Genomic DNA, 57,671 nt, shown 5'->3' on the forward strand with positions numbered 1-57,671 from the left:
CTATATCCTTCCATGCATGGTATTTCGTACATGATGTATGTACCAATACTACTTCATCCGGGGATATTATTTCCATTTTTGTAGGAGAGATGATGCTGTTGACCTGTCCCCTGAGAGACATCCCATAGTATTTCCCAAAATCTTTGAAGGAATTGATCGTAATACCTGAATCTTTCAAAGTCAGGGCATCAAGTCGTCCTTTTTGTTCCATGGCACGTTCAATTGCCTTCAAACCATCTGTACCATATACCTTATAGATTTCATTGATTATTGTCCCGAACATGGCAGCATTATCGTGTCCCATGAAATGAATGAATTCCTGGCAGTTTCCCTCCGTATTTTGGGTACGCATCTATGATTCCTCAAGCATTACAGCAATATATTCAATATATCAATGAATTATTTAAATTATATATATTAGTCTGGTATAAATGAGATATGCGGATAAACATAATTATTTATCGTTCTATATATGTCGGTTAATAGTGTAAACTGTATTAAATTGTGTGAGGCGTTCTAAAAATTGACCCACAGTTATATATATGTGCCACGATAAAAACATTATTAATTAATTGTTGACCCCGGGATCGAAGTACTGTCAACGAATTATTGAAAAATGGGTGGCTGTATGAAAAAAACGCCGAAAAACGGAGTTATTTCTTTACGAAAAAGCATAGGAAAAATACTTTTATTAGTAGTAATTATATCTCTCTTTTCTTCTATGACTCCCAGCCTGGCTGAAGGTCTGGAAAAACAAACAACCGATTATTCTCTAAAAGGGCTCCATCTTTACAGTTATGACCTGATATATACATTATTTAATCCTTTGATGGGTACGGCTGGAGAACTGGTCAATATTGCAAATGATTCAACTCCTGCCCCGTCCAATAGTTTCTCTAATAATAGTACACCAAAAAATACGCCTAATACCACTAATCAAGCAGACCTTATCCAGAACTCTACAAATCAATACTACGATAATAAAGACCAGATAAATACCACAAATAGTACTGATAATCCCAACAATCCCCGAATCAAAATCACAGATATTTCCACACCCAAACCAGCACCTATTCAAACTGGAACCAGTACAGTTAATGAGCAAAAAGTCACATTTTTGAAAAAAAACTATGTGACAGGCAATATCAAAGACCATCAAAACGAGTCAGTATCTGCAGATATTCAGGTGATCAGACCCGATGGTCAGGTCAAAATGGAACTTTTAAACAGACCGAATTTCAACGTTGACCTGGAAAACGGCGATACTCTGGTATTTAATGCCAGTAGTAAAGATGTATCTGCACGGTTTACCATAAAAGGCAATTCAACTGATTCAATCATAACCCTCGACAATTTCGGTAAAATCAAACCCCGGACAACCAGGACTCCTGGGTTCGTTCCTATGAAATTCGTTGAGGTTCATGCGGATAATACAGACTATGGAACAGTTACTATAACTATTTCGTACGAAGATGAAGACCTTACCGGATTTGATGAGAACCAGCTGAACATCTATCATTATACGAACGGAGACTGGAGACCTACCGCATCCACAATAGATAAAACAGCAAAAACAATTACAGCCACCGTGAACGGTTTATCATATTTCGCAATTGGCCAGGGCAGCGGGCTGAACATAGTTGCCAGAAGTGATGCCTTAGTAAATCCTGATGATACCATCACTGTGACAGGTGGCGTATATTATGATAACCTGACCATTGTCCCTGCTGCAGATATTACTATTACTATCAAGACCACTGGTATTAATACAGATACGACCACTGATGTATTTGGTAATTTTAAAACCACTCTTCCATCACCTGCATCAATTGGTACTTATGACGTCCAGATTAATGCCACTTTGGGTGCCATGGAAGCAAATAGTACCAAAAATCTTCAGGTAACCTCCTCACCCCTGTTCAGGCTGACAGGAACCATCCAGGTCGAAAACGAGGATGTGGCTGCTTCTTATGCGAACGTGACCATTACCAGCACACTTCCCGCGGGTTCAGTATCCGATAGTTCCCGGTTGACCCTCTCTGGCAAGACATCTATCACAGGTACCAGGATCTATAACCTTTTCACAGATACCAAAGTTGATAATGGTGTCAATGCCACCGGTTCATTCAGGTTCTTTGTGGATTCTCTCGCCTCAGGCGAGGTCACTAAGAACTGGGCCACTATATACCTGTATGGAGTCTCTTATTCGGGTTCAGGTGTTGCTGAAGAAAGTTACGATACGTATCTGGATAGTATGTACAAGGATTCTTCTTCCTATATCAAACCCTGGGACCAGTCGACATGGTACTGGAACAATTCCCTGGTTGTGGGAGATATTCTGTATAACACAACACAAACTGTTGATGTGGTTACCCCGAACCCTTCTACTCAGGTCAGGTTCAACCTGACCGGTGATATGAACATCAATTTCAGTAGTTCAGGCCTGAACAATCCTTCAAATTCCAAATTATTTGTAGATAACGTGCTGCTTCTCTCTTCAACTGGTGATCTGGGTACTGAAAATGTGAACATTACTGGTTTCCTGGATGATACCAACGAGCTTGTTATTACTTCAGACGTCAAAGGTGGGGTCGATTATTCATTGACCACGCAGTTCCATACATACATGAACGCTTCTGTGGTCGATGATGGAATTAACTATTCAGTCACCCTCTCAACTACCAACTACGGAACAGAGGACTGGTCATCCCCTGCAATGACCTGTAATGTCCCGGAGGGTGCAATTGATTTTACTATCATTGATGAAGATAATAATAACCTCAATGTCACATCATCCTGCACGCTTCCGTCAGACGGCGGGAATGTAGTTATTCCCAACTCAGTGATAGGCAAGATAAAAAGCGGCATTACCAGGACATTCACGCTTTCATACAGCCTGAAGCAACTGGATATAACAGCTCATCCGTTTGCTGACACTTACATGCCGGGGCAGACTGTTGATATTTATACGGATGTGATGTACAGCGGGTCTGTTGTCAATGATGCAACGGTCACAATAACGATAAAAGACCCCCTGGATGTAACACTATTCAACGGTACTGCAACATGGAACGGTAACAATTATTCCATCACGAAAACCACCAACGATACCTGGCCAATAGGTATCTATCATGTGAATGTCAGTGCTTTTGGGACCGTTGACGGTGTACTCCGTACCGGCCTGAATAGTACCAGTTTTGTCGAAAAACGCCTTATATTGTATGTGCAGGCTAATGGTCCCTATCCGCCCCAGCGAAACATCACCATAACCGGCAGGGCATATTACAGCGATGATGGCGCTGAAGAGGGTAAGACTGTCAACATCTCAGTGAGTGGGCTCAACACTACGGCCACTACAAATGCTACAGGACATTTCCAGGCCGTGATTCCCGGAATGGATGCAGGCACTTACCAGGTAACAGCCAATATCACCAACGGATATGGCCTTACCGATTCAGATACTGATACCTTGCTGGTCCTTTCAACCCCATTCTTTATCCTTATCGATACTGACCTCAGCGAAACATCGGGGCAGTCATTACTGGACCCGAACCATAATTTCATAGTAGAGGTCCCATCCAGCATGGATGTGCTCAGTTCGACTGTCACGCTTACCGGTATAACCGAAAAGACGGACGAATTTTACCTCTCGCCTGCTCCCATCTCTATGTATGCTATCGGGACTGTCCAGTTCAATTTTGTGAACGGGACCTTCATGGTGACCATACCCCCGTACAAAAGTGTTACTGTCAATGATGTTAATATGACCATCACTGCCTACCCGCTGGATACCGGTGTCCAGGAATCTGTGTTCAATAATTCAATTGACGGTATTGATGTCGGTGAATCACATTATATGGTCCCTGATACACCATCAACACACAGCTGGTCAGAAGATATCACTGCAAGAGTTTCACCCGGTATTGCTCATGAAATAAAGATAACGAAACTGGATACCTATACAAAAAATTACGAGTTCATGGCGATGGTGCATGTGAACAGGACCGGGTACCTGGACACGCCGTTAAATCCCCGTGCATACATTAGTGGTAATATCATCTACGCCGAACCAGGGGATATGGGGACTTCCTCACATACGACCGATATTACTAAATTCATAGAAGCTGGAAGCAATTCGGTCCTCTTTATCAATGACCATAATTCACTTGTAAACTATGTGATCCAGACCAGGGTCAGGGATTGGAACTACACACAGGAGACAGTTATTGAAGTTCCCGGCAAATTCGAGATTGAAAACGTATTGTCTGCAACAGCTACTGACCAGAACCTGATGAACCCTGAGATCAGGCATCCTCTGAAGAAATATGCATCTAACCTGACAGTGTTTGATATCGACAATAATTTGGATATTACTTCTAATTGCACAGTTGCCAATGATGAATTATTCATACCGACCGAATGTATCGGGCCTATCAATGTGGACGAAACCAGGTTGTTCAATGTATCGTATGATGCCCCAAAACCCGATATTTCACCATCGGTAAACAAGACAGAATATAATCGCGATGATATTGTGCTCATTTCAGCCAGTATCAATTTTGAAGGGGCACCTGTTCCCGATGCCAATGTATCTGCAGTACTATCTAACAGTACACATCCCGAAATCGGGGAGGTTACTCTTACCCATACAGGCAGCGGCGTTTATACTGGTACTTATGTTATCCCCGCAAACACTTCTCTCGGTGCGTACACGGTCTCAGTGGAAGCCTATAGTGAAACGTTAAATCTCGACAATGAAACAGTAGGATATACGGTAAGAATGCTCAATGCCAGCCTCGATGCGGGGGGGCCATATATTGTAGATTCAAATGCCACTGTCTTCGGTTATATCTACAATATGGCTAATGGTAGTCCTATTAACGGTGCGACGGTCAATATTACCATCTCAAACTCTTCAGGTATTATCAACCAGACTAACGTTACTACAATTGCCAGTGGTTATTATTCATACAACCGAGCTGTGGAAATGGCAGGAGATTATAATGTCAGTGTAGCTGCAATAGATCCTAATGGTATCACCGGTACAGCCAGTGACAGTTTTACAGTCAAATTTGATGTTTCAGTCACAACCAATAGAACTTCCTGCAACTCTGGTGACCATATCGAGGTTAACGTTTCAGTCCATGATAGGGGCAGTATTGATGTCAGCACTACCGCAGTAACCGTACTTATTGATATCCCGGGAACCGGGATAGAGACCCTGTCTATCGGCAACGGCAGGCTGGTCTACTCGGCCGGGTATTATTCAGGCACGTTCACCAACACCACCAATCTTGGTCAGTATAACATGACCGTTGCTGCCTCTACAGCTATTGCTTCAGGTAATACTACCGGGAGTGTAAGGGTAAGTTCCCTTTTGGTCACAGAATACCTTGATAGAACCGTATATATTGCAGACGACAATGTAAATGTCCGGGGCAAGGTCTATGACAACGAGGCGGGTGCCAATGCCAGCGGTGCTTCGTATAATATATCTATCTGGAAGGGAGCGCTGTATATCACTTCAAGCACTGGCAGCACTAATAGTACCGGTGGGTATTCAGTTACATTTCCGGGAATTGCAGCAGGTTCGTACATTGCTGATATTGATATAATATACGATACTCTTGAGAGTTCCAACACTACTTCTTTTGACATGAAGTATAATATTACGACCACCATCCCAAAATCACTCTATGGCATTGATGAACAGGTTGATATCAATATCAGTGTATTTGATACCGGGTCTGTTTCAGTCATTGGAGCAGTCCTTACCGCCAATATAACCAATTCAACGGTTGTTGTGGAGAGCCTGGCCGGCTCCAACATCACTGATAATTCCAACGGTTACTACAATACCTCTTTCACACCTGCCTGGTCTGATGATTTCAATATCTCGGTCCATGTTGTGAACGGGTCCGTTGCAGGGGACGCTGCCATTGTACCTTTCCGTGCAACAGGATTCTATGTGGATACCACATCAGATTCCCCACGGTACGAGGTCGGAGATACTGTAACGGTCACAGGTAATCTGTGGGATTCCCAGGATTCGTCCAGGTGGGCTGACGTGACCATTAAGGTTTATGACCCCACTGGCACTGAGATAGAGACTATCACTCTTTCAGACCAGTACGGTAACTATACCTACAATTTCTCTTTAAATTCCACTGCTTATGCAGGCACCTACTCTGTGCAGGTGAATGCCAGCGAGACCGAATCCGGCGGATCACTTACAGCCGTCAACAGTTCGGCTTTCGATGTGGAATATATTACGACCGTTTCCACAAATCACAGTCAATACAATACTGATGATGGTGTGGATGTCACCGTGAATGTCAGGAACAGCACGACCCAGGTGGAGGGGGCTTCAGTTAACATCAATGTCACCTATATGGGTCCATCTGACTGGTGGGATTTTAGCTGGGAATACAGGGTTAAAATAACAGCAAACAATACCATCGCGGGCACCAAGAATGATTCCTACGTGGTTGTTAAGGGGTCTGAACTGGCCTCCGTTGGTGTCTCACTCACCAACCTGCCCGTAAACTCGATCAGGATCATCAACCCTTCTATGACAGAAATTGTCAGGTTTGTCGATGACCGGAACTCTGACGGATACCTGGACCCAACCGATGGAATTGTATTCCTGGTCGATCTATCTGCCGGTGAGGAGAAGGATTACTGGCTGTATTATGATTACGATATCACCACTGATCCCGGGTACACGCTCCCTGCAAAGCTCAAGCTATACTTTGCAGAGGAGTTTATTATCACAAGTGATGATTATGCCCGTGTTTATTACAAACACAGCAACAGGGACGGTACCTTTGGCGGCTATGTCCAGAAAGATGATAATGTCAATAACGACAGGGGAGTTGCTATTGCAGATTTTGATAATGACGGGAACTATGATATTGTCGTTGGCGACAGTAACGGCAACCTGTTCCTGCATACATGGACAGATGTGGGTACATTTAGCAAATCAGGTATTTCCCCGGCATTTACTTCCAGTTCATATACTATGGATATGACCGCTGCCGATTTTAATGAGGATGGTAACATGGACTTCATCGTCGGCGGTAACAACAGGAACCTGTACCTGTATACAGGCGACGGTATGGGGAGTTTCACCCAAACCATTATTACCACCACTGCCCCCGGAAATGCGGGAAGGGGTAAGGATGCGGGTGATATAAATGAAGACGGGCACATGGATTTCATCTATGTAGATAATCCAAACGGTATTGTGTACGGGTATTATGGAACTGGTACCGGTTCATTTGCCGCACCATTGGAACTCTTCAACTCCCCTGGTACTGACCCCTATGGTCTTGCACTTGGTGATTTTGATAATAACGGTCACCTGGATATCATTGTTAACACCGGTGCAGGTGGCGAATATTATGTATATAGCGGGGACGGTGCAGGTAATTTTATATCCGAAGGTCAGAAGTTCGATACCAATCGCCACGGTGGTATCGATGCGTTTGATTTCAATCACGACGGTAACCTTGACGTGGTATATACCACCTACGACACAGAATATACCTATTATGGTGCAGGCAATGGTAATTTCGGGTTCGGTTCAACCAGTCTTGGCTATACGGGTTACAATATGATGGGTATCAGTGCACCGCCCATGCAGGATATCATATCATCTTCAGTAGATATGAAACAGAACCTCAGCCGTACACCTGTCTGGAGCGGACCGGCCACTGGTCATGGCGGTGGTAACTATGGTGCCGAAATCAGCCTTTCCAGTGCCGAAACGGGTATTTACCTTGTTGTGGCAAACGTGAACAGTCCCTGGCCCGGCGATTCAACATCGACCTTTACGGTACGGGAATTGAGTATTACTTCCAACCTCTATGGCCCCTACAATTTCAACGGCAGTCATAATGGTCCGGTGGTACCATTAATCATCTCAGGGACTGTGAGTGATTACGAGTTCAATAATACCATCAAGAACGGCCAGGTCGAGATTTCGATATCGTATCCCAACAATTCCCTTGCTACAACCCAGGTAGTGAGCACGGATACATCGGGCCTGTACAATTACGATTTTACATCCAGCTTTAGCAGCACTTCACCTGCCGGTTCATACAATGTGAGCATTCAGGTGAACGATTCCGGTATCACAAATAGTGCGGTAAATAATTTCACGGTCTCTACGGTAGAACAGTCCTGGGCACTCCCTGCACGCGACTTTAGAATGCCGCTTATGCTCAACAATATCGATTCCCCTTTCTCACAGACCTATAGCAGCAAAGGTTTTGTACTTACTCTTCCGGGTGGTGTTTCCCAGTCCTCGGTCATTATGAAAGATATAACCGGTGCAAACGTGGGGTATTCAGTGATATGGGATTATGCCAATACCCTCAATGTCACTCTTGATAACTTCAGTATCGGCATGTTCGAGGGCAGGCTTATCTATGTCTACTTTGACCGGGATAACGGTGCCGCCCCCGATTCGGGCAGTGTCGCACTGGCAAGTGTTCCCCTGGTCACGGGGACCGTGGAAGGATACTGGATAGATATCACAAAAGACAGTGCCCTGTATCCACCCTCGGGTACTGCCAGGCTCACTGCTAACCTGACCCTGACCGATAGTTCTCCGCTCGATGGTGCTTTGATCAATTTTACGATCTATTATCCAAACGGTACTCTTGCCTGCGGACCACAGAACAATGTCACTGACCCTGCCAATATTTCCCAAACAGGTAATTCTGCTGTGTTGAATTATTCAATTCCTGCTTTAAAAGGTCTTTACGGTGTCACAATTAATGCAACATCCCAAAATGGCATTCCCAGGACCCAATCCGGCACATTCAATGTTGGCGGCCTGAGTGTTGAAGTGAATACTGACAGGGATATGTACAACACCAGGGAGAATGTTGAGGTCACGATAAACGTATCAGACATGGGTGTAGCGGTGTCAGGTGCAACGGTGAATATTGGTGTCAATGACGAGAGCGGTCTATTGCCGTATGAGTTCCAGTCCACTCACATTACCAACTCGAGCGGTATTGCCAGATCCGTCTGGTACATCCCCACCGATGCGGTGCTCGGGAATTATTCCATCCATGTGAATGTCAATACTGCCAACGATTCGGGTTACAATGATTTTGAAACCTTCAGGGTGGACCGATACGAACTTGGCCTGACGTCCAGCAATAATGCAGTTGGTTTGGGCGGCCCTGTTGTTATTCGCGGTACCACAATCCATAACGGCAGCAGTGTAGATTCCTATGCCAATATCTCGGTCATGTACCAGTCCGGCTTCATTGACGATGTGATGCCGCTGGGTGCTACATCAGGTATCAGTACCTGGAACTGGGACTACTCCATGAAGCACAGCGGTGTGAGGTCACATTACCAGGAAGCTTCCGATTCCGGTACAGCAGGACAGCAGCACTACTTCTTCGATGCCTACAGCGGCTACCCCGTGGGTACGGGCGAGACCATCTCGGCCTGGGTGTACATAGACCCGTTATCCGAACCCGTTGACGAGATCATGCTGCAGTTCCATTCCACAGACGGCTGGGGACACCGTGCCTACTGGGGTGCCGACCTTATCCAGTGGGGGACGAACGATACCAGTTCACGCCGGCCTAAAGGTGCACTGCCCGCAGCCGGTCAGTGGGCTATGCTCAATGTCACACCTACGGAAATTGGTATTGACGGTATGGTGGTGGACGGCATGGCTTTCACCCTGAACGAAAATTCCACGAACACTGCCAGGGTATGGTTCGATGACGTTCATTTCAGTGGTGAGACCATTCATAGTTATCTTGATGTGGAGAATGTGTCAGCTCCTGGCGGGTCGTATGTACGATACCTTGGAAATGACTATACAGAGACATTTAACGACACCTTTGATACGTTCAATACGACACTCTGGACCAATACCAGTGATTCTTATCACAACAGTTCCCAGGGGTACATGGTGCTGAATGGGACCGGAGTTAACTGGAATGCCACTTTCTACGGCAACGATAGTTATGACCGGTCATCCCATCCGGTAATGAAAGCAGACTTCAAGGTCAATGATCTTAATTCCGATCTCCATGTATCTGCCGAAAACACCGCAGCCGGTTCCCAGTACAGGCGATTCGGAATGCGATTCCAATCAGGTGACATTGTCGGGCAGAGGTACGACCCGGTTGAGGGGTGGGTTACTAAAGTATTGTTCACGCCTGTTGTTGATACCTGGTATACTGCTGAGATACACTTTTATGATACTTATTCATCCCTGTACGTGTATTCAAGGGATGACAGCAGCCGTCCCAGACCTGACCTTCCCGATTACGAGTACAATCTCTCTGACTGGAACCCACGGTTCCATTTCTGGGCTTATAATAACCAGTCCTGTATCGATAATGCAAGGGTCGATGTGCAGAGCACGTATGATACTCTTCCCTGGGTCGGGCAGTATCTTGTTATTTCAAATAGTACCTATCCGGGCCTGGAAAGAACGAATGTGACCGGTGTGCTGGTGGCGGACCTGAACGTAACGATAGATGCCAGCGGTCCGTATATACCTGGCTCAGGTAATGTTTCCATTACCGGTACCGTCTCGGATAATAGTTCAGGTACTGCAAGGTCCTCTGATGTGTGGATATATGTAACCTATCCTGATGGTAATACAACGATGTATAATACTACTTCAGACGCTGCAGGGAATTATAGTAACAATTTCAATACACCATCAAATACAGGTTTATATTCGGTCCGTGTTACTGCCCGTGATAGTGTCGATATTGCTGGCAGTACGAGCGGCTCATTTACTGTGGGTCTCTATACTACGCTATCTGCTGCGGGATCATATATCAATCCCGGTGACGTTTCGGAATTGATACTGGAAATCTCAAACGCTTCATTGGGGGGCAGTCCAATAACCGGAGCAGATGTCAATATCAACATTACCCGTCCCAACGCTGGTGTTGATGCTTATGCCACACCGTCTGACATTATAGACCACGGTGATGGGACCTACACCCTTAACTACACGAACACTGGTCTTTACGGCACCTATAGTATCTCGGCAACAGCACTCAGCGGGTCATATTATGGTTTGGCGAATGTGACCTTTACCGTTGACGAACTGTATGTTACTTCACAGGTGGGCGGTCCTTATATTGTAGGTGATACGGTATCTGTTCAGGGTCAGGCAGGGTCGCTTTCAAGGGGTCTGGCATTTGACGGGAATGTTACCATCAACCTTACTTATCCCAATGGTACCGTCATAAGATATTATAATAATAGTACGGTTTCATCAACAACAAGTTTTACCCAATCTGGCACGTATGGCCATTCAGGATTTACCAGTCCGCAGAATGTCAATGATGGCAACTCTGGCACGTATGCATATACGACAACGTGCAGCGATGATTATATCCAGGTTACCTGGACAGAGAACAAGACCGTCAGCAGGGTGAGGGCATATTATTACTGGCAGTATTGGCCTACGAATTATAAGATCCAGGTCCTGGATTCGGATGGTGTTACCTGGATAGACAAAAAGGCAATCTCAAATTTCATGGCCGCCCCGACGACATATCCATACATCGAAGACAGGATACCGACAACAATGACAAAAGGTATCAGGATATACTACCTGACGTCATTTTATAGTTCACCCCGGATTTATATCTATGAAATGTGGGCATACGGTCCAGATGAATATTCTGTAGATGAGATTCCATTACCGGTTTCAGGTAACTATACAATAAACGTCACAGCCCGGGATCCTTTTGGGGTGACTGGGGTGGCCCCCTCCCTGAATGTTCCGGTCCGGTTCCTTGTCTCCACTTCCTTTGATAAGGTAAGTTATGACCCCGGCAATACTGTTACGGCTGTTATCCGTGCCTTCAATGGAACGGGGTATGAATCAGGGGCTACGGTCTCTTCCCTGCTGGATTATGCACGCAACGGCTCCACCATTGATACTAATGTTACTACCACCAACTCTACCGGTATAGCCAGTGTTACCTATACCCTTCCCGAAGGATTCACTTCTTATTATGTCAATTCATCATTGAGCAAGGACGGTACCGTGGGGTATGGCTCGAATGCCACATCCACTGCCCATCTTCGTATGTGGGTAGACCCGGCAGAAGCACTGGTTGGACATTCCTCATGGCCGACAGGAGTTACTCCTGCAGAGTACAGGAACCTCACCATCAATGCTGCATTGTTAACATTGGCCGGACATATCATTGATGACCAGACAATTACTGCCAATGTCTATCGTTATGATGGTGCATTGCTGAGCAGTGTTGCTCTAACGGGAACTGATGGTGCATACTCGGGTGAATATACTATTCCTGACAACGGACCTGAAGGTAGATACTGGATCGAACTACAGGAATATCCAGGAATTAAACACTATTTCAATGTTGTTGAATGGGGCTGTACCAGGTGCCATATTGATACAATCCCCAATCCGACTAGTTATCATAATGGATATTTTTTACATAGGATAGATGATGTTGTGGTAGCTGGAACAGACGGCCATATTTATCCATCCAATTTCAGCAAAGAGTATGTGCATGAATCACATCCCTTAAATGGCGGCAGCAGCCAGTGGGGTACATCATGTACGTATCACGGTCCGACTGCTGACTGGAACTGTGTAAAATGCCATCCTACCGAAGTGTTACCTTCAGAATGTCCCGACTGCCACAACAGTGCGAACAACAAGGGTGCCAGTATCCTTACATCAGAATATGGTGCAGATGTTCATGCCGGTATCAACAGGGATGTGGCACTTGGCAAATCTGCAACTTCAACAGACGGCGGTGACCCTGCTCTGGCAGTTGATGGTAATGAGTTGACTTCGTGGACTCCTGATAATGTTGCAAGCCAGGTCATTGAGGTCGATATGGCTAGTCTTTACCCTGTAGATGCTATCCGTCTCGCTATGGCGAACTATAAAGCTACCTATACCATTGAAGGATGGGATAGTACCCAGTGGATAACACTGGTATCCTCTACCACTTATTCAAACTACGGCAATGATAAGACCTTTACCTTTGCGCAGCAGAATATCAGCAAAGTGAAAGTTACCGCAAGTGCATGGAACAGGGTCCCATCTGGTTCCCTTTGTTATGGTTCAAATGCGGCAACAGTAACCCAGCAACCACTGATCACATCAATTAATGTCTTCATGCCCAATGACCTGCCCATAACAGCAGCCAATCCCACTTCACACGATGCCTGCAAGGTCTGCCATGGCGGCGATATCCCGGCCAATGTCCAGCCCACCATTCCGGAGTGTACCGACTGCCATCCTGAATCCTCGGGGTCAGGTATGCAGGTCATGCCCTCGAACATGAGCAATGTCGACAGGCAGCTTGAGAATTATGAGGATGTATCAGACATCTCAGTGTATTCTGCTCCCGGAGTACTGCCATCCACATCCACGTTCACCGCATCGACCGACCAGACCCATGAAGGCAGCAGGTCAGGAAAACTCTATTATTCCATGGCACCGGGTGTGGGCAGGATAAATGTTGACCGTTCCAACCTTGATTTTACCAATGCCACCAGTATCAGGTTCTGGCTGTATGGCAATCCTGTTGATGATAATACCACCTTCAGGGTAAGCGTACGGAATAACAAGTCAGGGAAATGGCACTATTATCCCGCACAGAACCTGAACTGGTCTGGCTGGAGCCTGGTGGATATACCCATCACTTCCCTGAGCGAACTTGATATTCTCTATATCACCCATGCCGATATGCTCAGGATACAATTCGAAAGTAGAAAAGCGGATACCGGTACCATCTATATCGATGACCTGCATGTGGAGAGCAAAGGTACCCATACCCAGTACCAGGAAATAAAATGCGGAACATGTCATGGTGTATTGCATGATATTCGACCATCTCCTTCGTGCAATGAGTGTCACCAGACCCAGACACATGGCAATACGACCGAAACGGTATCCACGTGTGTGGAATGTCATTCTATGGAGAACGGCAGGTTGGTGGTGCGCAATATCGACCATGGGAACAATACGACGCTTGTTGAGATACCCATGGACGGTGCAAAGATATCGGATTGCAGCGTGTGCCACAGCATGGCCGAACCGCACGATAAGCAGTGGAACTATGTATGTATGGACTGTCACCGTGACAGCGAACACGGTCAGGTAGATGAGACCTATACCGACTATGAAAAAGCATCTACATGCCTGAAATGCCACAATGACCCGCATGACCTCCAGAACGAACTGACAGCGAAGGGAGGATGCAACGCATGTCATACGCACCGTATCCATGGCCAGAACAGTCTCACGTCCACGTATAATGAATCCATCCACCTGGACTGCCTGCGGTGTCATGGCTATCCTGTAAATGATTCTGAGCCTCTTCCCATGGGTCTTGGTCATCCCGGCGAGATACATATCTCCCAGACCTACGGCCTGACTGCTCCTGAATGCATGTTCTGCCATGAGAATGCCACGAACTCGTATGAATTACATACCGGACTACCTGTGGATAGGGAAGATACTACGCTGGTCGAATCTATCCAGAATGAGAGTATCTGTATCACCTGCCATGACCCGGTACCATCCTTTAGCAACACCAGCCTGGAAGCCAGGGATGAGTTGTTGCTTGAACCCCATGCCACCCAGGTGGCAGGTCATGGGAATGTTAGCTGTTTCGTCTGTCACGGGCACAGTCCGGCACAGTTGACCCTGAATTTCGGTACGGATTGTGTGGGCTGCCATATTAATGCCGCAGTGGCTCCGGTCAATTCCACGAACGGCACCGATATCCCGCCGCCACAGGTATTGGGGCACGGGAACACGGAATGTTCACAGTGTCACGGGCATACGAATTCACAGCTTACCTTTGTTGGTTCAACAGCAACGGAATGTATGGAATGCCATGAGAATGCATCGGCTGAAGTTACATTATTAGAATACATGGACCCCGTATCCAATGGTACTGTACCCTTAAACCAGAACGGTAATGTATGGACAGTCACTCCTCCGCAGGTTGTGGGTCATGGCAATGTTACCTGTCTCGAGTGTCATACTCATGCTCCCAGCGATTTCAGCAATGTCGAGGATTTCCTGGGTCCCGATTGCACGATATGCCACATGAATAACAGCAGGAATGTATCATTGATCAATAATACGATACCGAAGAACAGTAATACAGAAGTGATAGATAGCTCAGGTGAATCTCTTATTGTCATATCACCTTTCGTGCTGGGTCATGGTAATGCTTCATGTGCTGAATGTCATGGACATACGAATTCCAATCTCACCTTCCTGGGTAGTACGATCAGCTCCTGTATTGACTGTCATGAAAATGCTTCAAAGCTGACATTGCTTCTGGAAGATACCATGCCTGCATCCCATACTACGACGATCATCAATGGAACATCCAACCCCAAGATAGTCAATCCACCACAGGTGGATGGGCATGGTAATGTGAGTTGCTTTGTATGTCATGACCATGCACCCAGTGATTTTACGAACCAGACCTCCTATGAACTTATCGGCGGTAACTGCAGTTCATGCCACAAGAATGCCAGTACGCTAACTCCATTGATCAACTATACCATCCCCACACACCCCAGGACCAACTGGACCAATGAACCAAACAATACACCGCCACTGGTCACACCTCCACAGGTTGTGGGTCATGGCAGGGATAATGAAGTTGATTGTTTTGTCTGCCACGGTCATACCAATTCCAGGCTCTCATTCCCTGGTACCTGTACTGAATGCCATGAGAACCAGACCATGTATGATGTACTTAATACCACCTACGGGTACGAACCGCCCCAGGTTGCAGGTCATGGTAATGCTTCATGTGACGACTGTCACGGGCATGATACTCCTGACCTCACCTTCAAGGGAACTGCTGATGATGATTGCCTGGACTGCCATATCAACGCCAGTACTGATAGCATCAATAATACCTGGACTTTGATCAACAATACCATACCTCAATCAGGTAACACGGTTGTTGTAAACAATTCAAGCAGTCAATGGGTCGTTAACCCGCCCCAGGTTTTAGGTCACGGTAACACAAGCTGTATCTATTGCCATGGTCATGCTCCGGCAGAATATTACATTGATACTGCCACTATCATTGGTACCGACTGCTATAGCTGTCATATCAACGCATCTGCACAACCCATCCCACTGCGCAATAACACCATACCCAACTCGGACCAGACCAGCTGGACCAATGAACCGAACCAGACCCCTGCCATGGTTATCGCACCCCAGGTACTGGCACACGGTAACGATACGAACCATGATGGTGTGGCTAATTCTTCTGACTGTTACGTGTGCCACGGCCATACCAATTCTGAACTTACCTTCAAAAGCGATTGTTACCTTTGTCACAGTGGAAGACAACACGGGTCGTCAGATAATCCCATGACAGGCCAAAAAGGATTGCAATGCTGGGCCTGTCATACCCATGATAACATGAACAGGACGTATCTGGGTATTAACTCGCCTGATGACTGTAACCTTTGTCATCTTAATGTCACACAGGCAAATGTCATAAACGAAACATATTCCCTCTATCCTCCCCAGATATTTGGCCACCAGGACAGGCATAACAGCTCAGCGTACCTGAACTGCGATTACTGCCATGAGCATATTCCATCTGCTATAAAGAAATTGACTGCCCGTGGCTGGGAGGAATCTGAATGCCGTGACTGTCATATTGAAGGCAATAATAAGACGGTAACCTGGACGCCGCCCACACCCATCAATGAAGTACCTGCCGATTGGGGTCATGCCCAGATGCATTGTAAGGATTGTCACGGTCATACCCCGTCCGGAATGGATTATGTGGGCATTGAACAGTGCGATGATTGTCATGTAACGGTCCATTCTGATATGGACGGTTATGATACCGGGGACAATTCATCATGGGATGATACCTGTTATACCTGCCACATTGAGGTGAATGGTACCAATAAAACTGATTCCACTCGATTCGATCTAGCACATAATGGAGATTCCAACTGTACGGTCTGCCATGTTGAACCGAATGGAACACTTGAACTGATATCAGACTGGAATACCAACTATAAGTGCAAGGTCTGTCATACAGGTTCAAACCCTGATACAAATAATACTCTTATCGAAAACAGTACCTGGTATGCATCACAGATCGCTGTAAATGCCTCAGATACGCATGGAAATTCCACGTATATGGTCCAGTGTACGTCCTGCCATAGTTCACACAGGAGAGCAGATACGTCTAATGACTATAACTGTACAACCCTGTGCCATGCGGCTCAGGCAAATACAACCACCCTTTGCGAATCCACATGCCATTCTGATGGAGTGACAGAAGTTGTGGAAGATTGCGACTATTGCCATAACAATGCCACGCCGCCAGAACCTACGGTACAGATTTCAGATATGCACTCCTCCAGTTTCGAGGCGAACAATACCACCAGCCACCATAACTGCACCTGGTGTCATTACAACCTGAACAACTACACGCCTGCCATAAAATCCGTGAATGGCACTGATATCCCCATCTACCCGAACATCCACAACATCTATGTTCCCACTACCTGCACTGAATGTCATCCGACACCTATTGCCACCCACCCCATCCTGGGAAGTAACTATGATACCATGACCCTGGACAGCTGTCTCGGCTGTCATGGAACATCCCACTCCATTATTCGTGAAGGCGGCGGTCCTGACTGTCTGTCTTCCACCTGCCACGCAAACAACACCAAACCGGTGAATGTCACCGAATTTGAAGCAGGACCCCACAGCACATTGAACAGTGGTGCTGTCAACTCCTCGCCTCTATCCCATGAATCGGAGAAAGCTTGCTGGTTGTGTCACGGCAACGGGAGCGAACCCGGCACACATCTCACCAACATGAGCAAGGTAAAGTCGTGTGACGATGAAACCTATTGCCACGGTAACGCGAGCCTCAGCATCAATGTGATATCACACACTTCTACTGCTGACACCAAATATGTGAGAACCAGTGCCAGTATCACCTGTGTGTTCTGCCATAATCGTACCGGTGTCTCTGTTTACAACCAGGGTGATACCACGCTTGCCCAATCAGCCAACATGTCCAACATGCCTGCCGGTGCAAGAGTGACGGCCCATTATATCAAGAACCTTACCAATACCGCAACAGACGAGCATAATATCATTGATACCGTGGGCTGGGCCGGTGGAAGCCAGGGATGCGTGTACTGTCACCGTACTAATAGCGGTGCAATCTTCAATGCCACCAATATCTCGCAATTGAGCAGCCATGATGCAATGGGTAACAACTGCTATAGCTGTCATATTGTTGGGACGACCACACTGCATGATATCGGTGTTATCAATGCTTCCCAGGGTGGTCCTGACTGTGTGGGTTGCCATGGAAGCGGTGCAGCTCTCGAAGATGTGAATACCACTGTCTTCAATTCCAGTATTCATGCCGGTTTGAACAGCGGTGCAGCCAATGTTACACCGGTGAACGAGCTCAGCAAGGCATGCTGGGCCTGTCACGGCAATGGTTCAGAACCGAGTGGTCATCCAAACCAGACCGTTGGCGGCAGCAACCCAGCCAATGTGACCTATCCACTGAACTGTACAGAGGGTAAATGCCACATTAACGGTACGCAACTGGGTACAACCATTACCGGAACACAGCCTGATATCACTATGGAACATGTTCCACAAATAAACGAATCCACAGATATCAGGACACTTTATGCACCGAATTGTACTGATTGTCATGTTAACAGTTTGAGTTCTTATTCAGAACCGGTATGGGGTCTTGCAAACGAGACCGACCATTCGAATGTCTCGCATTATGGCAGTACTTCCGGCCTGGTCACTCCCACATCTACCTGTGACCTGTGTCATAAAAACAGCACAACCGGATCGCAGTGGGGTAATGCAACCCAGGTCAGGCATCCGGTCAATAAATCAGCTGGCTTTTGTGATAACTGTCACGATAGCGGTAATTCGTTCCATGCTGAGAATCTTTCTAATGCAATTGATATACATACTTTTGGCTTTGATTGGGAGGGTGATGGCATAGACTATGCTGTAAAACAAAGTCAGCAATTCCAGGATAATGAAGGTTGTTATGCCTGCCACGAAGAAGGAATAATGATGTCAGGTGTCACCGATACCAATACAAAGACCTGTGAAGAATGTCATTATAATAATTCGGCTGGTCCGTTCAATACTGCAAATATCAATCTGAGAACCGATGTTAATGATACATTGCCCCGTGTATTCAATCATGTCAATGATTCTGGTGCATTCGTGAAAGTATCGAATATGAGTGAATTCTATAATTCACAGAGTAATATCAGCACTCCATCGACCTGTTATGCTTTCAACAATAATACTGGTGCAGGTACCTGTCATGGTGTAAGTTATGATAACAGTTCGAACGGGTTCTATGCCTTCAGGAGATTATGGGATACGGAGGATAGTACTATGAAGCCATACAGGTGGACCCAGACTCTTGACCATTTACCGAACACTTCTGATTGTCGTATCTGTCACCTTGGTGCCAGTGCTGCAGGTATACTTGTCGAAAGTGCTTTCTGGGGTAACCCGATGAATGTAAGCAGCACCCAACCGGGTGTTTCAACTCACACGCAATGCACGGCTCTGGCCAGTGATTGCTGGGGTTGCCATGTCGTAGGTGGAGGCCAGCCGGTTGATTTCCATGATGCAAATATCACCGCTGGCGGCGGACCTGATTGTATCGGCTGCCATGATGTTGACGGTCCGGTTTCGGCTGATAAGAAACTTAATGTATCGTCTATGAATGTGACTTCAGCCATTCACTATGGATTGAATAATGCAACCCTGAATGGTACCAATTACCTGTGTTATGCATGTCATTTAGACGGCCAGCCTCCTGTTAGCGGTCACCCTATCAATATCAGCCAGACCAAAGAGTGTCCGGATTGTCATACCGGTACTACCATCTACAGTGCTCCGGCTGTGGGGAGGCATATCCCGAATGCATCGGCTCCTCAGCAGCATAGTACATCCAATTTGACAACGAATTACGCAGAATGCTGGGATTGTCATAACAACAGCGTTAACAGTAGTGCAACCTTGTGGCAGAGCAACAGGTCTCTTGTGTCCCATTACGGTACCAATAGCAGCCTGGTCAGGACCAACTCTAATGATTCGATTGATGAGTGCTACAATTGCCACTGGAATACCACATACCAATATAAATATGGAAATGCACCACAAACCCAGATGGCATCCCAGATTCAGTGTTACGAATGCCACAATGGCGATTGGAAGTTCGAGAGAAGATTGCCATTCTTACCAAGGACATGGGTATTCTATGCGACTGAACCAGGAAACCTGCATAATCAAAAGATGGGGACATACTGGGCATGTTCGACATGTCATTAAGGTAATAGGACAGCTCACAACAGATAATGTTGCTTTCCCCTATGGAGGGTCTCTATCAAAGAGGTGGCAAAAATGTCATCCTCTTCCAACTCCTGCCCAATATAACCCAACTTCCTGAGCACCGGAACAAATGCCATAGCAGACTCAATATACTCTCTGGGAAGCGCAGCACAGTACCGTGGAGATATCTTGTAGACCTCCCTGATAAAATCCTCGTCCACCACCTCAACCATTTCAGCAACCAAACGGGCCGCTTTCCCTGGTTCGTTCCGTATCAGGTTTGAAGCATCCTCATGCAGCCTCAGGAAATCCTGCACCAGCCCGGCCCGCCCTTCAAGCAATTCCCGGGATACAATAATGCCATAACTGGGGTTCCATGGCCAGAGCATTGACGGCGGGACTAACACCTTTGCATCACAGGTACGCCCTGCTGCTACCGACAACGGTGGTGTACCGATGGCGGCAACAATATCACCATCTGCAAGTGCATCAGGAATGAAATCAGCCCATGAGTAGTTCTGCACCTCTATTGTACCGGCCAGGTTGTGAACGGCTAACAGGTCCCTTAGTATTACATCATGGATAGAACCGGATGGGGGACAGCCAATGTTCCCTCCCTTAAATTGTCCAAGGACCGCTGCGATATTACCACCCGATTCATCAAGCGTTCTGCTGCCAGGTAGACCTATCATCACGGTACCCTCAACATGACCACCACCCACACATAGTATAGATACACCCCTGTCAATACCTATCATCACCGGGGGCAATCCGATATAACCGATATCGACCTCGCATTTTGACAGGGCATCCACGATAGCAGGACCGCCCCCGAACATCTTCCATTCCACGGCAAGTCCCAGTTCTTTCTCAAGCCATCTGGTTCCCATTAATACGAAAGACGTATGGTAGAAGGTAGAAAGGTGCCCGATACGCACGATCTTATTATTGTCCATACATGACCATCAACTTCAATGGAGTAAATAATACATTAAAGTAATCTCAGAATTACATTTGCAGCCTAATATAGTATAAAACGAACTAAAATGAGAATGCGATAAAACAAAAATCCAGGTTGATATTTAATAGCCATAGACCGAATGCAGGGGATTTGAATCGTTTATTGTCTAATAACTTGCGTATGGTTTCGTAATTGCCAACACTAACCTTTCCCGTTGATAGCCATTTCTGTTCTATTGTACCAGAAATATCCCACCAGATATTAACTTCGCAATTTTACACTCAGTTGTGCAACCCGTTTTCCTAATGCCCTGGCAATGACCATATCATTCTCTGTTGGTGGCTTGTCTGACATGGGACCTGCCACAGTAGAAGGACCATAAGGGCTGCCACCGTCCCTGGTGGTCATCAGTACCTGTTCAGAATAGGGTACTCCCGAGATGAGCATGCCGTGGTGTATCATAGGTATCCACATGGTCAAAATCGTGGTCTCCTGTCCTCCGTGCATGGTAGCGCTTCCCGTAAAACAACCGCCTACCTTGCCGATGAGACCTCCTTCCATCCAGATCCCCGAGGTCTGGTCCCAGAAATCCTTCAACGAAGAGGCCATATTGCCGAACCTGGTGGGAGATCCGAAGATTGCACCATCTGCTTCTTTCAGGTCAGAGGTCTTGACCAGGGGGTAGGTTTTTTCCAGGTGTTCTTTCATTTTGGCCCAGCGTTCATCCCGCTGGATAACCTCCTGTGGGGCAAGTTCCGCGGTCCTTCTCAACTCTGCCCTGCAGCCTTCCACGCTCCTGACGCCCTCTGCAATAGCCTCGGCCATTTGCATGGTGTTTCCGTACCGGGAATAGAATATAATGAATATCTTTATCGTCATACCACCAGCTCCAAGTAATATACTTCAGGGTAGTAGTTATAATTTTCCACAATGTACCGGTAACGAACTGTCAGAAGATATCCTGGAATAGTATAGGTACTGCTGTGCGTATCCGGCATAAGGTCCGAAATACGAACGGGCAAATTCACTAATTGCGTTCTGCGCCCTGTTTTTTGGGCCTGCCAGATACCTGCCATAATGCTCCTGCATCACAGAAAGGATATGGGTATCAGCAGGAAAGGCTTCCAGTTTATCATACGCGAACAGCAGTACACAGTCCGCGATCTTGGGTCCAATCCCCCTTACCTTCATCAACAGCCTTTTTGCTTCATCGTACTCCAGTTCAAAGGGCACTTCCAGGTCAAGCTCACCTCTTTCCACGAGCTTTGCCACCTCAAGGATGTTCCCTGCTCTGAAACCCAGTTTGGTTTGCCTTAACAATTGTTCGGTGGTCTGTGACAGGATTTCGGGATCAGGAAATGAATAATGTCCGCCCAGGTCTTCACCATACTGAATGCACAGGTTGGATATTGAATCCTTGATGTTTGGTATGGACTTGCAGCTTGAGGCCAAATATGAGATGAGGCACTCCCAGGGTTGTTGCCGTATAAGGTGCAGTCCTCTATATTGTTTGACAAGCCTGTCCATCACGGCATCCCTGTTAATGGTGTCATAAATCTTCTGCATGTCATCATCCAGCCGGAAATACTCACATATCCTGTCCCTGCTAAGACCTGTCTGCACTTCCAGCACACCCTCAACCTGACGTGTGCGTATGACATGGCCGCAGACCACACCCTCCCACCATTCCCCGGTACGCTTCCACCTGAATACCTGGCCGCAATCCAGCGTATAATCGAGATTGAAGTCACTGTTGACAATATACATAGTGAAAATGGTATTTGGCTTTATTAACGGTAAATGTGACGTTTGTACATCAGGCTAAATATATTTTTGTGTGTTTTATATTTCGATAAATATATATGTGTTTACATATTTACTTAATTAACAGGGTAAACTGGTGTAGTATCAGCCACATTTGGCTCCAACCCTGAGAAGGTGAAAAACGATGGAAAAAAACAAACAAACCAATTGCTGGGAGTTTAAGAATTGTCCTGAGCACCGAAAGAACTCGTGCCCCGCATTTTCCCATAGCGAAGGGAAAAAATACTGGCTCACAACCGGAACCTGGTGCGGTGGAGTTAAGCAAAAAGACATGAAAACCAAGATCCACACGTGCCGTGAATGTGATTTTTACATAATGAGAGGAGGCATTCCAGCATAATTCATGAGATGCATCATCCCAGGAGAGATTGCTGGATGCATGCTTTATATTATGTTTTAATGGAAATCTCGAAAAAGCATATCCACTAGTATTGAACTATGCTGGATTCAGGTCATTTATCCAGCACACTTGATTTGTTTAAACTTTTTTGTATTTTCCCCATTGTGTATAGTCCTATAGACTAAAATATACATATTATCAGGTCAAACACAGTTCCGGATGAATCCGAGCACAACCCAGTTCATTAAAGCCAGGTTTCAGGAACATTACCGTAAGGACCCGGTCCTGTCCCCGCCAGATCTGGAACATCGGGAATGGGGGTTCCTGATGTTCGACCCTGCATCGGGCATGCGCAGGCACAAGGCTTTCAGTAGCACCGGTGAGATGCAGGAATATATCAGTTCAATGGTTCCTGCCCATGTGTACCATTCTGCTGCATATTATAAGCATCCATCAGCCGGGACCATGGCAGAAAAAACATGGCTGGGTGCAGACCTTATATTTGACATTGATGCTGACCACCTGCCTGTGAAAACTGATTCGTTCAGGGAAATGCTTGAATATGCAAAACAGGAAATCATTAAACTCATTGGTTTTCTGCGGGATGATTTTGGATTCAGGGAAGACAGTCTCCATATCGCCTTCTCGGGTGGCCGGGGGTACCATGTCCATGTACTTGACCCCAGGGTAATGACACTGGACAGTGCCCAGCGCCGGGAGATCGTGGATTACTTAAGCGGCACCGGTCTGGATATTGACCATCTCTTCAGAAAAAAATACGTTGTAGGTGACGATAAAAAATCAAAGACCCTGGAGTTTCCGTCCCAATCACAGGGTGGCTGGGGCAGACTGGTGAACCGTGCGCTGATACATCACATGCAAGTGCTGACCAGTGATGAAAATGCACAACAGAAACTCATGGAATTTAACAATATCGGAAAGAAAAAAGCCCTTAAGATCATAGAAACACTCAATAGTTCGGAACATCTTGAACGACTGAAGAACGGCAAGTTTGACGCGTTAAGTACAATCCCTGCAGAATTCTGGGATGATGCCCTGCATAAGATAGTAGGGAATATCCAGGCGTATATCGACGAGCCCGTGACCGCAGACATAAAACGCCTTATCAGGGCAGCCTCATCCCTGCACGGCAAATCAGGTATGAAGGTCGTAACGCTTACCGTGGATGAGTTACACCGGTTCGAACCCCTGGTGGATGCAGTGGTTTTCGGAGATAATGAGATAAAGATAAATGTTACCAGGCCCACTACAGTTGAGATTATGGATGAACAGTATACATTGGAACAAGGAAATCATGTGCTGCCCGAATATGCAGCCATTTATTTACTGTGCAGGGGCGGCGCAGAGTATACCGGGGGGATAACGTGAAATACGAAGACCTTACCCGCATCATGGAAGAAGAAAAAAAGAACGCTCTGTCCAAGATATTGCCTGGATTCTATTCAACGGTAAATGAGTACATCAAGGAACTGGAAACAGCTGACCGGAATATTTATAAAAGACACTCAGAAGAAGCCGTGCTTATCCAATACGAGATGAAGAACGCCCTTGCCACCATTGATAAAATATTCAAGAAACGTACCCGAAAGATAATTAATATCGCCTCAGCAAGGGCTTTTTCAAAAACACCGGAAAATACCACCCACGATATTGAGCATATGACCCCCCAGGAACAGGAGGTCTACCACCAGATGCGCAATGCAATTATGAAATATAAGAAAGCAAGTATTGACCCGATACTGGGAAATGATGATAGAACGGTGTCCGATATTGCTCCACGCACCCGGAATGGTGGCGTAAATTCCCCTGTATCTGATACTGACATTCCACAGGCCAGTGAAATAAACGATCCTACTGCTTCATGTCAAAATGCAGACATTCCCGAACCTGGGGAGATTGAAGTGAACGCCACTGTTATACCTGATGAAGATGTAAGGTTGCCAGAGGTTCCGGTAAATACTGGAATTGCATTGGAAGAGATAGGGAAAATGGAAGTGCCTGAACCACTTATCCCCAACTATCCCCTTCCTGCCCAGGATGAAGCACCTGAAGGATACAAAGAACCAGGAAATCAGGAATCTGTAGAATTGGGCAAAAATGATATAAATAAAGAATACATTGTTGTGCGATTACTGAAGGACATCCCAGAATTTATGGGCGCTGATGGAAATAGATACAATCCCGGTGCCGACGACGTGGCTGTTTTACCGAAAGTAAATGCAAGAGCCCTCATAAAGCGTAAAGTCGCTGTCCAGATAGAAAGTCCCTGACAATTTACATATAATATTAACAAAGGATGAACTGCGTATGAAGATGCCAACTAAATTCAGGACACATTGCCCTTTTTGCAGGACCCATACTATCCACACCGTGGAGAGGGTCAAGAAAGGAAAAGCATCGTCCATGACACGAATCACCAGACAGAAACACAGACAGACAGGAATAGGTAATTCCGGAAAATTCTCAAAAGTGCCTGGCGGGGACAAACCCACCAAGAAAGTAGCACTGAGATATAGATGTAATGTCTGCAAGAAAGCTTACCAGAAAAAGTGTTTCAGAGCAGGAAAGTTCGAACTGAAGGATTAAGGAGTGAAGATTGAATGCTGCAAGAACCTAAAAGCAGATTTCTCAAGGTCAAATGTAATGACTGTGAGAACGAACAGGTGATTTTTGGTAGTGCCAGTAGCAAGGTAGTATGCCAGGTATGCGGGCGCACACTGTCAGAATCCACAGGCGGAAAATCCATTATTAAAACGCAAATTCTCGAAGTGCTTGAATAATTATCGGTGCAAAATATGGAACGTAAAGGCTGGCCAGAACCTGATGAACTAGTTGTCTGTAGCGTAATGCAGGTAAAGGATTTTGGTGCATTCACTCAACTGGACGAATACGGGCAAAAAGAAGGCCTTATCCATATTTCCGAAGTGGCTTCCGGATGGGTCAAATATATCAGGGACCATGTGAGGGAAGGGCAGAAGATCGTCTGCAAGGTCGTAAATGTAGACCCGGAGAGGCAGCACATTGACCTGTCATTAAAAGATGTTAACGAACACCAGCGCAGGCAAAAGATCCAGGACTGGAAGAACGAGCAGAAGGCTGAAAAGTGGATACAGTACGTTGCCGAGGTCAATAATATCAGCCCCGAAGACCTGGAAAAACTTGTCGACCTGCTCTATGGTGCGTTTGACAGCGTGTGGGATGCTTTTGATGAGGCAATGCGGGACGGACCCGAGCCACTCATTGAAGCAGGAGTGGACGAAAAGTATGCCCGGACCATCAGCAAGATCGGTACCGATAATATCAAGATACCACATGTGGAAATATCCGGGTATGTTGATCTGACATGCCCGCTTCCTGACGGAGTGGACGTCATCAATAAATCCTTACTTGCTGCTGCCAAAATTAAAACTCCCCAGGACGTTACCGTGGATGTCAGTTACGTTGGAGCACCAAGATACAGGATACATGTTATTGCTCCGGATTATAAGAAAGCTGAGAGCGTACTGAAATCGTCAGCCGATGCTGCAATTACCGTTGTAAAAAAATCAAAAGGTACTGGCCTGTTCAACAGGCACAATGAAGCAAAAGCTTAGGTGTGGTATGGGACAGCATATCAATAAATGTGCATTATGTAATAATTATACATTAAAAGACAGCTGCCCTCTTTGCGGTGGCTCAGTGATCAATCCAAGACCTGCAAGGTTCTCGCTTGAGGACAGGTACGGGAAATACAGGCGCCTGTTAAAGACCCAAACGTAAGAGAATTTGATGTGCATGAAAGAAACTGTTGTTAAAATACTCAAAACAGTTGAACTTAAAGACCCCATCATGATAGAAGGGTTGCCGGGTGTGGGCCATGTGGGGAAACTGGTTGCTGAACATATGGTGGAAGAGTTGGATGTTGAGAAAGTAGTTGAGATATATTCACCGCATTTTCCACCCCAGGTGCTCGTTCAAGATGATTTTACCGTCCACCTGGTCAAGAACGAGATATATGCATGCAAGTCTGAGGACAAGAAGGATATGCTCATTGTTGTGGGTGACCACCAGAGCGCTACCAATGAAGGACATTACGAGATCAGCAGCATAATACTGGACATTGCTGAAGAATACGGTGTGACACGAATATATACTCTTGGCGGTTATGTGACAGGACAACTTGATGAAAAACGTACGGTCCTGGGTGCCGTAAATAATATTGACCTGGTCGAGGAAATGAAAGGACATGGCGTGGAGTTCAGGAAGAATGAACCGGCCGGGGGTATTGTAGGCGTATCCGGCCTGCTGCTGGGTATGGGTGGACTCAGGAATATGGATGCAGTTTGTCTTATGGGCACCACTTCAGGTTATCTTGTTGACCCAAAGAGCGCCCAGGCAGTCCTGGAAGTCATGAGCAGCGTCCTTGACCTTAAAATAGGTGCCCAGGCTCTTGAAGAGCGGGCAAAGGACATGGAACGTATCATCGCCAAGATCGTAGAAATGGAACAGATGCAGGTCCAGACTGAAATGGGTACCGATGATGACCTGAGATATATAGGATAAAAAAGATTCAATAACCTTCCAGCAGTTCTGTTACCTGCCCGGTAAGATTATTCATTTCCAACAAGAGCGGACCAAGAGCTACATTTTCATTTGCTTACACTAATAGCACTGCTTTTGGACCTGCATCCACGATTATGAACTTGCTGTGTTTACATTCAATCATAACACGGTCTGCACTACTATCACTGACCTTTCCAATCAAAATATCTGCCGCACTGTGCATTGCAGAACTCATAGCGGCCAGTGTTTTTGGATTAATTCTGTGACCAACAGATGAAGTCAGGGTAATACCGTCGCGGGTTGTAATAACTGCTGCTTCTATACCCTTTCTTATCGTGAACCTGTCGAGTAGTTCCACCAGTTCAGTCAAAATGTCACCTGTCATTTTTGCACATTCATCTGTTTTTCAAGTCTGTGGCTTTTTAGCCTCCTGTTCTCTGGATTTCACGTTACAGGACTGATCCCCTATACTAAAAAGTGGATGCAGCCGAGAATGCATCCGTTTTTCTATATTCCATTCAACCTGCCATGGTAAGGTATTCAGCCATATATTCAGCCATATGGTTGAATATATCATTCTTATCAAGATTTGTAAGGCAGGAGATTTTCTCAGCCAGATCGATGGTATTGAGGTTATGGGTTCTGTTTAACTCCAGTACCACAAACATTGCCATGGTGATCTTTTGTTCTTGCCTGTCTAAAAGCCTGAAATAATTACGTAGTCTGTTGACTACGTAATTCTTACCCTCTACTGACTTGGTAATGTCATACTGCTTGACTATTTCGAATATCTTTTCAGTATGATCCATTATCCATCACCTTGTATTCCTGCCATTTGAACCTTTTTGGTTGTCTGCCTTGCCACCTTTCGATTTATCTATACTCGTGTTTAACGCATCAACCTGATCTTTCATGGAACCTTTTTGTGGTTTCTCAAGTTTGTGGCTGAACTTCTCCTGAACCATCAGGCTACCATTCAGTGCATCCGTGAGTCCTTCCACGTTCTTGCCCTGTGCCTTCTTCTGCTGCACCATATATTGCAAAACATTCTGGTGTTTTGATATCTTGCCATTGGCTTTCACCAGGGATGTGTCGTTAACATCTGAGCCATTGACTGTGCCACCGATGTTATCCATCATTTTCTTGTAATGTCCAAGAGCAATAGCTGCTCCATTGTCATTCCCTTTATTCATCTCGGCCCGGGCTTCAGCAATTCTGTGCCGTGCCCTTGAAACCTGTAATCCAAGACGCTCTGAAGAGTTATAGGTAAAGGTTTCATTTATGTTCCCGAAGGCTATCTTGAGTCCATACAATGCATGTTCAGGCCCAACTGCACCTTCAAATGGTGAAATGTCATCAGTTTCATCGTCGACTTCTTCCCCATCAGAAAAAATGTCGTCTGCTAATTCATCAGTGACATTATCGCCTGCACCTTCTTCGGCCTCATTATCGCCTGCGACATCTTCGGTCTCATTATCGCCTGTGACATCTTCGGTCTCATTATCGCCTGCGACATCTTCGGTCTCATTATCGCCTGCGACATCTTCGGTCTCATTATCGCCTGCGACATCTTCGGTCTCATTATCGCCTGCGACATCTTCGGTCTCATTATCGCCTGTGACATCTTCGGTCTCATTATCGCCTGTGACATCTTCGGTCTCATTATCGCCTGCGACATCTTCGGTTTCGTTACCATCTGCTACACCATCATCCATGTCTGCCATTGCACTACCGAACGTCAGTGCAAGACTAAGACACAGCAATAATACAATTGTTATTTTTTTAATCATTTTTCTTCACCTCTGCATGAACACAATATCATCTTTTTTGTGCTAGATAAATGATTGACGCGTTTTTATATAAACATTGCCACTGTCTTAAAAGTATTTAATTGTTCGGATTAGAACTGAATGTTCCTAATCCGTTCAAAATCGTCCAGAACGTTGAAATAAGCCCATATACATATTATATGCGATATTATATATTCATTGCATAATATAATTATCAGTAGGTGTAATACTCGCTACTGTGGTTCTTAAGTTTCCTGCCCTCCTTCAGTCCCAACTTTAACAATGTTTCATTCAATGGAATCATCTCTTCCTTGATGCGGGCGTGAAGAGCGAGCTCAAGGGATACAGGTTTGACTATCCCAGTCAGACCTACAATGGTACCAAGGGCTGTGACATTCGCAGCAAATGCTGCACCTGCCTGTGATGCCATACTGGTGAAAGGTACACGGTAATGCCTGATGGGGGGAGGGTGTACAACCCTGGTTGAATCTACCAGCAGTATCCCATCTTCCTTCAAATGGGATAGATAACTATTGCAGGATTCCTGATTCATTGTCAGCAGCAGATCCAGCTTTGACGGCAGAGGATAATCTATAGGTTTATCACTCATCACCAGGCTTGACCTGCTGGCACCGCCCCTCGCCTCGGGTCCATAACTGCTGGTCATGGTCACATACTTTCCGTCATTGACCGCTGCATGTGCCAGCAACACACCAGCCAGTATGAGACCCTGGCCGCCTGACCCGGAGAGACAGATTTCGTACCGCTTCAAGGCACATCACCACCTGCTTTTTTAACAATCTCCCTGTAACGGTCCGTGTATTCCGTATCTTCCCTGTTGACCAGCACACCCACAGGGAACTGGTCACCCACTTCATCAGGTGGAATTTTATTAAATGCCGGGTAGGATACTGAATTATCTTTGAACCATTGCATCATTTCCATAGGCGTCCCCAGTTTGTTTCGCCTCCCATACTGGACCGGGCACTGTGCCATGGCCTCCACAACACTAAAACCCTTATGATTAAGAGCTCTCAGCATCATGGCATCCAGCATCTTGGCATGGAAGGTGGTGCCCCTGGCTATAAAAGAGGCACCGCATGCCTCTACGAGTTTACAGATATCAAATGGATTTTCGATACTGCCATATTGCGCGGTACTGGCTTTTCGTGCCATTGGGGTTGTGGGGGAGTATTGTCCCCCGGTCATACCGTATATATTGTTGTTAATGATAATGGAAGTGATGTCAATGTTGCGACGGCAGGCATGTATCAGGTGATTGCCGCCGATGGCTGTGGCATCCCCGTCGCCCATTACCGTTATTACTCTCAGTTTGGGATTTGCCAGTTTTATCCCGGTGGCAAATGTCAATGCCCGTCCGTGGGTTGTGTGCAGGGTATTGAAGTCCAGGTAGGTGCTCATCCGTCCAGAGCAGCCAATTCCGCTGACAAGTACGATCTCATCCTTGGTAAGGTCAGTCTTCTCGATAGCCCTGACCAGTGCCCCCATTACAATACCTATGCCGCATCCCGGGCACCATACATGCGGGAATTTCTTATCCGGACGGAGGTATTTGTAAATAGCCTCGGTAGTATGCATCATGATAACACTTCCTGCATTTTCGAAAAGATCTGGTCTGGTGTTACCAGTTCACCGTCAATCCTTGTGACACGCACCGCCTTATTGGGACATGACTTCAGTACTTCACCATAGACCTGTCCCAGGTTCATCTCAGGTACCACGAACGTTTTCACTCTACCGGCAATATTTTCAAGATGGAACCTGGGGAAAGGCCACATGGTAATAGGTCTTAGCATCCCGGCTTTCATTCCCTCTTCTCGCGCCTGGTTCACTGCCTCACGTGCCGACCTGGCAACACTTCCATACGCTACAACACAGATGTCTGCATCCTCCAGGAGATACTCTTCAATATCTATGATGTCGTGCAGGTTATTCTTGATCTTGTTCGTGATGCTTTTCAGACATTGTTCAACCTCGTCATGGACCAGGGTAGGAAAACCGGACCTGTCATGGACCATACCGGTCACATGGTAACGATATCCCTGTCCAAATGGGATCAATGGCGTGATCTCCCCGCCAGACAGGATCTCGTAGGGATGATACCATTCAGGAGGGACCGTGGGTTTTGCCCGGTCTATCACCTCAAAAGGAGGAGGAATCTCGATGTTCTCCCACATGTGGCCTATTATACCGTCAATCAGCACTATGACCGGGGTCCGATATTTCTCTGCAAGGTTGAAGGCACGGATTGTCAGGGTATAGCATTCCAGTACAGACTTTGGGCACAGCACAATGATGGGGTGGTCTCCATGGGTACCCCAGCGACTCTGCATGACATCACCCTGGCTGGGCCGGGTTGGCATTCCGGTACTGGGTCCCCCCCTCATTACATTGACAACCACGCAGGGAACTTCTGCCATGGATGCGAAACCGATGTTCTCCTGCATGAGCGAGAAGCCAGGACCGCTGGTGGCCGTCATGGATTTTACTCCTGCCAATGAAGCACCTATGATGGCACCCATGCTGGATATTTCGTCTTCCATCTGGATGAAGGTACCGTTCAATTTAGGTAGTTCGGTTGACAGATATTCGGCAATTTCAGTACTGGGTGTGATAGGGTATCCTGCAAAGAACCGCATTCCTGCCGCAAGCGCACCCATGGCACATGCCTCGTTCCCCTGCAACAATACCTCATTTCTTTTATTCATGCTCTCCCTCCTCTTTCACTTCATGTTTCTCCCTTAACGTTATAGCATAGTCGGGGCAGTGGGCATCACACATACCGCACAGGATACAATCCTCGGGCCTGGCTGCATAAGGATAACCGTCCGGGCCCTTTTCAAGTACCTTCCTGGGACAGATGGCTGTGCAGATACCGCACTGCTTGCACCAGCTTGAGAAAATGTGTATGGGTTCTTCCTTTATTGAATTCATGTGGAATGCCGCCGATTGATTGGATTATCATATCGTTGAATACTAGTATACTGTGTTTTTTAGTATTTAACAGTAAATAATGTGAACTCGCAGCTTAAATAACAAGCCAGGTGCCTGCAATGACAATGATGATTCCCAGCAGGAGTTGAATGGTTACTTTTTCCCCGAGGAATCTTACTGCCAGTAAACTGGAGAAAAGAGGCGTTATCGAACCGAGTGACGTAGCCTGGGCAGTGCCGATATTCGTTAGACTGATAAAGAACATATAACTGCCCAGCCCCATCCCGAATATCCCACCAAGGGCAAGAATGGCCGAAGACCGTTTATCCAGATTGAAAGCAGCAGCCGGACCTTTGTCCAGAGAAAAGAGCACAAACATGGCCACCACGGGAATGGGCAGGCTGATAAAAGCCCCCCAGAGAGGGTCAACATAATAAAGACCGGTCCGGCTGGCAATGATGGAGAATGCATAACAAATGGCGGCCACAAGAGTGAACAGCATTCCCATCCGGGGATTTTTCTCGCTACCTGAAGCCTTCTCCCTGCTTAGTACCACTATACCCAGGACAATAAGGACGGTCCCCATCACCACTCCGGGGCCGATGGCCTCTTTCAAGAGCAGCCAGCTGAGCACCATAGTAAAGAGGGGGAAGGTGAAGATCAGGGGCAGGACCCTGGATACGGAAGCATATTCCAGTCCACGGAAATACAGGTATCCGCCCAGAAGAAGCCGCAGCAGTCCACCCAGAGAAAGAAAAAAGAAAGCTATCAAGGGCATAGAATAATCTGACGTGTGAAGAAGTGTGTTTAGCAGGAACATGAACACCATGGCAAATGTTGTCCTGACAAGGATCGCCGGCATGGCTTTTACGTCCCTGAGCCCTATCTTGTACATAATTGCGGCTATGGACCAGAACACAGCAGCCAGTATGGCTGTTATCTCACCGATACCTATCATATGGTACCGTGATACTCTGGAGAGGATATAAATGTTACAGGGCATCGAATCTTTTTAAGGACTCTACACGTTAGGACTATAAAGGAAAAATGACAAGTATAATATCGCAGTTTTATTCCATTCTGGCATGAAATGTGTTACAACATCAAGGAAGTGGGACTATGATAGAAATAAAAGAGAACATATTCTGGACAGGCATCAAGGACTGGGAAATTAAGACATTCCACGGTGAGGAGTTATCCACGCACCGCGGCAGTACGTATAACAGCTATCTGATAAAGGACGAAAAGAACGTACTTGTGGACACGGTCTGGACCCCGTTCAAGGAAGAATACGTAGCCAGGCTTGATGCAGAGTTCGGGCTTGATAACATCGATGCCGTTGTTGTGAACCATTCCGAATCCGACCATTCGGGAAGCCTGACGCATCTCATGGCGCAGATACCGGATGTTCCTATATACTGTACAAAGAACGGGCATGACATGATCCACCGCCATCATCACAAGGACTGGAAGTTCATTGAGGTGAAAACTGGTGACACCTTAAAAACAGGCAAATACGAGCTTGTCTTTGTGGAAGCTCCGATGCTGCACTGGCCTGACAGCATGTTCACCTATGTCAATGGCGCCAAACTCCTGCTTCCCAATGATGCTTTCGGGCAGCATTATGCCACGTCTGCCATGTATAACGATGAGGTAGACCAGTGCGAACTGTTCCAGGAAGCCATCAAGTATTTTGCCAATATCCTGACCCCGTTCAGTTCCCTGGTAAAAAAGAAGATAGACGAGTTCAAGGCAATGAACGTTCCTGTAGATATGATAGCACCGAGCCATGGCGTGATATGGCGCAAGGACGCGCTGGACATTGTGGGGAAGTATTACGAATGGGCTGATGCGTACCAGGAGGACTTTGTTGTCATTGTCTATGATACCATGTGGAACGGGACAAAATCCATGGCCGAGGCTATCGCTTCCGGTCTGAGGGAGAGCGGTGTGCATTGCAAGTTGTTCCACCTGGCAAAAAGCGATAAGAACGATGTGATAACAGAGATATTCAAATCAAAAGGTGTCTTGATCGGCTCTCCTACAGTAAACAAAAGGGTGCTCTCAGATGTGGGTGCTTTGATGGAAACGCTCAGAGGCTTGCGGTTCAAGAAGAAAGCAGGGGCAGCATTTGGCGGATATGGCTGGAGCGGGGAGTCTGTTGGTGTCATAGAAGAAGGGCTAAAGAATGCCGGTATCGAGGTTGTTGTCCCCGGGATCAAGTTTCGGTATGATCCGACCGTTGATGAACTGGGAGAATGCAAACAGTTCGGGAAGCAATTCGCTGCGCATCTGAAGAAGTGATCGTAGAAATCCGAACAGGCAAGCTGGTGACCTGAATTTCAGGCCGGATGAGTTTCCTGTGGCACATCTTATGGATAGTATCGCTTCCAATAGCTATGCACAAGAGATAAAAGAATACTAACGAGATTTTACGTGGACCCGGCGGGATTCGAACCCGCGGCCTTCACGTTGCGAACGTGACGATCTACCCCTGATCTACGAGCCCAAAAAGAACTGTGGGGCACAGATGCCCCGGTGATATAGGTAAATTATTGTTTTCCCATTGAACGAGCTTACAGACGTCCCAGTTCCATAACTGAAACACTCTCTACTTCATCCACTGCCGCAAAAGCTTCTTCCACCTGCTCGGTGCCGCCTTCGATATCTCCCACAACCACCAGGGCGATAATGGCTTTCAGGCCGAAAGCTATGGGTTCTTCCGAAAAGGTACGAAGTGTCGCTCCTTTGGGTACGACCGCTTCCAGTCTTGCCTTCAATGCTTCCAGGTCGGTCTCCACGCCCGCAGGCATAATCTTGATCTTAGCTGCTACATCACCCATATTTTCGCCTCAGGGTCCCTGGAATTCGCATTTCGGACAGGTATAGGGGTTGGTCTGGTGCCGGCACATTACGCACCTGCCGAGTTCTCTTCCGCATGAGGGGCAGGGGAATCGGACGTATCCTTTTTCTATGAGTTTGACTCCGCATGATATACAGTATTCTGCTTTTTGTGTCATCTTGTATTCTCCTTCTTTCGAGGTTTCGGTATTAGTATGATTATTCGGACTTAAATCTTGTTCTCTCCGAGAATCTGGGTGCCAGCGTTGACGTCACCCTCCATGGCAGCCAGTACACGCTCGGGATACCTGCCGTTGACCACCATGCAGTCCATCCTGTATCGCACCAGGTAGGCAGGTAATCCCCGGTCCACGCAGGTCTCCTCACCATCCAGGTCACCGGCGTAGATCTGTCGCACCAGTTCCCCCCCCAGGTAGATGCCGTCCACGTCAGTTGCCTTTACCAGCCGTGCCCCTGTTTTCCGGGCGACCCATGCCGATATGGTATCCGAGGTCACGTCCCAGGAATGCGCCAGTCCGCTGTCGTCCTGCAGCAGCAGCCTGTATGGCAGAAAGATGTTTACGCCTGGCTCTGGCGGGTCCAGGGTGGTGGTGAGCGGGCAGCCTGACCGGTCAGCAAGGAAGTAGGCATATTGTTCCATGGCCAGTACTGCCATCCAGTGTGCGGCATCCTCGCCGGTGCCTGATGTCTGCTGGAATGTCCTGACGGTGTCGGCAAATATACCGCCTCCGGGTACGATGAGGACCGGTATGTGCTTTTGCCTGGCCCGGTCATTTATCTGCCTGATGAGGTGGGGCGCGCAGTCTTTCAGGCTGCCGCCGAGTTTTATCACTGCTCCGGGGGTATCGGTCATTATCAGGGTTATGGGTGGGCTGGGTTATATATTCTGTTTTTTTGGATTTTTGGGGGGAATGGGTTGAGGTTGGGTGGGGATTCGTAAGGTATATGTTTCAGTTAATAAAAGGAATAAGAGGCAGAGTGCCTGGGAAGATATTTCTCCTTTGGAAGGTTTGATGGGAGATTTTCTTTGGGCCATAATCAACGACGATATTCACCAATATATTCCTTAACAGCTCGTTTTGAAGAGAACCATTTTTTCCCCAATTTTACAGCATCGAGAGCTCCTTGCCTCGCCCTTAAACTCAGATATTCCTGAGAATAGGGAGTTTCATGAGCAAGTTCCTTTAAAGGTATCAATTCCTCCTCCTCCCCAAAAATAGAAAGTAACAGGGTAAAACTTTCATCAATGGCTTTCGCTATGAAATTTGCAAAAGGACCCGGATTTCCAGCATCGGCAGCTTTTAAGTATCGATAATATTTCGTTCTATCCTCAGTTTTGATGACGATGGGAGAATACCCAAGACCAATTAAATACAGGTTCGTCAACAACCGGGCGACTCTCCCATTCCCATCAATGAAAGGATGGATCTCCACGAATCTGTGATGCAGGAATGCAGAGGTTTCAATAGGATTCTTTTCGCTTTTCTCGATGTTTTCAATAAGTACATCCATTAATTGTACAACTTTTGACCAGTCGGAAGGTGTTTTTTTCGCACCGGTTATTCTCACGTTCTTTGTCCGGTATCTACCTGCTTCTTCCAATATACCTGCAGTGACTATTTCATGAATTTTCTGTATGGTAATGTGGTCAATCTTTTTCTTTTTTCCCACTATCTTTTCGATATAATCAAATGCTTTGGCGTTATTGGTGGTCTCAAGATGTTCCCCTAATGACTTTCCACCAACGGTAATCCCCTCTTCGAGAACCAGTTTCGTCTCAGAGAGGGTCAGTGTATTCCCTTCAATAGCATTTGAATGATATGTGTGTAGCAATCGCATCTCTTCATTGAGCTTTTTGAGAGAATCACCAGGAAGCGGTCGAATTGAATCCAGTTTTTTTTTCTTTTCAAGTATTCTCGAAAGTAGCTTTTCATGAATTACGCATGTATCGGTATCTGGCATAATTAATTATATCCGATATATACCTACATATCGGTATCGCTTAAATGTTAAAAATTCCGATACATTATTATCGGCATTCCAGGCAAAATTGCGCAACTATATTTCTCATGAAAACCCTTTACCATTCACCAATGTTCGACCCCGCAGACATCAGAAAAGACTTCCCTGTCCTGAAAGAATATGTATACCTCGACAGCGCAGCCACCACCCAGACCCCGCGCCAGGTCGTGGAGGCCATGTGCGATTATTTCTACAAGTACGCAGCCAACCACGGCCGAGGTGCACACCGCCTTGCCAGGGAGACCACTAACCATTACGAGGATGCCCGGGAGGCAGTAGCCGGATTCCTGGGCGGGGAATACGAACATACCATATTCACCCGCAACACAACCGAGAGCATCAACATGGTGGCGCTGGGACTGGACTGGGAAGCAGGCGACCATGTGGTCACCACCCTCGTGGAGCACCATTCGAATCTGCTGCCCTGGCTCAGGTTAAAGGAAAAAGGTGTGGAAGTAACAGTCGTGGCACCCGACCCCAGGGGAACGGTCGACCCCCGTGACATTGACCGTGCCATCACTGACAGGACGAAACTGGTAGCAGTCACCCATGTTTCAAACGTATTCGGCTCTCACATGGATGTAAAAGAAATAACACGTATCGCTCACCGCAACGGCTGCATGTCGCTGGTGGATGCAGCCCAGAGCGTGGGGCACATGCCCTTTGATGTAGCGGACATTGATTGTGATTTTCTGGCAGTTCCCGGCCACAAGGGTATGCTGGGACCGCAGGGAACAGGCGTGCTGTACCTGAAGGACACCGATTCCATCAGACCCACGTACCTGGGTGGCGGCACAGTATATGCCGTGACTGAAGACGGGTACAAACTGGAGAAAGCGCCTGGCCGGTTCGAGGCAGGAACGCCCAACATCCCGGGTGTTATCGGACTGGGCAGGGGCGTGGAGTATGTAAAAGCACTGGGGGTTGGGGATATCCAGCGGCACGAGGAACAGCTGGCCAGGGATGCAGCCAGGCGGCTGTCTGAGATCGACAAGGTGGAAGTATATGGACCATCTGATAGGGCTGCCGTAGTGCCGTTCAACGTGGTGGGATTGAACCCCCATGACGTAGCCATGATACTGGATGAAACGAAAAAGATATGCGTGCGCAGCGGGCATCATTGTGCCATTCCAAGCATCACCCTGCTCAAGGTGGAAGGTACGGTCAGGGCATCCTTTGGTGCATACAACCTGCCCGGAGAAGTGGACCTGCTGGTGGATACCGTGGAACAGATAGCAACCACCCTGACATGAGAGGTGAACGCATGAATGTCACATTGCTGGGAACCGGTGTAGCAATACCCCAAAAGGACAGGGTCCAGTCAGGGCTGGTAGTGGAAGCCGGAGCACATAACGGAAACAGTCCCGTGTTATTTGACTGCGGCTGCGGGGTGCTGCAGCGTATATGTGAAAGCGGGTATAAGCATACCGATATCACCAATGTGTTCCTGTCCCACCTGCACCTGGACCACTGCGGTGATGTGCTGGCACTGCTCAAGGCTAACTGGCTCTGTGAAGTCACTACGATGGACCTGTGGGGTCCTGTCGGAACCGTTGAGTGGATGAACGGCCTGCTGGCAGTCTATCCGTACATGCAGGATAAGGTGGATATCACGATAACTGAACTTATTCCTGGCACGGTCGTTACGGCACAGGGACTGGAAGTGGAGTGTGTACGCACGGTCCATGCCCTGCCTTCGCTGGGTTTCAAAGTAACATCAAGCAGTAAAACCATACTGTATTCAGGTGACACCGAACCGGTAGATGAAATCGTAAAAGCATCCGACGGCATTGACCTGCTCATTCATGAGTGCTCATTTCCGGATACCTTTGATGTTACCAACCACACTACCCCGGGCAAGCTGGCAAAAATGCTCAGGGGAACTTCACCGGGGCGGATAGTGCTTACCCATCTGTATCCACAGACCATTGGGTTTGAAGCCGGCATGGTGAAGGTGTTAGCAGAAGCATGCGGGTGTCCTGTTGAGATAGGATACGACTTTCAGGCTATAGAAATATGAAATAAATGTATAGTACCATCTGTTGTTATGGTTCTCAACTCCTGGAGAAATAGATAACGTTAGAGGAAATTCATTTTTCATCCCAATGCATGTAAAATCGTTATGTTTATATTTAACAAGATTCGTTTTGCTGATATGCAACTTCAAGGGAGATTCAAGCAGCTCACTGAAAGTAAAGTAAATCGTATTAATGACTTGGTTTTCAAGTATCAGAAACTCAAAAAGAAAATAGGGAAAAATGCAGTTCTGGACAAATTAAAAATGAATATCCGGCACATACCATCCGAAGAAGAGCAGGTTTTTCGGGCGGCAGAAGTTGTTTTTGAGATTAATGCCGGCGTGGATGTCCCGTATCTGGAAGTACTCAGAAAGGTCATCTGTCTGACCGGCCTTTCTGAAGCAAAAGTCGAAGCGATGTTACAGGATGCCCTTGAAAAACTTGATCTTGAGACGGGAATAATGAGCGATGATGAGATGAAAACAGCAGTGTGCATCAAAAAAGACGATGTTTTGGATATATATTGTGATGTACTATTAAAAAGGCGCTTTAATAAACGTATGACCGAGAAATAAATAGTAAAGAACGATGACTATTATGGGAAAATCAATGATTACCGAAAAGATACGAATATCACCCTATTTGCACAGGGAAATAACCAATCTTGTTGAGGATGGAGATTTTGCTTCCATTTCAGATTTCGTTAATATAGCAGTTTCCAGTTTCTTATCCAGAAACTTTGATTTGAATGAAACAGAGGTTAAACCGTCTTTCGAGACACCTTTACTGTTATTATATCTGGCATTGATCGATAAAGGCGTAATCACAAAAAAAGATATGAGTGAGCTTGTAGAAAAAGTAAGAAATGACGACCTGGATAATTCGATTCTTGATGAATTTTTCAGTGGTATAGCAGAAGATTTTGTTGAATTCAATTTCTATGATATGCTGGATAATGCAAAACAGATGGAAAAAGAAAAATCCTATGATATTGCTGAGAAAATATATCTGGATGTTATAGAAATGTTCCCTGAAGATTTCGAACCTGATTTCAGTCTGGGATGTCTTTATGTAAAAACAGGTAAAAAGAACGAAGGCCGCAACCATCTTGAAATTGCGCTCCAAAAGGCAAGAGATATGGAAGAAGAAGAGGATATAATTGAAATGATATCTTCAGAAATAAAGAAGATAAAATAGGATTTTCTCATTATGGATACTACTCCCTTCGAGTAGGCAAACAAGTTCCGTATGATAACATATATATCCCATTCCTACCATGGTATGCACCTAGTATGAAAGCAGTACTAGGACTTGAAGACGGCACAGTTGTTCAGGGTGCTGGTTTTGGTGCCGCTGGAGCTGCTGTTTGCGGGGAACTCGTTTTTTCAACTCAATATACCGGATACGAAGAGGCTCTTACCGACCCTTCCTATGCGGGTCAGATACTGATGTTCACCTACCCCCTCATTGGCAATTACGGCGTGAGCGGCAAAACCTTCCAGTCAGACGGCATGAAAGCAGAAGCACTGGTGGTCAGGGAAGCGTGCGACCATCCGTCGCACCACCTGTCCGGACGCTCAATTTTTGATTTTGCACGGGATGAAGGCAGGCCCGGTATCGCTGGTGTGGATACCAGGATGCTCACCATCAAAACACGGGAAACCGGCGCTATGCGGGCATGCCTGCTCACAGACAGCGATGACGGCGAGGAAGCGGTGCGCCTGGCAAGACAGCATCCGAAGATATCGGACCAGCACAACCTGATAGATAAGGTGACCTGCCCCGCTCCCTATCACATCGAAGCAACCGGGAAGGACAAACCCCATTTCGTGGTCATCGACCTTGGGATAAAGACCAATATGTTAACGAGCCTCAAGCAGCGTGGTGTGGGCATCACTGTGGTACCTGCAAGCACTCCCCTTGATTATATTATTGAACTCAAACCCGACGCCCTCTTTGTATCAAACGGCCCCGGAGACCCCGAGAAGGCCACCAATGCCATTGACGTTGTGAAAAACATGATGGGACAGGTCCCCATCTACGGCATCTGCTTCGGTAACCAGATCATATCCCTGGCACTGGGAGCCAGTACCTATAAACTGAAGTTCGGGCACCGGGGGGCTAACCAGCCGGTAAAGGACCTGCAAACAGGTACCGTGTACATCACCTCCCAGAACCACGGATTTGCAGTGGATGCCGGCTCACTGGCTGGGGCAGAGGCCCATGTCACCCACATCAATGTCAATGACAGGACCGTGGAGGGTATCGCCCACAACGACCTGGATATCATGAGCGTGCAGTTCCATCCCGAGGCCAGTCCCGGGCCCTGGGACACTGAAAAATGGTTCTTTGATACTATTGTGAAACGGGTGATGAAATAATGCCCAGAGATCGGGATATCAGGAAAGTATTGCTGATAGGCAGCGGTCCCATCATGATAGGACAGGGGGCAGAATTCGATTTCAGCGGCAGCCAGGCATGCCGGTCGCTCCGTGAAGAAGGTATCAGCGTGGTACTTATCAATTCCAATCCTGCCACTATCATGACCGACCCGGAAATGGCGGATGCCGTGTACATTGAACCCCTCAAACCCGAGATAGTGGAGCGTATTATCGAGAAAGAGCGCCCTGATGGGGTTATTGCGGGACTGGGAGGCCAGACCGGATTGAACCTTGTCAGTGAACTGGCAGACCGGGGCGTACTTGAGAAATACCAGGTAAAACTCTACGGCACACCCCTGAAAGCCATCCAGGATACCGAAGACCGGGACCTGTTCAAGCAGGCCATGCAGCGCATCGGCGAACCCGTCCCCCGCAGCAAGGCCGTGAACACCATCGATGATGCGGTTGCACTTATCGATGAACTGGGCCTCCCCCTGGTCATCAGGCCGGCATACACACTGGGCGGGGCAGGCGGCGGTATCGCCAGGACAAAGGAAGAGCTTATCTCTATCACCGAACTGGGTCTCAAGCGCAGCCGTATCCACCAGGTGCTTATCGAAGAGGGCGTGCTGGGCTGGAAAGAGTTCGAGTACGAAGTTATGCGTGATGCCAGTGACACCTGTATCGTGATATGCAACATGGAGAACATCGACCCTATGGGCATCCATACCGGGGACAGCATCGTGGTCACACCCAGCCAGACCCTCTCGGACCAGGACCACCAGATGCTGCGCAGCGCCAGTATCAATATTATCCGGAGCCTTGGTATCGAAGGCGGATGTAATATCCAGTACGCAGTAAAGGACGGGGAATACCGAATAGTGGAGGTCAATCCCAGGGTGAGCCGCTCATCGGCACTTGCCAGCAAAGCCACCGGATACCCGATAGCCAGGGTGACAGCCAAGATAGCTATCGGCATGACCCTTGACGAGATACCGAACGATGTCACCAAAAAGATACCTGCTTCCTTTGAACCTACCGTGGACTATGTTGTGGTCAAGATACCCAGGTGGCCCTTCGACAAGTTCGTGACCGCGGACAAGACCCTGACCACTGCCATGAAGAGCACGGGCGAGGTCATGGCTATCGGGCGCACCATTGAAGAAGCCATGAAGAAGGCCATCCGCAGTCTTGATGTGGATATGTATTTCGGGTTCAGGGAGTGGAGCCATGATGAGGTCATTGACCTGCTGACCACCCCCACCCATGAGCGGTTATTTGCCATGTACCATGCCCTGAAAACGACCTTTATCATTGATGAGATATCAAAAATCACCTCTATCGACCCCTTCTTCCTGCAAAAGATCCAGAACATCATCAGGATGGAAGCTACCCTGCGCTCAGAGTTGACCCGGGATACCCTTCGCAGTGCCAAGAGAATGGGCTTCACCGATGAAGAGATCGGGAAGCTCACTGGCAAGACACGGGAAGAGATCAACGATATGCGCCGTACGATGGGAATTACAGCCACGTACAAGATGGTGGATACCTGTGCCGCCGAGTTCGCGGCCGAGACCCCGTATTACTATTCATGCTATGAAGAGATGTGCGAGGATGAGCCTTCGGACAACAGGAAAGTGCTGATACTTGGTGCGGGACCTATCCGCATCGGGCAGGGTATTGAGTTCGATTACTGCACCGTTCATGCCGTGACCGCTCTGCGGGAAGAGGGTATCGAAACCCATATCATCAACAATAACCCGGAAACCGTATCAACCGATTACGATACTTCTGATAAATTATTTTTCGAACCACTGACCCTTGAGGATGTGATGAATGTTATCGAACGGGAACGACCCTGGGGTGTGATGGTGCAGTTCGGAGGCCAGACCTCGGTGAACCTGGCAATACCCCTGCAAAGTGAACTGCAGCGCAGGACCGACCTGGATACCATTATCCTGGGCACATCACCTGACGACATGGATCTGGCTGAGAACAGGGAACTGTTCAATAAAATGCTCCAGAAGATGGGGATACCCCAGCCGGAAGCAGGTTATGCTTCATCAGAGGCCGAGGCCCGGGAAGTTGCAGCACGTATCGGATATCCGGTACTGGTACGTCCCTCGTACGTGCTGGGCGGCAGGGCCATGGAGATAGTGTATGATGAGGACGACCTGAACCGCTATATGCACGAAGCGGTACGGGTCTCACCCAAGCATCCGGTACTTATCGATGATTTCCTTGAGAACTCGATCGAAATTGATGTGGATGCAGTGTGCGATGGTGAGGACGTGATCATTGGCGCTATCATGGAGCACATCGAGGAGGCAGGGATACACAGCGGGGATTCGGCCTGTGTGATACCGCCCCAGTCACTGGGAAAATACGTGCTGGATACGGTCAGGGATTATGTCAGGCGCATCGCACTCGGGCTGCGGGTGAAAGGTATCCTGAACATCCAGATGGCTTACAAGGACAGGGTGGTGTATGTGCTGGAAGCGAACCCCCGCAGCAGCCGTACCATTCCCTTCGTGTCCAAGGCAGTGGGCCTGCCGATGGCTAAGATCGCAGCCAAGGCCATGATGGGCATATCGCTCAAGGAACAGGGATTCGTGACCGAACCTGTGCCTAAAAATGTCTCTGTAAAAGAAGTGTTGCTCCCCTTTGACAAACTGCCGGGAGCCGACCCCCTCTTAAGTCCTGAGATGCGCAGTACCGGGGAGGTCATGGGCGTGGATTATAGTTTCGGGCTGGCTTTCTTCAAGGCAGAACTGGCAGCTGATAACGCACTGCCAATGCAGGGTAAGGTGTTCATGTCCATCAGGGACCCGGATAAGCCTGCGCTGATGCAGGTGGCCAGGAAGATGGTCGATGCAGGACTTGAGTTGATCGCAACCAGCGGCACCGCACAGTACCTGGCAAGGAAAAGTATCGATGTAACGGCAATAAAGAAAGTTCATGAAGGAAGTCCCAATATCATAGAACTCATGCGTACCGGTGATGTGGGTCTGGTCATTAACACACCCACCGGCAAGATGACACGCAAGGATGGACGGCGGATACGCAGGGCTGCTGTGGACTACGGAATACCATATATCACCACCATACAGGCAGCAATGGCAGCGGCCGATGCCATTGAGGCAATGAAGAGGGGCAAACTTTCCATTAAGAGTATCGGTGAGTACCATTCCGAGATGTGAAAATATGAAAATACTGGCATTGATAGGCAGCCCCAGGAAAGAGGGGAACACTGACATTCTGGTAGATTCAGTGCTGGGCGGTGCAAAGGCTGCCGGGCACCAGGGCGAAAAACATTACCTGTACGACCTCGACCTGCTGCCGTGCATTGATTGCCGCAACTGCAAGAACGGTGATAAAGTATGTACCAGGGACGACGACATGAAGTATATCTACCCGAAGATAGAGGGTGCGGACGTGATACTGTTCGGAACGCCCCTGTACTGGTACGGGCCGTCGGGTCCCATGAAACTGCTCATGGACAGGCTGCTGCCCTATAGCGAGACCGACATGCTGAAGGGTAAACGTGCGGTGCTGGTCATTCCTTCTGCCGAAGGAGCTGGTGCCTGTGAGGCAGTTGTCAGGATGTTCAAGCTTTCTTTTGATTACCTGGGAATTGATATCACTGATGTATTGTTACCAATGGCTTATGAGAGAGAGGAGATTTCAGGAAATACAGAGGAACTGGAACGGGCCAGAAGAGTTGGAGCATTGCTGTAGCTATAGAATATCAACTATATTATTGACATAAACAACCATACTGGAATGAACCAGACCTCGACGCCATTGAACACTTCCATTCTAAGTTCATTCTTTGTGACTATGATGCCTCTGGTTAATTTAAACTTCTTGCAGAATTTTAGAACTGATCTGATGTCGCTCTGGCCTATAGAATTCTGGTATTTTACCTCTACAGGCATTGGTGTATTTTCAATGGAAACTATAAAGTCCACCTCTTCAACATCACGCCAGTAACTAACGTTTTCAAACTTCCTGATCAGATGGGTGAATACACAATTTTCCACCTGTACCGGTTCATCAACAGATGTGGAAATGGCATTCCTGAGCCCTGTATCTATCATATATACCTTCTTTTCTTTTTGCATGACCGCTTTTGATGAATAAGAGAAATAATTTACCATGAAAACAAGGTACGTTTCCTCAAGATACCTGACATACCTGATCACAGTTTCCACATCAATACCAAGAGCAGATGAAATTTTCCGGAAGCTGAACCTGTTACCGATATTCTGTGCAAGAAATACCGCAATACTCTCGAGAGCCCTTACATCCCTGACAGGATACATTTTTAAAATATCTTTGTAGATTGTGTCGTAGAAATACTGTTTCAATATTTCTCTGGATTTTCCAGCATCCTCATTAATAGTCCTCGGATAGCCGCCGGAGTAAAGATATTCCTTGAATAAGAGAATCAACTTATTATTGAATGGAAGGACAGCATTATAAGCATCTTCAAAGTTTTTGTAAGAAAAGGCTGTCTTTTCCATTCGTATAGTATCCCTGGCCTGTATAAATTCACGATACGAAAATGGATATATCAAAAACCTTAAATTGCGTCCGGTAAGAGCCGCAGATTCATCTTTTATGGCAAGCGAACTTGAACCGGATACAATGAACTTTATATTCGCATACTGATCAAAGTATTTTTTCAGCCACATCTCCCACCCTTTGAAATACTGGACCTCATCTATGAAGACATATATTTTCTGGTCTTTTACCTCTCGAAGGATGATGTCCTGGTATGATTCAAACAGTCGGATAAATAAATCGTCTCCCATATCCAGGGTTATTTCCGGATCATCAAGCGATATATACATGATATGCTTCGGGCTGATACCGCTTTGCAGGAGTGAATGTATAAGCTGGTAAATTATGGTTGTTTTTCCCGACCTTCGGGGACCTATGAGAGTAAGTATCTCCCGGTCATATATGAATTGTTCAATTTCACCTGTTTTTTCACGTGGAATTGTATCCCGATATTCCAATGGTATATCACCGGTTGTCCACCAGTTGTTAACCTGGAATAGGTATTCTTTCATAGGTATCCGTTTTGAGGTGATTGTTTATTAAATTGTCGGTTTAATCCAACGATTTTTCTCATTTATTGTCGTTTTTATATGACAATATACCAATTACAGCCTGCACATTACATTTATTAATTGTTACTGAGCATAAATAACCCATGCCTCATACCAGAAAAACATAGTACACTGCACAATTGATCACGGTCAGGGGTATCCCGATCTTGACAAAGTCCATGAATCTAATAGTATGACCGTATTTTTCGGCATTATGTATGATTATCACATTACTGGCAGCACCCAGAATGGTCAGATTTCCTGCTATAGTACTTCCTGCAGCTAATGCCATCAATTGTGGAACACCTGCGTCAGCCAGGGTCAGGATGGGCAGGTAAAGTGCCACCAGCGGCACATTTGAAATGAACTGGCTCAGGATGATACTGACAGCAAGTATCATCGGGGTTGAAGCTGCATCCAGCGGGACCCTGTCTAACTGGTACTGGAAAAAACCCGTATTCCACACACTCTGCATCAGTATGAACATTGATATGAAAAATATCAGGGTATGCCAGTCAATACGGGATAGTATCTTCAATCGTTGTGTGTGGGCCATGATGGGAATGGCTGCAATAAGGCTCATGTATGCCAGATCAAGGGTAAAGCTGGCATGGAACATTATCAGACCGATTTTCAAGAAGATAAGTGATACCAGCATTAAGAGAGACAACCTGGAAAGAAATGCCAGGCGGTAATCTCGTATTGGTTCTTCGGAATGGTTCAGCGCACCGCTTGTAAAACTCTGCCTGAAGCTCAGTTTTAATACTACAAAAGCCAGCAAAATATTGATTAGAGTGGGTAAGAACAGGTATCGTAAAAAAGTAACGAACAAATCGATAATGTTCCCATCAAGGGCTATCAGGAGATTCTGGGGATTGCCTATAGGGCTCATGACACTACCTGTCGTTATGGAAAATGCAAGAGCGAGCAGCAGCAGTTTTGGGGAGATACCGTGTTTTCCTGCAAGGTGCAGCATCACCGGAGTACCGATAATGGCAAGGGTGTCGTTCATGATAAGAGCAGATGCAAAACCCATGACCACCATGATGGTAAATACCAGCATATCCATGGACTTTGCTCTCCTGAATATTCGATAGGTGAGGTGACCCAGGTACCCGCTGTCTTCCAGGGACTGCCCGATGACGAAAACACCGAACAGGAACAGTAGTACGTCCAGGTTCACCGACCGTGCGGATTCTATGGGAGATATCTGCCCGGTTACCACAACACCTGCTGCACCCAGGGTCATTACCTGCCAGATAGGTAGCCGAACTTTTCCTATCTTCCTTACAGCGATGAGGATAAAGACCAGGAAAAGAATGAATATCGCAAGCACAGACCTGATATAAGGTCATACGGATTATATTAACCATCTCATCGTTACCGCAGAAAAATCCCTAAATACTTGCGGACGAAATGAATTATGGAGATTACTATGCCATTAGCCAGATTCATACCACAACAAAAACGCATGTCTACCACGGTAGGCGGAATGCTCATACTGGTCAGCGAGACCATGTTCCTGTTCTCATTGCTGAATTTCGTACTGGTGACCCGGATACAATACTACAACCCTGGTGATGCATACATGCGCCAGTTATTTCCCAGTTACCTGCTGTTCCTGGGAATCCTGGCTGCCGGGGCACTGCTGGTAATGATATTCGTGTATGTGTTCATATTACCCAGCAAGATGGTATTCTCGCAACAACAGGCAATAAAGGATGAGCGCAGCCCTACCCATAACCTGCTCATGGAAGTGCACAGGGAACTGGGTGAACTGAGGGACGAAATGGCCAGTCTTCGACAGTTGATAGATAAGGTTTAAGATAATTGGATTGTATATGAAGGTCGCTCACATAATGCATTTGGGCGAGCAGTGTCCCGATAGGGTAGCGGATATCCTTGAAGCCTGCGGAGTTTCAGACCCGGGTTCGAGTCCCGGTCGGGACGTCTTTCCTTTAGACCTTGATCATCAGAGCAGGAATTTCTCGAACCGCTCTTTGGGAGCCTTGCATATAGGACACATGTGCGGAGGCTCGGCCCTTGCGGCCAGGTAGCCACATACCGTACAACGCCAGACTGAGATATCTTTATCACTTTCTGCCACTGTCATGTCCACGTCCTCACCTTTGCCGAGTATCTTCTCCACAGGCCGCCTCTCGGGTATGGGGAGGTGGGGTCTTGTGCCGCGTATCCAATTTTCGTCTACGTATAACGTGCAGTAGCAGCATCCGAATTCCTCAAGGTCCGGGTCCCGGTAGTCACAGGGGCAGATAATATCCATATCCTTGGCAAGGGTACCTGAGGCAAGCCGGCAGGGACATGAGCGGTATCCATACCGTTTTTCGTTCTCGACCAGGCCAATGAGCAGGTCTTCGAGTATGACCGTATCAGATTGCATAGTATACCCGCCTTCATCTGCCAGCTGCTTTAATTCTGCGTATAACGCTTCTGTCTCTTCGTTCATAGTCCCAGCGCCCTGTCTACTTTCTCTTTATCATACCCAACTATTACTTTGCCGTTTATCACTGCAGTGGGAAAACTGATAGATGGATTCAGTTCCATGACCTTCATGAGGACCTTTTCCCGCTCGCTTCCAGATAATGTATCTACATCAATATAATCGAATTCAAAGCCGTTGTCCCTGAGATACTTTTTCAGGCCTTTGCAGTATACGCATGTGCTTAGTGTGTAAAGCATGATAGTGGTCATGGTTTGTGGAATCCCCCTGTGATGTTAACCTTGTTCCTGCTTTGAGTTAGACGTCATTACCTATTTATTTTACTACCGGTGATGCATCCTCATCAAATGGATTGGTCCTCATGGCAAGAGAGAACAGGTACGGGTAATTACCTTTCAGGTGTTGCATGTAATCCAGCCAGGAGTCGCCCAATATGGTATATGCCCGCTTGATATCGCCGCCCAAATGTGCACGGTCGCTATCTGGTAATTGTGTAACGTCTTTCCTGCTGGCCAGTTCTTCTGTAAGATGAAATACTGCACGGAGCAGATCGGTAAAAATTTCATGTTCCAGCAGCACAGGATTTTCCAGTAACCTTACCATGAAGTCCCTCTTGAACAAAAGGAACCGGCGTAGTTCTTCCAGGTCGATCTTTTGCATATCCACGCCGAATTCATAATTCCTCAGGTGTTTATCTGCACGGGAAAAATCCTGGTCTGACCAATCAGCAGTTATGATGAGACCTTCCCTAATCTCGTCCAGCCCCGGGTCATTGTCAGAAAGCACTGTGAGCAATCTTGTTCCGACCTCGCTGAAGAAAGCCCCGATTACCATGTTCAGTTTTTCCAGCCTAAAATGTTTTTCCTTCCTGTCAAGTAACTGGTGTATTATCAGGGTGACCAGCAGAACTTCGATAGGAACGAAGGCGATGTCTCCTATCAGGTATATGAAGATATGGTGGACATCATGGAAGATCAAATAATGTACGAAGTACCATAATGCTGATAACAGGACCAATGCCATACCGAACAGGATTTGCCATTTTATGTGTTTCATAGACTTATGTTCACCAATCAATCAACCTAACAGTAAAATTCATCAAATTTCATCCAAGTTAATCAATGATACATAAGGATAAAACTAATACATTAAAAAGTGACTTAATTGCCATACTTCAGCCATAACTTCATGATTTTTATATATTTAATAACAAAAATCCACAATGGTTTAATGATATTTACTATATCTTTCAATTTTATTTGATATTGTCTTGGCCTTTTTCTAATATAAAAACCTCTTTTAAATAAGAAATTAAAGATTAAATGAAATAAATGTTTCTTATACACTATCTGAAAAGATACTCTTAATTAGAACATTATTATCAACTTCGGCTCCAAGATAAGCAGCCTGCTATGTGATATCACATCAGCATGTAACCATATACTGCCCTTTCCACTAAATATTAGAAATCTCATGAGTACATTTCCCATAAATTTGATGCAAATACACACCGCAACATTTACATATATGTTACATACTATATTTGCATATGGACAAAGGATTCATAATAACCTACATAAAAAAAAGGAACTACTGGTGGCAGACAGGCAGCATTAACCCTGCTGATAAAGGAATCCAAAGACCCGATTATCTTGAGGATATCACGAAAATAGAACGCTTGGAAAGAATCACATGCCTGACCGGCATCAGGCGGTCCGGCAAGACCACCATACTTTTCCAGTATATAGATTACCTTCTTAAGAATTCAGATGCTCAAAGAATCGTTTATGTGAAGATGGACGACATCCTGGGAAAAATAGATAGTATCCACGATATCCTGGATATATACCACGAACTGACAGGAATAGACCCTGCGAGGGAAACCGTGTATTTTCTGCTGGATGAAATACATGCCCAGAAAGACTGGCAATTGCAATTAAAATATTACATAGACGCACATGCAAAATGCCGTTTTCTGATATCGGGGTCATCCAAGACACTGCTATATCTGGATTCGTCAGAAAGCCTGGCAGGCAGGATAAGCTTTATCGATGTATTTCCCCTGACATTCAGGGAATTCCTGAGGTTCAATGACACTCTGCCTGACATTCCTGTACATCGCTCTCCCATTGATTCCTTCAATGACATTGAAAAAGTATACCACAGCATCATCGAACACAGACATGAGATATTGCATGTGCTGGGGCAGTATTTCGACACCGGTGGATACCCGGAATGGTTCAAGATAAAAGATATGGACATGTGGTACAGAACGATAGTTGAAGATTATTTTGCGCTTATCCTGTTCAAGGATATTGTGAGCGTATTCAGGGTAAAGGACCCCATATTACTTGACAGGCTTGTGCGGGATATTGCAGTGCTGTCCACAAATCGATTCACCTATAAAGGACTCTCAGAACGCCTGGGTGTGGACAGGGAAACCCTGAAACTTTACCTTTATTATCTCCAGAGTTCAATGATGGTATTTGTAGCAGATGTATATACGCCGTCTCAAAAGGCAGTTGAGAAACGGCCAAAGAAACTCTATTTCTGGGAAGAAGGGCTTAGAAGAGCTTTGACCCTGGACAAAGATGATGGAATAACCGCTGAGAATATTGTTGCATGGCATTTGATCAAAAAGGGAAGCAAATCAAAACCGGCTTTTAAACCCTTTTACTGGAAAAATAAATATGAAGTGGATTTTATTTATGATGATTCCAGGACTGTAATCCCCATAGAAGTGAAATACCAAAAGCAGCCATCAACCTCCAAAATAAAGGGATTGATGGAATTCATAGATGTAAATGGGTTGAATAGGGGGATTGTGGTGACAAGGGATGCTTTTAAAATAGAAGAATTGGATGGCTGCAGGGTATTGTTTATCCCATTATGGCTGTTCTTGCTGTCAATGTGAATATATGATTATTCAGGTGCTCATCTACCTGAATTACACTTCACCCCGCTCTCATCAAAGCACCTGTTACATGAAGTACACTCTGCCTCCATAGCCCCTTCCCTGAACTTCACAACAATATCAGGCTCCCTGATAAGCGGCCTGCTCAACGACACCATATCAGCATAACCCCCCTCAAGCATTTCCTCCATCAAAGCCCGCGACCTCATACCCCCAACGAGCATAACAGGAATACCTACACCCTGCTTTATCATCCGGGCATAATCCCTGAAATACGCCTCCCTGCCAGGCACATTTATTCCCCGCCTGGACATCACCTCGCCGGCCTCGGAAATCCCGCCGCTCACCTCGATGGCGCACACTCCTGCCTTCTCCAGCGCGCCGGCAATCTCAACACACTCAGGCGCATCCAACCCCTTATCCCCAAAACCATCCGTGGCATTCATCTTCACCATTATCGGAAAGTCCTCGCCCACCAGCTCCCGGGCGCGCCTGATGATCTCTGCAATGATGCGCGTCCTGTTCTCCACTGACCCGCCCCACTTATCAGTACGCTTATTTGTGTAAGGTGAGATGAAACTGCTGAGCAAAAAGCCGTGTGCAACATGCAGCTGCACCGCATCGAAACTGGCGGCTTGCGCCCTGCAGACCGACCGGGCAAAATCCTCGATAGTCGCCAGTATCTGCTTTTCGGTCATGGCCCGGGGCATCTTTCCTGACGAAGTATCTTTTACTGCCGAAGGGGCCATGGTCTGTGGATACTCTGGCGTGACCAGAGCCTGCCTCCCACCGTGCACGACCTGGAGTGCTATCTTACTTCCGTATTTATGCACTCGCTCCGTGATTTTGGAGTACGGTCCGATGAACCGGTCATCATAGATACCTTGCTGGCGCTGGCTGCTCTTACCTGCCGGGTCCACATAGGAATACCCTGAAATAATGAGACCTACCTCGTACTTTGCCAGTTCCTCGTACATGTCGCCTATGGCTGGTGTGGGTGTACCGTCCTCCTCTGCCAGCCATTCATGAGTAGCTGAACGAACGAATCTGTTCGGAATGTGGAGTCCATTAATGTCTATGGGTTCAAAGAGCATGAAAAATCATCCTTAATTATTACATCCTTATATTCATCATATTCATTAACAGTAAGCATCGAACTATATCAATATGATGATATACATTATCCTTTATAGTATCATCATACTGATATGTTCAAGCGTGTCCTTTTAATAAAAATAGCAGTCAGGGGACCTTTAAGTCCCCTGTTTCCTGCCAAGTACTTTACCAAGACCAAGGGATATCCCCAGCATTAATAAAGTACCAGCCATGATAGCTCCGACCTCACCCAGCTTGCCCATCCCCTCAATGGAATAGTCAGGCAGGGGTGCCTCATATTCGATTGGCATCCGCTCACCGATGATCTCCTCAGCATGTTCCTCACTACCTCCACCCACCAGATTGATAAGGTTCTTATCCAGGCCATCGGGATTGCTGGATGCCAGGAACGGGGCCAGCACTGAAATGATGATCGCTATCACTGCTCCGGCTATGATAATCCCATTTTTGCTCACGCTGCCACCCCTACCCCCGGCACTGATCGTTCAGATACTACATCAGGTCTGACCGCCATTATCCTGTTCAAAGCAATGGCTGTGATGGCTCCTTCACCGACCACTCCGATAACTGCATGATAAAGCCCCATGAATAGCAGACCTTCCCTCAAAGGAAAGATACCAGCAAGAGACATCTGTACAGTACAGACCAGTGCCGCAATAACTATCGATAGCCATCCGGCAGCGAAAGAAGCTGCTGTCATCCCGATGCTATTTTTAAGGGTGTTATATGAATAGAATCCGATAAAACCTCCAACAACCCCCATATTGACAATATTAGCCCCCATTGCTGTTATGCCCCCATCTGCAAACACAACGCCCTGCACCACCAGTACCAGTGTAAGCAGCAGCACCGCGGCAAAAGGACTGCCAAGTATAATTGCTGCCAGGGCTGCACCCATCATGTGTCCGCTGGTGCCCCATGGTATGGGTATGTTCATTGCCTGTATGGCAAATATACCGGCAGCCAGGGCCGCCAGCATGGGTACTTTCATTTCGTCCAAATCTTTCCGCGCCCATTCAAGGGACTTTACTATAAAGACCAGGGCAATCAGCCAGTATATGATTGTCTGGCCCAGTGGTATTAAACCGTCTCCAATATGCATACAACTCGTCCTCCTATAATAATATTAGTGCTATTATTTAATTAACTAGTAACACTAAATTATACATTACCATTTATATATAAGTATTTTGTGTGATATTACACCTACATCGTATCAGTTATTCAATGAAAAATTTCATGTACAAAGAAATAGTTTTACAATTAGCAATTTAATGGAGATTATTTTACAATGGATACAGAATTATCACGGATAGGAGTTTCACTTCCTGAAAACTTACTTGAGAAATTCGATATTATTATACAAAACCGTGGATATTCTTCCAGGTCAGAAGGCATTAGGGACGCCATCCGGGGATATATCAGGTATTACGACTGGATGAGTAGCATTGAAGGTGACAGGGCCGCCACCATAACCCTGGCATACAACCATCATCAAAAAGGCATAGAAGACACGCTGAACAATATACAGCACAAGTACCTCGACATTATCCGCTCCTCAGTTCATATCCACATGGAAAATGACACTTGTGTGGAAGTGATCATCCTGAAAGGTGAGGCAGGAAAGATTCGGGAGATATATGAAAATATTGTAAAGAACAAAGGTATACAGCACGTCAAACTTGATACCATCAATCCACAGGAGATATAGCTATAGGAGATATAAGTTCAGGAAATACTGGGCTTTTTACTCAAATCCAGAACTGCACCAGTCCTATCAGGATAATCGTGGTTGAAAACGTCAGATAATCCCTTACTCCCACATTCTGCGTACCCACACACACCTGTGAATCTGCCGAATATGCCCGGCAGAGCATAGAGTAGTACGTGCGCTCACCCTGCTCATACGAACGGAGGAACAGGGAACTAATTGAATTTCCAATCTGTTCAAGTATCCACCGCTTGGGCACGTTTTTATTCCATATATCAAAACACCTGGTCTTCTGGGCAGTCCTGATGCGCCTAAGCATGCCCCAGAAGACGAACAGGTAGCGGACCATCATACTGAACAGTAGTGTCAGTTCAGCGGGCAGCCCCAGCCGGCGGGCACTGGCTACCATATCCCGCATCTGGGTGGTGGAAGACAGCAACACCACTGCAGTGACACATACCATAAACTTGGCGAAAAGCACACTGCCAAACAGCAGCCCCTCTGCGGTTACGGAGATGCCCGGCCCCAAGTTGTAGAGCACACTAAATTCAGTTATGAAAGGCTGCCTGATAAAGGGCTGAAGTACTGATATGCCCAGTCCGAATGGAAGTGCAAGTGCTATCCTTGCGGCCACATAGACCGGATTCAACCTTGCAACTATAATTAGAGCCACCAGGTATAACCACATGACACCCAGCCGTTCAATGGTGATAATATCAAGTCTGGGTAGGCCGACTGCATAGATTATGACGACCAGGGTCATCAACATTTTGACACGCCCGTCCATATTGTGCAACAGGCTTTCCTTGTATGATTCCCGCTCAATATCGTAAAGGGTGATGTACATGCCTAATTTCGCCTGCCTGCAGCCCTTAATATCTCATCCCTGGCCCCGTCCACGGTCAGTTCCACTGCCACGTCCAGTTCGGCTTCCTTTAACTTCTCCATCAACTGGGCCACCACAGGCAGCCGCAGGTGCGTCTTTGCTATCAGGTCAGTCCTGCCGAATATCTCCATAGGCGTTCCCTCACCAATAATCATCCCACCTGACATAACGCATACCCGCTGTGCAAATTCTGGTACCAGGTCCACTTCATGAGTGGCAATTATCATAGTGATTCCCAGATTCTTGTTCATTTCCATTATCAGTCGCATCAGCCGCCCAGCCGCCCCGGGGTCAAGGCCGTTGGTGGGCTCATCAAGTACCAGTACCTCGGGTTTCATGGCAAGTATCCCGGCAATGGCCACTCGCTTCTTCTCGCCGCCGCTCAAGTGGTGGGGAGCCCGGTCCTCGTAACCGGTCAGCCGTACCATTTCAAGCGCCCGCTTTACCCTACGCTCCACCACATCAGGAGACAGCCCCAGATTCATGGGGCCGAAGGCCACGTCCTGAGCCACTGTGGGTGAGAATATCTGGTCATCCGGGTCCTGGAACACCACACCTACGGTCCTGCGCACGTCCTTGATATTGGACCGGGTTATGGGCTGTCCTTTTACAAGCACCTGGCCTGATGTGGATTTGAGGATGCCGTTCAGGTGCTTGAACAGTGTGGACTTGCCTGCACCGTTGGCACCTAGCAGAACTACACGCTCACCTGGCTTTACAGAAAAATTGATGCCGTCAAGGGCTGTGGTTGTCCCACTGCGGTAGATATGTGTCAGGTCCCTGGTCTCAACGATATAGGGTGTTCCCCAGTCACGCTCTTCAGATACCCAGCCGTTGCCGTTACCATTACCATTGTCATTACCGTTACTGTCACTGCTATTGTTACTATTACTGTCCTTATCATCATCCATACTGGTATCACCTGCACCGCTGCCGGGTGTAACCATACGATTTTTTCCTGCAAATTTTATGAACAACATGCCCAGCACCAGCACCAGTATAGTACCTGCAACAATGGAAAACACTTCACCCACCCTGCCGAGTCCTGGTATGGAATAATCCGGCATAGGGGCACTGTATTGCATTGAAGCGTCCAGGGTGGCCTCCATCTTTTCTTCTCCCATGAGTATGACCATTGCCCTTTCGAGCCCGTCAGGGTTGGTGGATGCAATGTAGGGTGCTGCCACCGCCAATACCAGTACTACGGCCGCCACTGCAACCAGTGTATTTCTCGAAATGGGTTTTCGCTGCTCGAGATTCATGATATCAGGCCGGGAGCTCAGGATAAATTTCACCACCAGTGCTGTGATGAAACCTTCGCCGATAAGCCCGCTGACCGC

Annotated in this window: 45 protein-coding genes and 2 tRNA genes (1 of these 47 running past the window's edge); 20 read left to right on the top strand and 27 right to left on the bottom strand. The window is 46.9% G+C overall.

The features are described 5' to 3' along the window. A partial coding sequence (locus K0A89_02930; GenBank protein ID MBW6517442.1) for a hypothetical protein occupies positions 1-352 on the bottom strand: 352 nt, incomplete at its 3' end. A 369-nt stretch (positions 353-721) separates the two neighbouring features. Here K0A89_02930 and K0A89_02935 point away from each other — a divergent pair. Further along, positions 722-20,410, top strand: a complete 19,689-nt coding sequence (locus K0A89_02935; protein ID MBW6517443.1) for a VCBS repeat-containing protein — start codon at positions 722-724, stop codon at positions 20,408-20,410. 14 nt (positions 20,411-20,424) lie between these two features. On the opposite strand, the gene K0A89_02940 is transcribed toward K0A89_02935, so the two are convergent. The 3 genes from K0A89_02940 to K0A89_02950 all read right to left on the bottom strand — a co-directional run bounded on the left by K0A89_02940 (position 20,425) and on the right by K0A89_02950 (position 23,138). Then, positions 20,425-21,366, bottom strand: a complete 942-nt coding sequence (locus K0A89_02940) for an ABC transporter substrate-binding protein (GenBank protein MBW6517444.1) — start codon at positions 21,364-21,366, stop codon at positions 20,425-20,427. Positions 21,367-21,632: 266 nt separating this feature from the next. Beyond that, positions 21,633-22,250: an NAD(P)H:quinone oxidoreductase gene (gene wrbA, locus K0A89_02945; protein ID MBW6517445.1), complete on the bottom strand. Its 618-nt coding sequence runs from the start codon at positions 22,248-22,250 to the stop codon at positions 21,633-21,635. 36 nt (positions 22,251-22,286) lie between these two features. Further along, positions 22,287-23,138 (bottom strand): DNA-3-methyladenine glycosylase 2 family protein, encoded by an 852-nt coding sequence (locus K0A89_02950; protein ID MBW6517446.1) that lies wholly within the window; start codon positions 23,136-23,138, stop codon positions 22,287-22,289. A 616-nt stretch (positions 23,139-23,754) separates the two neighbouring features. Between K0A89_02950 and priS the strand changes: the two genes are divergently transcribed. The 7 genes from priS to K0A89_02985 are packed head-to-tail and all read left to right on the top strand — an operon-like array spanning position 23,755 to position 28,098. Further along, positions 23,755-24,924 (top strand): DNA primase catalytic subunit PriS, encoded by a 1,170-nt coding sequence (priS, locus tag K0A89_02955; protein MBW6517447.1) that lies wholly within the window; start codon positions 23,755-23,757, stop codon positions 24,922-24,924. Next, the gene (locus tag K0A89_02960) at positions 24,921-25,826 is read left to right on the top strand and encodes a hypothetical protein (protein ID MBW6517448.1); all 906 of its coding nucleotides are present in this window, start codon (positions 24,921-24,923) and stop codon (positions 25,824-25,826) included. The genes priS and K0A89_02960 overlap by 4 nt, the downstream gene beginning before the upstream one ends. A gap of 37 nt (positions 25,827-25,863) precedes the next feature. Beyond that, a complete protein-coding gene (locus tag K0A89_02965) occupies positions 25,864-26,142 on the top strand; it encodes a 50S ribosomal protein L44e (protein ID MBW6517449.1) in 279 nt (92 codons plus the stop codon). A 14-nt stretch (positions 26,143-26,156) separates the two neighbouring features. After that, positions 26,157-26,336, top strand: coding sequence for a 30S ribosomal protein S27e (locus K0A89_02970; protein ID MBW6517450.1), 180 nt, complete (start codon positions 26,157-26,159; stop codon positions 26,334-26,336). 15 nt (positions 26,337-26,351) lie between these two features. After that, positions 26,352-27,149 (top strand): translation initiation factor IF-2 subunit alpha, encoded by a 798-nt coding sequence (locus K0A89_02975; GenBank protein MBW6517451.1) that lies wholly within the window; start codon positions 26,352-26,354, stop codon positions 27,147-27,149. A gap of 7 nt (positions 27,150-27,156) precedes the next feature. Then, positions 27,157-27,315, top strand: a complete 159-nt coding sequence (locus K0A89_02980; protein MBW6517452.1) for an RNA-protein complex protein Nop10 — start codon at positions 27,157-27,159, stop codon at positions 27,313-27,315. A 15-nt stretch (positions 27,316-27,330) separates the two neighbouring features. After that, entirely contained in the window at positions 27,331-28,098 is a 768-nt protein-coding gene (locus tag K0A89_02985) for a proteasome assembly chaperone family protein (protein MBW6517453.1), read from the top strand. Positions 28,099-28,192: 94 nt separating this feature from the next. On the opposite strand, the gene K0A89_02990 is transcribed toward K0A89_02985, so the two are convergent. From K0A89_02990 to K0A89_03025, 8 genes are all read right to left on the bottom strand, one after another. Continuing rightward, entirely contained in the window at positions 28,193-28,483 is a 291-nt protein-coding gene (locus K0A89_02990; GenBank protein MBW6517454.1) for a roadblock/LC7 domain-containing protein, read from the bottom strand. A gap of 133 nt (positions 28,484-28,616) precedes the next feature. After that, entirely contained in the window at positions 28,617-28,907 is a 291-nt protein-coding gene (locus tag K0A89_02995; GenBank protein ID MBW6517455.1) for a hypothetical protein, read from the bottom strand. A gap of 6 nt (positions 28,908-28,913) precedes the next feature. Continuing rightward, positions 28,914-29,888, bottom strand: coding sequence for a hypothetical protein (locus K0A89_03000; protein ID MBW6517456.1), 975 nt, complete (start codon positions 29,886-29,888; stop codon positions 28,914-28,916). Between the two features lie 214 nt (positions 29,889-30,102). Then, a complete protein-coding gene (locus K0A89_03005) occupies positions 30,103-30,660 on the bottom strand; it encodes a 2-oxoacid:acceptor oxidoreductase family protein (protein MBW6517457.1) in 558 nt (185 codons plus the stop codon). Continuing rightward, positions 30,657-31,490: a hypothetical protein gene (locus tag K0A89_03010; GenBank protein MBW6517458.1), complete on the bottom strand. Its 834-nt coding sequence runs from the start codon at positions 31,488-31,490 to the stop codon at positions 30,657-30,659. Before K0A89_03010 ends, K0A89_03005 begins: the two co-directional genes overlap by 4 nt. Continuing rightward, complete coding sequence (locus K0A89_03015) at positions 31,487-32,617, bottom strand: 2-oxoacid:acceptor oxidoreductase subunit alpha (GenBank protein MBW6517459.1); 1,131 nt, start codon at positions 32,615-32,617, stop codon at positions 31,487-31,489. The genes K0A89_03010 and K0A89_03015 overlap by 4 nt, the downstream gene beginning before the upstream one ends. Then, the gene (locus tag K0A89_03020) at positions 32,610-32,843 is read right to left on the bottom strand and encodes a 4Fe-4S binding protein (GenBank protein MBW6517460.1); all 234 of its coding nucleotides are present in this window, start codon (positions 32,841-32,843) and stop codon (positions 32,610-32,612) included. Before K0A89_03020 ends, K0A89_03015 begins: the two co-directional genes overlap by 8 nt. 94 nt (positions 32,844-32,937) lie before the next feature. Beyond that, the gene (locus K0A89_03025) at positions 32,938-33,801 is read right to left on the bottom strand and encodes a DMT family transporter (GenBank protein MBW6517461.1); all 864 of its coding nucleotides are present in this window, start codon (positions 33,799-33,801) and stop codon (positions 32,938-32,940) included. Between the two features lie 161 nt (positions 33,802-33,962). Between K0A89_03025 and K0A89_03030 the strand changes: the two genes are divergently transcribed. Further along, the gene (locus K0A89_03030; protein MBW6517462.1) at positions 33,963-35,147 is read left to right on the top strand and encodes a flavodoxin domain-containing protein; all 1,185 of its coding nucleotides are present in this window, start codon (positions 33,963-33,965) and stop codon (positions 35,145-35,147) included. Between the two features lie 133 nt (positions 35,148-35,280). Here K0A89_03030 and K0A89_03035 read toward each other — a convergent pair. The 5 genes from K0A89_03035 to K0A89_03055 form a co-directional block, all read right to left on the bottom strand. Continuing rightward, a tRNA-Ala gene (locus tag K0A89_03035) sits at positions 35,281-35,352 on the bottom strand. Between the two features lie 67 nt (positions 35,353-35,419). Beyond that, the gene (locus tag K0A89_03040) at positions 35,420-35,686 is read right to left on the bottom strand and encodes an elongation factor 1-beta (protein ID MBW6517463.1); all 267 of its coding nucleotides are present in this window, start codon (positions 35,684-35,686) and stop codon (positions 35,420-35,422) included. Positions 35,687-35,695: 9 nt separating this feature from the next. Beyond that, positions 35,696-35,863 carry a DUF1610 domain-containing protein gene (locus K0A89_03045; GenBank protein MBW6517464.1) on the bottom strand — a complete coding sequence of 56 codons (168 nt, stop codon included), beginning with the start codon at positions 35,861-35,863 and terminating at the stop codon, positions 35,696-35,698. A gap of 50 nt (positions 35,864-35,913) precedes the next feature. After that, a complete protein-coding gene (locus K0A89_03050; GenBank protein ID MBW6517465.1) occupies positions 35,914-36,558 on the bottom strand; it encodes an amino acid kinase in 645 nt (214 codons plus the stop codon). A 185-nt stretch (positions 36,559-36,743) separates the two neighbouring features. Then, complete coding sequence (locus tag K0A89_03055; GenBank protein MBW6517466.1) at positions 36,744-37,667, bottom strand: Fic family protein; 924 nt, start codon at positions 37,665-37,667, stop codon at positions 36,744-36,746. A gap of 131 nt (positions 37,668-37,798) precedes the next feature. Between K0A89_03055 and K0A89_03060 the strand changes: the two genes are divergently transcribed. The 7 genes from K0A89_03060 (at position 37,799) to K0A89_03090 (ending at position 45,864) form a co-directional block, all read left to right on the top strand. Then, complete coding sequence (locus tag K0A89_03060) at positions 37,799-38,980, top strand: cysteine desulfurase (protein ID MBW6517467.1); 1,182 nt, start codon at positions 37,799-37,801, stop codon at positions 38,978-38,980. Between the two features lie 11 nt (positions 38,981-38,991). Then, positions 38,992-39,747, top strand: coding sequence for an MBL fold metallo-hydrolase (locus K0A89_03065; GenBank protein ID MBW6517468.1), 756 nt, complete (start codon positions 38,992-38,994; stop codon positions 39,745-39,747). A 135-nt stretch (positions 39,748-39,882) separates the two neighbouring features. Continuing rightward, positions 39,883-40,320 carry a hypothetical protein gene (locus tag K0A89_03070; GenBank protein MBW6517469.1) on the top strand — a complete coding sequence of 146 codons (438 nt, stop codon included), beginning with the start codon at positions 39,883-39,885 and terminating at the stop codon, positions 40,318-40,320. Positions 40,321-40,342: 22 nt separating this feature from the next. Continuing rightward, on the top strand, positions 40,343-40,942 hold the full coding sequence (locus K0A89_03075) for a hypothetical protein (GenBank protein ID MBW6517470.1): 600 nt from the start codon (positions 40,343-40,345) through the stop codon (positions 40,940-40,942). A 95-nt stretch (positions 40,943-41,037) separates the two neighbouring features. After that, complete coding sequence (gene carA, locus K0A89_03080) at positions 41,038-42,126, top strand: glutamine-hydrolyzing carbamoyl-phosphate synthase small subunit (protein MBW6517471.1); 1,089 nt, start codon at positions 41,038-41,040, stop codon at positions 42,124-42,126. After that, positions 42,126-45,326 carry a carbamoyl-phosphate synthase large subunit gene (gene carB, locus K0A89_03085; protein ID MBW6517472.1) on the top strand — a complete coding sequence of 1,067 codons (3,201 nt, stop codon included), beginning with the start codon at positions 42,126-42,128 and terminating at the stop codon, positions 45,324-45,326. The genes carA and carB overlap by 1 nt, the downstream gene beginning before the upstream one ends. Positions 45,327-45,330: 4 nt before the next feature. Continuing rightward, on the top strand, positions 45,331-45,864 hold the full coding sequence (locus tag K0A89_03090; protein ID MBW6517473.1) for a flavodoxin family protein: 534 nt from the start codon (positions 45,331-45,333) through the stop codon (positions 45,862-45,864). Positions 45,865-45,878: 14 nt separating this feature from the next. On the opposite strand, the gene K0A89_03095 is transcribed toward K0A89_03090, so the two are convergent. Then, a complete protein-coding gene (locus K0A89_03095; protein ID MBW6517474.1) occupies positions 45,879-47,204 on the bottom strand; it encodes an ATP-binding protein in 1,326 nt (441 codons plus the stop codon). 148 nt (positions 47,205-47,352) lie between these two features. Then, entirely contained in the window at positions 47,353-48,579 is a 1,227-nt protein-coding gene (locus tag K0A89_03100; protein ID MBW6517475.1) for an anion transporter, read from the bottom strand. 135 nt (positions 48,580-48,714) lie between these two features. Here K0A89_03100 and K0A89_03105 point away from each other — a divergent pair, with 135 nt between their 5' ends. Both K0A89_03105 and K0A89_03110 read left to right on the top strand, forming a co-directional pair. After that, positions 48,715-49,068, top strand: a complete 354-nt coding sequence (locus K0A89_03105; GenBank protein ID MBW6517476.1) for a hypothetical protein — start codon at positions 48,715-48,717, stop codon at positions 49,066-49,068. A 53-nt stretch (positions 49,069-49,121) separates the two neighbouring features. Further along, a tRNA-Arg gene (locus tag K0A89_03110) sits at positions 49,122-49,193 on the top strand. 22 nt (positions 49,194-49,215) lie between these two features. Here K0A89_03110 and K0A89_03115 read toward each other — a convergent pair. The 3 genes from K0A89_03115 to K0A89_03125 form a co-directional block, all read right to left on the bottom strand. Continuing rightward, entirely contained in the window at positions 49,216-49,710 is a 495-nt protein-coding gene (locus K0A89_03115; protein ID MBW6517477.1) for a ferredoxin:glutaredoxin reductase, read from the bottom strand. After that, positions 49,707-49,955 (bottom strand): glutaredoxin family protein, encoded by a 249-nt coding sequence (locus K0A89_03120; protein ID MBW6517478.1) that lies wholly within the window; start codon positions 49,953-49,955, stop codon positions 49,707-49,709. The genes K0A89_03115 and K0A89_03120 overlap by 4 nt, the downstream gene beginning before the upstream one ends. Positions 49,956-50,019: 64 nt before the next feature. Beyond that, positions 50,020-50,760, bottom strand: a complete 741-nt coding sequence (locus tag K0A89_03125) for a hypothetical protein (protein ID MBW6517479.1) — start codon at positions 50,758-50,760, stop codon at positions 50,020-50,022. A 493-nt stretch (positions 50,761-51,253) separates the two neighbouring features. Here K0A89_03125 and K0A89_03130 point away from each other — a divergent pair, with 493 nt between their 5' ends. Then, entirely contained in the window at positions 51,254-52,618 is a 1,365-nt protein-coding gene (locus K0A89_03130) for an ATP-binding protein (GenBank protein ID MBW6517480.1), read from the top strand. A gap of 20 nt (positions 52,619-52,638) precedes the next feature. Here K0A89_03130 and K0A89_03135 read toward each other — a convergent pair whose 3' ends face one another. The 3 genes from K0A89_03135 to cbiM (K0A89_03145) form a co-directional block, all read right to left on the bottom strand. Beyond that, positions 52,639-53,712, bottom strand: a complete 1,074-nt coding sequence (locus K0A89_03135) for an NADH:flavin oxidoreductase (protein MBW6517481.1) — start codon at positions 53,710-53,712, stop codon at positions 52,639-52,641. 159 nt (positions 53,713-53,871) lie between these two features. Beyond that, positions 53,872-54,189: a PDGLE domain-containing protein gene (locus K0A89_03140; GenBank protein MBW6517482.1), complete on the bottom strand. Its 318-nt coding sequence runs from the start codon at positions 54,187-54,189 to the stop codon at positions 53,872-53,874. After that, positions 54,186-54,836 (bottom strand): cobalt transporter CbiM, encoded by a 651-nt coding sequence (gene cbiM, locus K0A89_03145; protein ID MBW6517483.1) that lies wholly within the window; start codon positions 54,834-54,836, stop codon positions 54,186-54,188. The genes K0A89_03140 and cbiM (K0A89_03145) overlap by 4 nt, the downstream gene beginning before the upstream one ends. Positions 54,837-55,025: 189 nt before the next feature. On the opposite strand from cbiM (K0A89_03145), the gene nikR reads away from it, so the two are divergent. Next, positions 55,026-55,445 carry a nickel-responsive transcriptional regulator NikR gene (nikR, locus tag K0A89_03150; protein ID MBW6517484.1) on the top strand — a complete coding sequence of 140 codons (420 nt, stop codon included), beginning with the start codon at positions 55,026-55,028 and terminating at the stop codon, positions 55,443-55,445. A gap of 40 nt (positions 55,446-55,485) precedes the next feature. Here the strand turns inward: nikR and cbiQ are convergent, their stop codons facing one another. Together cbiQ and cbiM (K0A89_03160) are read right to left on the bottom strand one after the other, a co-directional pair. Further along, complete coding sequence (gene cbiQ / locus K0A89_03155) at positions 55,486-56,292, bottom strand: cobalt ECF transporter T component CbiQ (protein ID MBW6517485.1); 807 nt, start codon at positions 56,290-56,292, stop codon at positions 55,486-55,488. Between the two features lie 2 nt (positions 56,293-56,294). Next, on the bottom strand, positions 56,295-57,671 hold the 3' portion of the coding sequence (gene cbiM / locus K0A89_03160) for a cobalt transporter CbiM (GenBank protein ID MBW6517486.1). 531 nt of this gene lie beyond the right edge of the window; 1,377 of the gene's 1,908 nt are visible here — the last part of the coding sequence; its start codon lies beyond the right edge, outside the window — the gene reads right to left on this strand; it ends in the stop codon at positions 56,295-56,297.

It is taken from the genome of ANME-2 cluster archaeon (assembly GCA_019429385.1).
Lineage (GTDB): Archaea > Halobacteriota > Methanosarcinia > Methanosarcinales > Methanocomedenaceae > Methanocomedens_B.

What these genes read in the sequence shown, in the direction of transcription:
- K0A89_02935 (MBW6517443.1), top strand. Translation starts at nt 722, where the DNA reads ATGACTCCCAGCCTGGCTGAAGGTCTGGAAAAACAAACAACCGATTAT.
- K0A89_02940 (MBW6517444.1), bottom strand. Translation starts at nt 21,366, where the DNA reads ATGGACAATAATAAGATCGTGCGTATCGGGCACCTTTCTACCTTCTAC.
- wrbA (MBW6517445.1), bottom strand. Translation starts at nt 22,250, where the DNA reads ATGACGATAAAGATATTCATTATATTCTATTCCCGGTACGGAAACACC.
- K0A89_02950 (MBW6517446.1), bottom strand. Translation starts at nt 23,138, where the DNA reads ATGTATATTGTCAACAGTGACTTCAATCTCGATTATACGCTGGATTGC.
- priS (MBW6517447.1), top strand. Translation starts at nt 23,755, where the DNA reads ATGAATCCGAGCACAACCCAGTTCATTAAAGCCAGGTTTCAGGAACAT.
- K0A89_02965 (MBW6517449.1), top strand. Translation starts at nt 25,864, where the DNA reads ATGAAGATGCCAACTAAATTCAGGACACATTGCCCTTTTTGCAGGACC.
- K0A89_02970 (MBW6517450.1), top strand. Translation starts at nt 26,157, where the DNA reads ATGCTGCAAGAACCTAAAAGCAGATTTCTCAAGGTCAAATGTAATGAC.
- K0A89_02975 (MBW6517451.1), top strand. Translation starts at nt 26,352, where the DNA reads ATGGAACGTAAAGGCTGGCCAGAACCTGATGAACTAGTTGTCTGTAGC.
- K0A89_02980 (MBW6517452.1), top strand. Translation starts at nt 27,157, where the DNA reads ATGGGACAGCATATCAATAAATGTGCATTATGTAATAATTATACATTA.
- K0A89_02985 (MBW6517453.1), top strand. Translation starts at nt 27,331, where the DNA reads ATGAAAGAAACTGTTGTTAAAATACTCAAAACAGTTGAACTTAAAGAC.
- K0A89_02990 (MBW6517454.1), bottom strand. Translation starts at nt 28,483, where the DNA reads ATGACAGGTGACATTTTGACTGAACTGGTGGAACTACTCGACAGGTTC.
- K0A89_02995 (MBW6517455.1), bottom strand. Translation starts at nt 28,907, where the DNA reads ATGGATCATACTGAAAAGATATTCGAAATAGTCAAGCAGTATGACATT.
- K0A89_03000 (MBW6517456.1), bottom strand. Translation starts at nt 29,888, where the DNA reads ATGATTAAAAAAATAACAATTGTATTATTGCTGTGTCTTAGTCTTGCA.
- K0A89_03010 (MBW6517458.1), bottom strand. Translation starts at nt 31,490, where the DNA reads ATGATGCATACTACCGAGGCTATTTACAAATACCTCCGTCCGGATAAG.
- K0A89_03015 (MBW6517459.1), bottom strand. Translation starts at nt 32,617, where the DNA reads ATGAATAAAAGAAATGAGGTATTGTTGCAGGGGAACGAGGCATGTGCC.
- K0A89_03020 (MBW6517460.1), bottom strand. Translation starts at nt 32,843, where the DNA reads ATGAATTCAATAAAGGAAGAACCCATACACATTTTCTCAAGCTGGTGC.
- K0A89_03025 (MBW6517461.1), bottom strand. Translation starts at nt 33,801, where the DNA reads ATGATAGGTATCGGTGAGATAACAGCCATACTGGCTGCTGTGTTCTGG.
- K0A89_03030 (MBW6517462.1), top strand. Translation starts at nt 33,963, where the DNA reads ATGATAGAAATAAAAGAGAACATATTCTGGACAGGCATCAAGGACTGG.
- K0A89_03040 (MBW6517463.1), bottom strand. Translation starts at nt 35,686, where the DNA reads ATGGGTGATGTAGCAGCTAAGATCAAGATTATGCCTGCGGGCGTGGAG.
- K0A89_03045 (MBW6517464.1), bottom strand. Translation starts at nt 35,863, where the DNA reads ATGACACAAAAAGCAGAATACTGTATATCATGCGGAGTCAAACTCATA.
- K0A89_03050 (MBW6517465.1), bottom strand. Translation starts at nt 36,558, where the DNA reads ATGACCGATACCCCCGGAGCAGTGATAAAACTCGGCGGCAGCCTGAAA.
- K0A89_03055 (MBW6517466.1), bottom strand. Translation starts at nt 37,667, where the DNA reads ATGCCAGATACCGATACATGCGTAATTCATGAAAAGCTACTTTCGAGA.
- K0A89_03060 (MBW6517467.1), top strand. Translation starts at nt 37,799, where the DNA reads ATGTTCGACCCCGCAGACATCAGAAAAGACTTCCCTGTCCTGAAAGAA.
- K0A89_03065 (MBW6517468.1), top strand. Translation starts at nt 38,992, where the DNA reads ATGAATGTCACATTGCTGGGAACCGGTGTAGCAATACCCCAAAAGGAC.
- K0A89_03070 (MBW6517469.1), top strand. Translation starts at nt 39,883, where the DNA reads ATGCAACTTCAAGGGAGATTCAAGCAGCTCACTGAAAGTAAAGTAAAT.
- K0A89_03075 (MBW6517470.1), top strand. Translation starts at nt 40,343, where the DNA reads ATGGGAAAATCAATGATTACCGAAAAGATACGAATATCACCCTATTTG.
- carA (MBW6517471.1), top strand. Translation starts at nt 41,038, where the DNA reads ATGAAAGCAGTACTAGGACTTGAAGACGGCACAGTTGTTCAGGGTGCT.
- carB (MBW6517472.1), top strand. Translation starts at nt 42,126, where the DNA reads ATGCCCAGAGATCGGGATATCAGGAAAGTATTGCTGATAGGCAGCGGT.
- K0A89_03090 (MBW6517473.1), top strand. Translation starts at nt 45,331, where the DNA reads ATGAAAATACTGGCATTGATAGGCAGCCCCAGGAAAGAGGGGAACACT.
- K0A89_03095 (MBW6517474.1), bottom strand. Translation starts at nt 47,204, where the DNA reads ATGAAAGAATACCTATTCCAGGTTAACAACTGGTGGACAACCGGTGAT.
- K0A89_03105 (MBW6517476.1), top strand. Translation starts at nt 48,715, where the DNA reads ATGTCTACCACGGTAGGCGGAATGCTCATACTGGTCAGCGAGACCATG.
- K0A89_03115 (MBW6517477.1), bottom strand. Translation starts at nt 49,710, where the DNA reads ATGAACGAAGAGACAGAAGCGTTATACGCAGAATTAAAGCAGCTGGCA.
- K0A89_03120 (MBW6517478.1), bottom strand. Translation starts at nt 49,955, where the DNA reads ATGACCACTATCATGCTTTACACACTAAGCACATGCGTATACTGCAAA.
- K0A89_03125 (MBW6517479.1), bottom strand. Translation starts at nt 50,760, where the DNA reads ATGAAACACATAAAATGGCAAATCCTGTTCGGTATGGCATTGGTCCTG.
- K0A89_03130 (MBW6517480.1), top strand. Translation starts at nt 51,254, where the DNA reads ATGGACAAAGGATTCATAATAACCTACATAAAAAAAAGGAACTACTGG.
- K0A89_03135 (MBW6517481.1), bottom strand. Translation starts at nt 53,712, where the DNA reads ATGCTCTTTGAACCCATAGACATTAATGGACTCCACATTCCGAACAGA.
- cbiM (MBW6517483.1), bottom strand. Translation starts at nt 54,836, where the DNA reads ATGCATATTGGAGACGGTTTAATACCACTGGGCCAGACAATCATATAC.
- nikR (MBW6517484.1), top strand. Translation starts at nt 55,026, where the DNA reads ATGGATACAGAATTATCACGGATAGGAGTTTCACTTCCTGAAAACTTA.
- cbiQ (MBW6517485.1), bottom strand. Translation starts at nt 56,292, where the DNA reads ATGTACATCACCCTTTACGATATTGAGCGGGAATCATACAAGGAAAGC.